The organism is Rhodocytophaga aerolata, from assembly GCF_030503435.1.
In the GTDB taxonomy this organism is placed as follows: domain Bacteria; phylum Bacteroidota; class Bacteroidia; order Cytophagales; family 172606-1; genus Rhodocytophaga; species Rhodocytophaga aerolata.
On sequence record NZ_JAUKPO010000028.1, the window covers coordinates 1 to 57,671 of the forward strand.

The following is a 57,671-nucleotide window of genomic DNA, read 5'->3' on the forward strand; positions in this document are numbered from 1 at the left end:
CAGCTACTTGTAAAGCTACCTTGGCCTGCCAAGCTCTTTTGGAAAGAATGCTAGGTAAAGAATCAGTTAAACTCACATGAGCATAGCAGTCATTGTAGTTAAGTTTTCCATCATCCCTTTAGCTATTATCTCAAACTGCCAATATAGGTCGTTACACGTAGGCTTGATAAGAAGGCAAATTTCTAGTCTCTAAAAGCCGGTGAATAATTATTGCTCATGCGTTGACGATGCAGGCAACTCTGTGTATCATAGCAGTGGCAGATATAGTCATAGAGTTGGATAAGGTGTAGTAATAGCATTCTACAAAGTTATCCTATTTACTATACTGCCTTTTCTACCCTTGATTCACATTAGTAGCTATATTCATCTATTTTTTTAGCAGTTGGTCGACATAATTTCTCAAGGTTGGTGTTTTTTTGTTCTTTTATAGAAAGAATATGGGTAGTGCCGATCGTAAAATTATACTCACTACAGATGGATTTTCTTGATAAAACCCTTAGGCTTCCATTTTCTAATCGCAGCGTTTCACTAAAATACGCTTTGATCCATGGTGCTTATTGGCTGCTAATTACCGGCTTTTTTATTTATGAAAAGAAGTACCTCATACAGAAAGCGAATTTACCCTATTTTGTCGCCTGTGTGACCGGCCGCATTGGGCTCCTTATCGGGATCGCCTACCTGAACCTGCAGTATTTTTTACCCAACTATCTGTTAAAAAAGCGCTATGTGGCCTATTTTACAGTAGTTATCCTTTCTGTGATAGGGTATTTACTAATTCAAAGCCTGTTTGATTATTATCTCTATGGCTATGTGGTGGGTCCGCTGCGCGACAGCCGTTTACCAGGGAGCTTATCCTACAATTTTTTTAGCACCTTATGGTATCTTGGGTTAATGCTTGCTCTTAAATTAAGCATGGACTGGTATGAGCAGCAGCGTATTATTCAGAAAATCACGGTTGAAAAACTGCATGCAGAGGTGGATTTTCTTCGCGCCCAAATAAATCCGCATTTCTTATTCAACATACTCAATAACTTGTATGCGCTCACACTTAAAAAATCTGAACTCGCCCCTGATGTCGTTCTCAAGCTATCTGACATGATGGAATATATGTTGTATGATAGTACAGGTGAAAGGGTGCTGCTGGAGAAGGAAGTTAGTTACCTGAAGAACTACTTTGAACTAGAGCAACTCCGGTCAAGTGGCGGATCAAGGATTACTTTACATGTCACGGATGCTTTTAATGGACAGAAAATCGCCCCGCTGTTATTACTGCCCCTGGTAGAAAATGCTTCTAAACACGGGCTTAGCATTCATAGTGAGAACGGCTGGCTAAGGGTGAATATTGGGTTGCATCAATCCACACTAACGGTTATTGTCGAAAATGCGAAACCACCTGAAAGTAGCAGTAAAAATAAAGGAGGGATAGGGCTAGGTAATTTACGAAAGCGTCTGGAACTACTCTATCCGTTGAGGCACAAGTTGGAGCTGGAAGATAAAAAAGATAGCTTTCTGGCCAAGCTGGTAATTGAACTCTAGTAAACAAAATCGAAATAAAATGGTATGCTACAGGTGGTGATTGTGGATGATGAACCCCTTGCTCTGGAAGTATTGGAGGGCTACTTAAAAAAAATGGAGCATATACAGTCCGTAACCTTGTTTAGCAAGGCTAGGGATGCTTTAGCGTATTTGCAAAACCAAAAAGCAGACATATTGTTCCTGGATATTGAAATGCCCGAAATGACCGGGATTGAGTTCCTGGAAAAGCTAACCGATCCGCCTCTTACGATTTTTACAACTGCCTACCGTACGTATGCTTTTGAGGGATTTGAGCTAGGGGTCATTGATTTTTTATTAAAGCCAATCTCTTATGGGAGGTTTTCAGCAGCCATTGTTAAGGCTATCGACTTTCTTTCGTTGAAGATACAAGGCACACAGGTAGATTCGGGTGAACTTATGCCTGACTTTATATTTGTAAAGAGTGGGGTAAAACGGATTAAACTTCACTTTAATGAGGTGAGCCATATCCAGGGATTAAAGGACTATGCAATTATCCATACAGCAAAAGAAAAGATTGTTATTAAAGGGTCTATCAAGATGGTGCAGGAAATGTTTCCATCCTCCCTTTTTGTCAGGGTACATAAGTCGTTTCTGGTAGTAAAGAAAGCAATTAACCGCATTGAGCGTAATAGAATTATTATTGGCTGCTATCAAATTCCAATCGGAAGAAATTATCGGGAAGAGGTTGAGAAAAGTATAAGAATGAATTAATTTACAGCGGCTTGCAATTAACAATAATATACATTCATAAACCACTATTGTCCGGAGCCCCATTTTCGGATTGATGCTAGAAAGAAAATTATGGAAGGCGCCCAAACTTAGTAGTTCCTCCGACAGAAAGTTACGTAACTACCACATTAAACTTATTCTCCATATACGTATTGTCCAAAGCTCAAGGGATAAGCAGACTATTGCTCTGGACTTGGTTCTTTGGATTTAAATACGCGTTTGCTGCCTTCATACATCTCATAACAGACAAAACGACATTCCAATGGACCATTAAAAACAATGATCTTGCGTGAGGCACGTAAGCCTACATGCTTAAAAGCATCCATATTAGAACTTATTATCCAGCCTTTATAGCCTTGGTATTTTTTCTTAAAGGTATCGCCAATACTTTGGTAGAGGCTATTGATGTCTTCATCCAGATGCATACGTTCTCCATACGGGGGATTCATAATCAGGATTCCGGGAGCAGCAGGTGGGTCAAACGCTTGAAATGAAGTATTGTGAATCGTAATTATCTCTTCCAGGTTAGCTAATTTAATGTTTTCCCTGGCTTTTCTTGCTACATTCCTTGAAATTTCAACCCCTGTCAGTTCAATTCCTTTGTCACTAATTTTGCTGATGGAGGCTTCGTAAATCCGATCCCACAAATCCGGCTCATAGTCTTTCCACCGCTGGAATCCATATTCTTGCCGGTAATAACCTGGAGGAATATGGCAGGCAATTAAGGCCGCCTCAATGAGAATGGTAGCTGACCCACACATGGGATCAATAAAGGTTGATTGCTTATCCCATCCGCTGAGTAAAACCAATCCGGCAGCCAGCACTTCATTGATGGGGGCCAGATTGGTTTGCTTGCGGTAGCCTCTTTTGTGTAAGGATTCTCCAGAAGAATCTAAAGAAACGGTACACTGATCATTTTTAATATGCAGATTTATCCGCAACGTGGGACTTTGCAGATCCACTGAAGGGCGTACCCCAAAAGCCTCCCGGAACTGATCTACAATAGCATCTTTTGCTTTCTGGGAAAGAAACTGCGAATGCTTGAAAAGGTCCGAACTCAGTACACAATCAATAGCCAATGTATCACTTACATCTATGTATTGCGCCCAGTTAATGGTCCGGATTTGGGTATACAATTGTTGCTCATTTTTTATTAGAAAATGCTTAATTGGCTTCAATATCCGCAAAGCCGTCCGCAGGTTTAGATTAGCTTTGTACATGAAACCTTTATCGCCTACGAAGCTTACCGCCCGGTTATGCTTTTCAATTTCTTTGGCACCTAAACTCAACAACTCCTCGGCTAAGATATCTTCCAAACCGGAAATGGTCTTGGCTACCATCGTAAACTCCTGTTTTCTTGCTTGTGCCATATACCTTTTAATCGGGTCTATTACTTAAATTGTTTACAGGGTTGAAGATAGGTTATCTAGTAGAATTATAGCTGCCCGAACACATATTTATCTGAGAGAGGGCAGAAAATGAACGCTAGAAAAACGTTTGCTAATCACATTCCGCCGGCGGCAAGCCTGGGTGTTTATTTACACCGGGATTTTTCTGCACAAGTCACTGGACAGAAATGGGTATCAGATCTGACTTATATCAGAACCGGTGAGGGATGGCTATATTTGACAACTATTTTGGATTTAGCTGATAGAAAAGTAGTTGGATGGACCTTAAGTGAGAAGATGAAAGCGATTAACACTACACTAGCGGCCTGGAGGATGGCTATCAAAAACAGGCCGATAACTCAGAAATTACTATTCCATTCTGATAGAGGGGTGCAATATGCCTGTACAGATTTCAAAGAGCAACTAAAGAGATTTCCTGTATTGCAAAGCATGAGCAGAAAAGGCAACTGCTGGGATAATCCAGTAGCCGAGAGCTTCTTTAAAACGCTGAAGACAGCATTGGTTTACCATGAAGATTTTCAAACCAGGCAGCAAGCCAAATTAGCTATTTTTGAGTATATCGAAGGCTGGTACAACCGTAAAAGAAGGCATAGTGCACTGGGCAACAGAAGTCCACAACAGTATCAGCCTTATCTTGAACAGGAAAGAATTGCTGCCTGAAAAATTCCTCTAGTAACCTGTTGCAACTCCATCCGATGTATCGACAGCTATGGTAGATAAATAATATAGGCGGCCAGGCTTTGATGAGTGGTATTGTTTCTTCCTTTTTTGATTGGCTTAACTTGCCTTGCTAGAGCAATGAAAGGAGATTGTAAGTCTGAAAAATCAGCAGGAAAAATTAGTGTAGCTTCTCCCTTGAGCAGTTGCCAGGCTAATATAGCTTTTCGCTTAAATGTATCTAGTGAAGCATTGGCTTCAACAAAAGCAGCATCTACCATTGAGCGTATATACTCAAATTGCGTATGACCACTGAGCATCCCTGATTCCACACATTGAGCGAGGATGGCTTGAAAGCAAGCTTCAAGCACAGCAGTCGGCAATCGTTTGCATGTTCTGGATAGAGTGCTATGGCGGATCTCAAGATGGACCCAAGATGAAATCTTATTTCAGGTCCAAATCTTGATTTTAGGTCCAGGCAGGCGTTCCCAAGATTATAGTCTAAAAAGTGCAGTATATCTACTCGCAACTGACTCTTTTCAATAAGCGCCCGCTTAGAACAAATATTTTAAAAATGTGCTACAAGCTGAAGCTTGAAAAATATCACAGGATCTATTGACTTCTGTCCACACTTTCCATAGTAAGGTTTGACAATAGCATAAAGGAAGCTTAAATCTAACAACTGCTTTAGGCGCAGGTAGATATTATCCTTTGGGATAAATCCTTCTATTACTTCTGAAAGGCATTTTTTGTTGGACACTTCTCTTTTTCCTACTATTCATCAATTTAGCATTCAAAAGCTAAAATTGAAAGCAATAATTGTGAAACAGCCATGCCCGTTATGCATTACAAACTTATATTTTCCGTTAGCTGATTAGCCATTTTTATCAGACTACCTATATAAAACACTATCTAAGTTTGGGCAAAAGGTCAAGAGAATTAACTTTTCCCGTATACTTATTCTACATATAGAAACTAAATTCATTTTATATACATAAATGTCATCTTTGTAAGATAACTCCTCGTTTTTTTATACTGACCTATAGAAGCTAGTGTATATTGCCTTGCGTTTTTCTCCCATTGATCTATTCAATTCAAGAATTGATTTGCCGGGAGTACTTTCGTTTTTTAGCTCATTGTATTTTTTCATATCAGTCCTGTAAGTCTTTCAGTTAATCAAGATGCCATCACACCCTGTTACTTGGTATTGCCAGCACAAACTAGCCGAGCATGACTGTAGTGTCTCTTTGAGAATGTTTAACTATCCGTTACTGTGAAGAAGATTTATTTACTTTTACTCTCATCCTTTCTGTTTCTGCAAGTGCAGGCTCAAGAAAGTAATTCTACTTTTACCCTCGGGATCGGTCAGGATAGTTATTTTGGATTTTATGTCTCAGGCAATGGCACCCATTCGTTATCTGATAAAACCAGCTTGACTTTTTATGCCAATTATTGGGCTAATCCTGCCTTTGGCAATGCGGTAACTGGAACAGATTTCTGGACTGAAGTTGGCGCAGGAGTAAATTTCACTTTATTTCAAGAAAGATTAAGCATCAATCCTTCCCTAGGCTTCACTTATGGCAAAGTGCTTTCAGGAGGGCAAAAAGGCGTTTTAGGAGATGGTATTGTACCTGCACTTTTTGGTTCTTTTGCTAATACCTACACAGAGACTACTTTTGGCGCCGTATGGTTTAAAGCTTTACGGACGGAGGGTCCTACGACTGTGGATTATTGCTGGATATGGTTTTCACCAGGCTATAAATTTACCAGTAAAATTACTGCAGGAGCCCTTGTTGAAGACTTCTATCTTTCAAGAATGAGCGGCGCTAAAGCAACTAATCTTTATTTGTGGCTAGGTCCCTTTGTCCAGTACACTTTCCCTAAAGGAGCTTTCTTAAAAGCAGCTGCCGGCTTTGATGCCATCAATGATGGTTTTATTAAAGTGAATATAGGCATTCCTTTATCTAAATAAACTATTCTTTACTATAATTTTACTTGTCATGCAACTGAGTAGCAGATATAATACTATTAGTTTTAAGGTAACACTGATCGTAGCAGTAGCCACTTTTGTTCTTGTAGCTATGCTTTTTAGCTATTCTATCATTCAAATCAGAAAAAATGCAGTAGCTAGCGCTAAAGAAAATGCCATGGCGATGGCTAGGGATTATTCAGGCAGGTTAAAAGCCACTATTGAGACCCCCTTATCTAGCAGCCGCAGCTTATCCAATTCCTTGCTTGCTATAAAAGATGAAGAGCTGCAAAGTAGCCTTACCAGAGATGACGTAAATGGTATGCTTAAAAACTACCTGCAAAGCCACACCTCCTTGTTAGGCACCTATACCTTATGGGAGCCTAATGCCTTTGACGGAAAAGATAGCCTTTATATAAATTCGTTAGGCCATGATCATACAGGAAGATTTATTCCCTATTGGGTAAGGGTGAATGGAAAGATAAGCCTGGAACCTTTAGTAGATTATGAGACAGCAGGCACAGGAAATTATTATCTGATCCCTAAAAAGACAGCCCAAGAATCGGTACTAGACCCCTATATATATCCTATCGGGGGAAAACAAGTGCTGATGATGTCTGTAGTTGTACCTATCATCAAAAATGGCCAGTTTCTTGGAATAACCGGCTCGGATATCAGCATTGATTGGATACAAGATATGGTAGATGCCGACCAGAAGCAGATTTTCGGTGGGCTAGGGCAGCTATATGTATTATCTACTAACGGTACTATTGCCGCAGCTACCGGAAAAAGACAATTACTCGGTAAAAAAGTGGAAGCTGCACTTCCTCATTTACAGAATCTGCAGAGCCAACCTTCTATGGTAAGCAACGATACCTTACGCGTCTATGCACCTATCAATTTCGGCCATTCTACTGCTACCTGGCAAGTGTGTATCAGTGTACCCTTAGCAGAGCTCACCAAGCACGCACAAGCCCAAATGGTGAACTTGATATGGTTAAGTATAACTTTCCTGGCCGGGTTCATCGTTTTTGTTATTTGGTTGTTAAAAAAACAACTAAATCCAATCTACCAGATTTCCTCCATTGCCATGGAAGTGGCACAAGGCAATCTGGCTATTACCGAAGTACAAGCCAATAACAGGGAAATAGAGGAATTAAATGCAGCTTTTTTCAAGGTTGTCGAATCGCAACGAGAGATAACGGGGGTATGCACAGCCATTGCACGTGGTGACTTCTCTAAAAGAGCTGTAGTGAAAAGTGAAAAAGATGAACTCTCTAAAGCAGTCAATCAGATGATTGATAACTTGAAAACGTCCGCAGAAGAAGATGCAAAACGCAGCTGGGCTAATGAAGGCCTAGCTAAGTTTGGCGAGATATTACGGTCAGATAAAGAGTTAAACCTGCTAGCAGAAAGTGTTCTGGCAAACCTGGTTAAATACACCGGAGCCAATCAAGGAGCCTTCTTTTTAGTGAATGAGTCAGCCTCTAAGCAGGTACAGCTGGAAATGATTGCTTGCTATGCATACAACCGCAAAAAATTTATTTCTAAAAAAATAGAAGTAGGCGAAGGGTTAGTAGGGCAATGTTACCTTGAAAAGGACTCTATTTATCTTACCGACATTCCCCAAAACTATGTACAAATTACTAGTGGCCTTGGAGAGGCTACACCGAGTAGTGTACTATTAGTCCCTTTGTTGAATAATGGACAAATGGAAGGCGTTATTGAGCTAGCTTCTTTCAAACCATTCAAAGATTACGAGATTGCTTTCATCAAAAAAATAGCAGAAAGTATAGCTTCCACTATTTCTACAGTAAGAGTAAATGAGCAGACAAAGACTTTATTAGAAAAATCTCAGCAACAGGCCGAAGAACTTCGGGCACAGGAAGAAGAAATGCGCCAGAATATGGAGGAGTTAAATGCTACCCAAGAAGAAATGACTCGGAAGCAAATAGAATTAGGTGGGCAGATTGCCGCACTTAATAACGCGGCTATTGTTTCCGAGGTTGATTTGCGCGGGAATATTATCTTTGCTAATGATGAGTTTTGCCGCTTAGCTAAATATACCCGGGAAGAGTTAATCGGTAAAAAGCAAAGTATCGTACGTCATCCGGATATGCCAGCAGCACTGTTTGATGACCTATGGGCTACTATAGTGAAAGGCAAAGTGTGGAAAGGGGAAGTGAAGAACCGGGCTAAAGATGGTTCTTATTACTGGGTAGATGCCACAATCACCCCTGTGCTAGGTGAAAATGGAAGGCCGATCAAATACATTGGCGTTCGTTATGATATTACTTCAAAAAAAGAGCAGGAAGAAAGAATTACATTTGCCATCAAAGAAGCGCAAGAGAAAGCTGGACTTACAACAGAAAAGTGGACAAAAAGTTAAGCTGCTAAAAATTTAAGATTTAATAATTCTTTCATCTGTGTTGGTGTATGATAAGTAGCAAATAAGTATAAAAGAAATAGTAAGAAAAGTAAGCTTATCAATACACACGTAAATGTTTGAGGGTAGAAAATGGGGGAAATAATTTAACTATTTCTCTTATGACCACAAGCCGCTTTTTGGGATATGTAAAATGAACTGCGCCTGATCATTTTACATATCCGAGTATGATAGATGTTAGGCGCAGTTCATTTCATTAAGATTTTCAGAGCATTTTTGCGGTACACTTTATTGAGAATAGGAGTATCTAACCCAAAGCCATTGCAAGGCCAGTGATAGCTAAAAAGGTCATGCTCATAGAAGTGCTCATCAGTTGTTTCCAGAATGCGGAAAGTGGTGCGGTACATGTCCGGACTCATACCCATATCTGTTCCATACAAAAGCCTATCCTGGTATTTTTTGTAAAAAGCATTCATATACCTAGGAATAGGCGCCGTTTCTCCATACCGGGCAGAAATATCGGCATAGAGATTAGGATATTTCTCTAACAAGTTTCCTAATATACTTAAATCATACTCACAGTTTGCAAAATGACAGGCAATGAATGTAGTTTTCGGGTTTTCCCGAACCGCATTTTCCAGAGTCTTAATTAATTCTGCATGACCCAACAAACCTTCTTTGCTTTTGTCTATCCGCCATTTATAGGCATTCATCAAACCATCATTGGTAGAATCCATAGGCTCGTACATCCAGTAGGGTTCTGCTACATGGATGTTCACAGGCATTTTCAACTCTGCACATTTTTGTAACAATGGCTTCATCCTCGGATCATCAATATGTATATAACCTGGCGTAGGTTTGGAGTAAAATTCTCCTAAGCCTTTGTCCCCTAATTCGCCTACCCCACGGGCACCTGCTTTATAACACCTCTCCAGTTCTTTTACCGCTTTTTCACTCCAGCCTGGTTCATCTTTACCTTTAAAATCAAACCCACACCATACTTCAAAGCGGTTGCCAAATTTGGCATATTTTGCTTGAATAGAATCGAATCTTGCTCCGGTAGAATAAGAAAGGATAACTGATTTTTCAACTCCTACCTCATCCATGGTTTTCACCCATTGTGCCAGTTCTTCCTCTGTTTTGGCATAGGGATGCGAATGCATATCGATAATGGGGTATTTAGCTTTAGCTACACGTGTAACAGGTATTTTATAGATAGAACGGGGCTGGTAATCTTTTAATAATAAGTTATCAACGTTTTGTGCCTGGCAGCATCCTAGCGTACATACCAACAGGCAAATGGTAACTAAATACTTTTTGTGCATTATTTTTTGAGGGTTGAAAAAGTGACACTATTTATTGGTTTACTAGCTCTACTCGGTTTTCTAAAATTCTGCTTACTCCTTGGAAGTCTACCACTTTTATTCGTACAATATCAGGCGTTAATCTTACTGTTCTGCTAGCATGGGAAAGATAGGAGGAACCATAGGAGAACTCCTGCCGGCAAGTCTTCCCGTTTTTCAAAGTCACTTCAGCATAAGCATCCGCTCTTTGGGCTTTGTAGTAACCCCCTCTTTGTTTTGTCTCATAGACCTGCAGCTTGTCTGCATTATTACCTACTAGCACTAGCTCCCTGCCATCGGCAGTGATCAGCCTGGCTATGCCTTTGGCATCCTTGTCTGCCAGAAAGCCACTCTCTTTGGAGCTTGCTGCTAGAAAGCCTCCTTTGCCATCTCCTTTCAGCAAGAGTCCCTGCAAAGCATCATATCTTCCTGTGGCTACTTCGGTGGAATAGGCATTGCCGACAGCTAACACATCTATGTGCCCATCGCCAGTGTAATCTGCTGTTAACATACCAAAGATAGGGGCCACCTGGGCTTCAATGGGCAATGGCTTGATTGCAAACTTTCCCTTTCCTAAGTTCTCAATATAGCTGCTTTGCATCCAGTTGCTGCAAGCTACATAAGCCTGTTCCAGCTCCTGGGGCAGAAAGGACTCTTCAAAAGTAGCTTGGGCATAGGCTTTGTAACTGCGAAACCTGCCTTTCATAGCTGAGATCTGATCGATCAGATCATCTCTGGAGTGAATCAGCTGCTTTTCTCCTTGCAGATAGTAGCTCATGATCGGGTCCATTCTGCCATCTTTGTTGTAGTCAGCCGCATGCACACACAAAGGTTCTTTGTCTGTGGCCCGGTATTTAGTATTCAAACCTAGGTTGCCGGCTACATAGTCCATGTCCCCATCCCCATCAAAGTCTGCCGCTGCCAGGCTGTTCCACCAGCCACGTTTGTCTGTAATACCTGTCGAGGTAGCTTCTGTAAAGCTGCCTTTTTGGTTGTGGAAAAAGCGGATAGGCATGAACTCCCCGGTGACTACTAAGTCTATCCAGCCATCCCGGTCATAGTCAGTCCACAAGGCTGCGCTGACCATGCCTGCTTTTTGCAAGCTTGGGGCTAGCTCTTGAGTGACATCCGTAAACCTACATTCGCCTTGACTGATTTCATTACGAAGCAAAGTGCTGGTAGGTAACATGGGGTATTCTCCGGGAATCACTCTTGCCCCGACAAACAGGTCTAAGTCTCCATCTTTATCATAGTCAGCGGCTATGACACAAGAAGTACTTTCTTTCAAGGAAGGCAAAGCCCCTTGGGCTAAGCTAAACCCGCCTTTACCATCATTCAGGTAGAGTTTGTCTTGATAGAGGGGGGAACCTTTGGGGTGCTCTGAGCCACCGCTGCCTACATACAAGTCTTCATCCCCATCCTTATCACAATCAAACAGCAAAACCCCCATCTGCTCAGATAAAGAATCCATAGCAGGCGTAGCTACTCTTTGAAACTGGCCATTGGTCTGTTGTACAAACAGGGCACCCCTATGATTGCTAGCCCCTGCTAGATACACATCTTCTAGGCCATCCGCATTGACATCGGCCACACTGATGCCCGGCCCTAAGCGGGAATGCATATGGGGCAAAAGGGGTTGTTTCTTGAAGTCCACATACTCATTTTCCTCATGCTGATAAATAAGCCCGCTACGGTCAGTAATCTCTGTAAACAAAGGAGCAGGAGAGGCTTGAGTAAGCATAGGTTTGGCTGTAGCCTGAGCATAGTCTACTTGCAAGAGCTGATTGGCAGCAACCTTTCTCAGTAGTTGATACTTGCCATCCGGCCAGATAACTTCTACACTATCCACTACCCCTATATTCCCTAAGCCAAAATGGATAACCTGATCAACAGATGATTCATACCCTCTGGAGAGGAAATGTTCATAAAATTGCTGCCCTTTCGTATATCGAAGTTGTATTTTAGTACCAATACCGTTCCGATTTTTGATATTTCCTTTCAGTATGATTTTAAGAAAGTTGCGGTTAGTAAATTGCTCACTTTTGTTCTCATACACATGGGCTTTGTCATTGATGGTATTTACGATCAACTCTAAATCTCCATCATTATCCAGGTCAGCATACAGGGCACCATTGGAAAAGCCTTTTACATCAATTCCCCAGGCTGAAGAACGTTTTGAAAAGGTAAGACCATTCACATTTTCATATAGGTAGTCTTGCAGGGGAACTATGTTCAGCGATTTAATCGCTTCTAATTTGTTTTTCATTTTGGCTTCTACTGTTCCCATAGGGCCATTATAAATGTTCTGGTAATGGATATAGTCCAGATCACCCAAATCTCTTAAAAATCCATTCGTAACAAAGAGGTCCCTATCTCCATCATTGTCATAGTCTGCCAGCAAGGTGCTCCAACTCCAGTCTGTGCTGCTCACGCCTGCTAAAAAGCCGATTTCACTGAATTTGCCATTGCCTTGATTGAGCTGCAAGGTATTGCGGGAATATTGCGGCTCATAGGTATAATCCAGGGCTAACTTGAAACGGTCGTATCTGGAGGAGGGAATGATTAATTTTTGCCGGAAGTTGTCTTCAGGCCTCATATCCGCCACGACTATATCTACCAGGCCATCATTATTAATGTCTGCTATGTCATTGCCCATTCCTGCATAACTGGTATGTTTCAAATAGCTAGCCGCCTGGTTTGTGAAAGTACCATTCTGGTTATTGATGTAAAGAACTTCATTGCTGATAAAATCATTGGAAATATAAATATCCGGCCACCCATCTTTGTTGATGTCACTGATGGCCAGTCCCAGGCTATAGCCCTCTGCCAGAATACCTGCTTCTTTGGATACATCGGTAAACGTGTTATTACCATTATTCCGGTAAAGTGCATCGGTGCTGGGAGATTCTCCGGCCAATTTTCTGGGCTGAACCGTATTGACGTTATTTTTGATAGATGCCGGGTTGATGATCATACATACATCCAGATCTCCGTCCAGGTCGTAATCAAAGAAGGAAGCATGCATTACTTGCCGGGTGTCTGCCAATCCGTATTCTTTAGCCCTGTCTGTAAAGGTGTTATCACCGTTATTGATATATAACAAATTTGCCCGCTGATCACCTGTAGCACTTCCAGAAACACATACATACATATCCGTCCAGCCATCCTGATTAATATCTACCATGGTTGCACCCGTTCCCCAGCGGGTACTCACTATACCTGCCGATTCAGTGATGTCTTCAAATTGTAAATTTCCTTTGTTGAGATAAAGTCGACCGGTAACCATGTTTCCACTAAAATACAGATCTGTCAGCCCGTCGTTGTTGATGTCTCCGGCAGCTACACCTGCCCCGGTATAAATATTTGTATAGCTGAATACATGATGAGTATCATCCTCCTGAATAGTATTATTGAAATGAATACCAGTCTGACTAGCCGGGAGCCTTTTGAAAACCTGGGAAGAGTTTGTATCGCATGCAGCAGCAAATAACCCAATACAAATCCATGTGATGATGTTATTTATTTTCTGCATGAAGATCCGGGTAAATGGTTCGTTTATTTCTTGTAAAGTCAAAAACAACTAAGGAAGTTAAGTCTTTAGGTAATCTTACTGTTCTGCTGGAATGGGAAAGATAGGAAGAAGCATAGGAGAACTCCTGCCGGTAAGTCTTCCCGTTTTTCAACGTGATCTCCGCATAGGCATCCGCTCTTTGGGCTTTGTAGTAACCCCCTCTTTGTTTTGTCTCATAGACCTGCAGCTTGTCTGCATTATTACCTACTAGCACTAGCTCCCTGCCATCGGCAGTGATCAGCCTGGCTATGCCTTTGGCATCCTTGTCTGCCAGAAAGCCACTCTCTTTGGAGCTTGCTGCTAGAAAGCCTCCTTTGCCATCTCCTTTCAGCAAGAGTCCCTGCAAAGCATCATATCTTCCTGTGGCTACTTCGGTGGAATAGGCATTGCCGACAGCTAACACATCTATGTGCCCATCGCCAGTGTAATCTGCTGTTAACATACCAAAGATAGGGGCCACCTGGGCTTCAATGGGCAATGGCTTGATTGCAAACTTTCCCTTTCCTAAGTTCTCAATATAGCTGCTTTGCATCCAGTTGCTGCAAGCTACATAAGCCTGTTCCAGCTCCTGGGGCAGAAAGGACTCTTCAAAAGTAGCTTGGGCATAGGCTTTGTAACTGCGAAACCTGCCTTTCATAGCTGAGATCTGATCGATCAGATCATCTCTGGAGTGAATCAGCTGCTTTTCTCCTTGCAGATAGTAGCTCATGATCGGGTCCATTCTGCCATCTTTGTTGTAGTCAGCCGCATGCACACACAAAGGTTCTTTGTCTGTGGCCCGGTATTTAGTATTCAAACCTAGGTTGCCGGCTACATAGTCCATGTCCCCATCCCCATCAAAGTCTGCCGCTGCCAGGCTGTTCCACCAGCCACGTTTGTCTGTAATACCTGTCGAGGTAGCTTCTGTAAAGCTGCCTTTTTGGTTGTGGAAAAAGCGGATAGGCATGAACTCCCCGGTGACTACTAAGTCTATCCAGCCATCCCGGTCATAGTCAGTCCACAAGGCTGCGCTGACCATGCCTGCTTTTTGCAAGCTTGGGGCTAGCTCTTGAGTGACATCCGTAAACCTACATTCGCCTTGACTGATTTCATTACGAAGCAAAGTGCTGGTAGGTAACATGGGGTATTCTCCGGGAATCACTCTTGCCCCGACAAACAGGTCTAAGTCTCCATCTTTATCATAGTCAGCGGCTATGACACAAGAAGTACTTTCTTTCAAGGAAGGCAAAGCCCCTTGGGCTAAGCTAAACCCGCCTTTACCATCATTCAGGTAGAGTTTGTCTTGATAGAGGGGGGAACCTTTGGGGTGCTCTGAGCCACCGCTGCCTACATACAAGTCTTCATCCCCATCCTTATCACAATCAAACAGCAAAACCCCCATCTGCTCAGATAAAGAATCCATAGCAGGCGTAGCTACTCTTTGAAACTGGCCATTGGTCTGTTGTACAAACAGGGCACCCCTATGATTGCTAGCCCCTGCTAGATACACATCTTCTAGGCCATCCGCATTGACATCGGCCACACTGATGCCCGGCCCTAAGCGGGAATGCATATGGGGCAAAAGGGGTTGTTTCTTGAAGTCCACATACTCATTTTCCTCATGCTGATAAATAAGCCCGCTACGGTCAGTAATCTCTGTAAACAAAGGAGCAGGAGAGGCTTGAGTAAGCATAGGTTTGGCTGTAGCCTGAGCATAATCTACTTGCAAGAGCTGATTGGCAGCAACCTTTCTTAGTAGTTGATACTTGCCATCCGGCCAAAGCACTTCCAGGCTATCCACTACCCCTATACTCCCTAAGCCGAAATGAAGAAATGGTTCTACGGAAGAAAGGTATCCACGGAAAGGTGTGAAATACTGATACTGTAAAGTGCCTTTATGTTTCACATATACTTTTGTACCGATTCCTTCCGGATTCAGCGAAGAACCTTTAAAAGCTATTCGTAAATAATTAGTAGCCTTGTTATCTATCTTCCGTTCACTGTTGCGATTCTTTTGTATAGTGGCTTTATCATCAATGTTGTTAATTACCAGATCCAGATCTCCGTCATTATCCAGATCCGCATAAACAGCACCATTGGAATAGGTGGGTGCATACATGCCCCATGAATTTGTGTAGTCACTAAAAGTGAGATCTCCCTGATTTTTATAGATATAATTTGGTACTTTAATGCCAGGTAACTCCTTTAGCATTTCAATTCTTTCCGTTCTGTTAGCTTCCGGGGTACCCATGGCTAAGGCTTTCTTGCTGCCGATCACAAAATCCAGGTTGGTAATATCTTGCCGGAATCCATTGGTAATAAACAGATCTTTTAGCCCATCATTATCATAATCAGCAAACAGTGGCGCCCAGCTCCATTCGGTTGCTTCAATGCCTGAAAGCTGTCCGATTTCACTGAATTTGCCATTGCCTTGATTGAGTTGAAGGGTGTTCCGGACATATTGCGGTTCATACCCCCGGGATAAGCTGTTACGGAATTCATCATAGTTATTCCCCATGGAAGTTAGCTTTGTCCGCTTATTGTCTTCAGGGAGCATATCCAATACGACAATATCCAGGAGACCATCATTATTAAAATCGGCCAGATCATTGCCCATTCCATTATAGGTCTGATGTTTCAGATACTTCCCTGCCTGATTAGTGAAGGTGCCATTTCCATTATTCATCCATAATAAATCGTTGGTAATAAAATCATTGGAAACATAGATGTCCGGCCAGTTGTCGTCATTAATATCACCAATGGTTACGCCTAAGCCAAAACCTTCAATGGTAATTCCAGCTTGTGCAGAAACATCAGTAAAAGTATTGTCTCCATTATTGCGGAAGAGTTTATCTGTTGACGTGGCTTTGCCGGTTATTTGTTTAGGCTTGGGTATGTTGCGGTTGTAGTCGACGAAGGCATTTCGCAGTAAATACATATCCAGATCTCCATCTCCATCATAATCCAAAAAGGCTGATTGAATGCCATGACCTGTATCTGCCAAGCCATATTCCTTGGCCCTTTCTGTAAAGGTGTTATCTCCATTATTAATAAATAACAGGTTGGCTTTTTCTGCATCTGGTGTGTTTCTGTTTCCTCCTACGCAGACATAGATATCTTTAAACCCGTCTGCATTGATATCCACCATAACTACTCCATTGGCCCAGACATTTGTTCCTACTTTTGCTTTAGTTGTGATGTCTTCAAACTTCCAGTTACCTTTATTCAAATAGAGTTTACTGGAGGTCATGTTGCCAGTGAAATAAATATCCTGTAGGCCATCATTATTTATATCCCCAACAGCTACGCCACCTCCATTATACATGTACTCAAAATCCAAAATGGTCAACGTATCTGCACTCGAGATTGTATTAGAGAAATGAATACCGGTCTGTTCGGCACTTAGGGTTTGAAATAATGCTTCGGAACGGTTAGTACACTGCCATAGAATGCAAGAGAATACTACCAGAAAAGAGATATTATATACTTTTCTCCATTTGCTTTTAGCATGCCATAATCCGGTTCTAGCAAAAAAATAGCAAGATAAATAGGTGAGAAAACTTCTCATATTTCACTACAGAAAAAGTCTTTACTATTTCAAATTAAAATACCAAAAGCATTTTCAATGGGTAATGAAAACACTTTTGGTATATAATTTACTAACTTAAATTAACAAAGTCCGATATTTTTCTTTGCCAGGGAATAAATTAACTGTGCGCTCATCAATAGCCGGGATTCTGTGTCAAAACTCCACCTGCCCGGTCTATCTCGGTTTGTGGCAACGGATACACACTATACCGATCATTCCACTTAGCTCCAAATACCTGTGGGCCTATTCCCCAGCGGACAATATCAAACCAGCGGTGGGGTTCAAAAGCCAGTTCAAGTTGTTTCTCTTTTCTAAGAGCCTGGGTAAGGTCAGCAGTAGAATCAAGATTAGGTAAGCCAGCCCGGTTCCGGATATCATTTATTTGCTGAGCGGCATCTGTTGTTCTTCCTTGCGCTATGAGTGCTTCGGCATACAATAACTTAAGCTCTGCAAACCGGTATAGCCTTTCATTGTTAAACTCCGCTTGCTGGTTGGGCGAACGGTTTTCTGCAACCACATTCCGTTGTCCGCCATATTTTTTTACGGTATAACCAGTAGTAGACCAGTCTGGGTTATAAGGCAAGGCTCTAAACCCGTCGGTGGTATAATAGGTATCACCTGCTTTATACACATATACATTTAACCGGGCATCGGTAGGAGCATAGGCACTTACGAGTTCTTGGGAAGGTGCCCACCATCCCCGCTTACCACCTGGCGCACCATTGCCTGCATCCCAGTACCAGCTCCGGCCAACACCTTGCGAAGCTTTAAATGCCTCAGAGTGGGTATCATCAAAAACCCAGATGTTATCGTCTGAAAATGGACCACCATACTGAACTTCAAAAATAGATTCTATATTGTTTTCATTATTATAAGCAAATACATCCTCTAAGTCTTTTTGTGGATTGCCGGTGTTAATCAGTTGATAGGGGCCATTATTGATCACATCTTCAAAGGCCGTAATAGCGGCAGGCCAGTCTTGTTTCCATACATTTACTTTTCCTTCATAAGCTCTGGCTGTCCATTTAGTGGCTCTTCCTTTATTGGCATCATCCCAGCTGGCTGGCATATTATCATAGGCATCTTTCAGGTCGGCCAGTATCTGGGTGTATAATTGTTCCTTCGTGGCATTGGGCACCGCCAGGTTATCTAATTCTTTCATAACCGTAGTTACTAAAGGAGGCGTGCCCCATAATTTTAGCGCTTCAAAGTGAAAGAAGGCTCGTAAGAATTTAGCTTCTCCCTCAACACTTGCCTTTTCTTCAGCCGTTAGCTCATTATCGCCCTCCAGATTCTCCAGTACAATATTTGCCCGTAAAATACCTTCGTAAATTTGTGTATAAACTGCTGCAAAGGGTTTATCGCTGGCCCGGATAATCAGGTTATCTATGTCACGAGAACTGCCATCGGTGCCTGCATCTATATCGGCTACCATATCATCGGATGCTACTACGGATATTTTCCAATATTCACCCTCTTCCCCAAGGGTTTCTGTACTAGTACCCCAGAAATCCTGTATAGAGGAATAGGCACCAAAAATGGCTCCGTCAAATTCTTCAGGTGTCTTGTAAAAAGTTTCTGAAGTAACCCGGTCTAAGGGAAGCAGATCCAGATTATTACAAGAATTGAGGCAGTAAAAAAGAGTTAGTATGCAAAGTGTTTTTTTCATGTGTGTAACCTTTATTTCAATGGTTATTCCAAATAATCACTTTTTAGATTTGTGTATGGGTAACTTAGAAAGTAGCCTGAACGCCAAATTGTAAGATTCTGGGCTGTGGAGAACTACCATCGTCCTGACCATTAGCCAGGGAGAAATCTCCTTTCTGATAACTTCTGCCTCTGGTCACTTCCGGGTCGAATCCCAGATATTTGGTGAAGGTATACAGGTTTTGCACCCCTACATATACTCTGAATCTGGCAACAAATCCATCTGTCCAGTTTTCCAAATTCTTTGTTGGAATGGCATAGCCCAGCTGTATATTCCGGATACGCATAAAATCAGCATCCTCAATCCATCTGTCAGAATAGCGGTTATTGCCATTGGGGTCGTTTGCTACAGCCCGGGGCATAGTGGTACTGGTTCCTGGGCCTGTCCAGCGGTCCAGTATACGGGTAGAAAAGTTATTTCCACTGTTCATACTCTCTAACTGGGACCGGGCATTGTTATAAACTTGTATCCCTCCAACCCCTTGTAACAATACAGAGAGATCAAAACCTACATAGGCTGCCGACAAATTAATCCCATAAAAATATTTCGGATTGGGATTTCCGATATTCGTGCGGTCCTGTGCGTCTATTTTCCCATCTCCATTCACATCCACAAACCGAATGTCACCTGGGGCTCGGGAAGCAGAGAAGGCATCTGGCAGGGCGGCGTCCACTTCTTCCTGGGTTTGATAAATGCCATCTGTTTTATATCCATAGAAATGGCCTAAAGGCTCCCCAACAATCGTACGGTGCGTGGAAGCTCCTCCAACACCTGTAATTATAGGGGGGGCAGTACCTAAATCCAATACTTCATTATGCACAGTCGTAATGTTACCCCCAGCACTATAGGTAAACTTTCCGATACTATTCCGGTAGTTCAGGGACAATTCAACGCCATTGTTGAGAATCTTTCCTATGTTGGCATCGGCAGGCAAGAAATAACCGGAAGTATAAGGAATAGGAAGACCAATCAATACGTCTTTTGTTACTTTTCTATAGTAATCAAAGGTGAATTCTATTTTGCCCCGGAGTAAGCTTATATCTGCTCCGATATCTAACTGATTGCTGGTTTCCCAGCGCAAGTTTTCGTTGGCAAAGTTAATAGGTGCCGGACCGCGGGTGATGACCTGTCCGGTTCCGATCGGGTAGAAGATGGTAGTTTGCAGGGCACTCATGAAAGCAAAGTTAGCTCCCGTAAACTGATTGCCAGACTGGCCCCAGCTACCTCTCAATTTAATATCATCGACTATGTCGTTCTTCGGGAAGAACGCTTCCTGGCTCAACCTCCATCCGGCAGATACGGAAGGGAACGTCTGGGAGCGGTTGTTTTTGGAGAAACGGGAGGTATTATCGTTCCGCACATTAACTGTTAGTAAATACTTTTGTTTATAGGAATAGTTTATTCTTCCCAGAAAACCTCTGAGTGCCCAATGATCGGCCTCATTGGCTGCCGAAACAGCAGCCCCTGTAGAAGCAAAACGGATTTGTGAATTAAACAGATTATTCCCCTGAAGCCGTACTTTGTCGAACCGGAAATTTGTTTCTTCTTCACCCACCAAAAGCGTCAGGTCGTGATTCCCAAATGTTCTGCTGTAGGTTAAAGTATGGGTTAGATTGGTAGTTAACTCAATAGGACGTTCCTGTGTCAGGAGAGAATTTCTTGGAGAAATACCATCAAAGGGAAATTCTTCTTGAAAGAAATCTCCACTGCCAACCGTATAATCTATACCTCCGGAAATCCGGTATTTTAAGCCGTTGAAAATTTCAACCTCCCCATACAAATTGGCTAAGACTTTACGGGTAATAATTCTGGTTTCTGTTACCCTGGGATCAGTCCGCATGATTATATTATTACCTGTAGCACCTTCGCCCCGAGAGGTAACATTTTCTGGATTATATCCTAAAGGACCATTGGGATCGTATATTTTATAATACGGTGCATTTAATGCAGAAGTAAAGCCCCCAAAAATGGCATCTTCCCCCTGGTTCAATCTATCAGTAGAACTTAGTAAAAGAGATTCACCAAATTTAAACCGCTTGCCGGCTTTTATATCTGAATTAGCTTTAATAGAATACCGTTTAAAACCTTGGGCAGGTTCAATTCCATCCTGGTCGAAGTACCCAGCACCAATAAAATAGTTAGCATTAGCCGTACCGCCGCTTACCGAGAAATTATGGTTCTTAATAGCACCAGCTCTGAAAACAGCATCCTGCCAATCTACAAACGGTTGTCCTCTGAACTGGCTCAGATTACGCCCTAGTTCTTCCTGAAGATTTATATACTGGTCTACACTGAGTACATCTATCCGCTTAGGTGTGTAGGCAGCCCCCATATACCCATCGTAGGTAAAAGTAGCTTTCCCATCTTTGCCCCGTTTGGTCGTGACTATGATTACCCCATTGGCGGCTCTTGCCCCATAGATAGCGGCGGCTGAAGCATCTTTCAGTACATCTATCGATTCAATATCACTTGGGTTGATGCCCGAAAGAGGATTGGATTCTGTACTTGAATTCGTGTTTACCGTCTGGTTAGTCGTCTGTACAATAGGCACCCCATCAATTACCCACAGTGGCTGATTTACTCCGGTAGTGCCAATGCCGCGTATCCGTACGTTGATTGGTGCGCCTGGGTCACCGCTTCTATTAGCGATGTTTACGCCTGTTACCCTGCCTGCTAATATCTGATCCGGACTGGTTACCGGCTTTGTAGTAATTTGAATATCTTCTCCCCGGAGACCACTAATAGCACCTGTTAAATCGGCCTTTTTCTGCGTACCATAGCCCACTACTACTACCTCTTCCAGGGCTTTTATATCTGTGATTAGTGAAACAGCTATAGAAGTTCGGTTACCTACCGGGATTTCCTGGCTTTGGTAGCCTATTAAACTAATTACCAGAACTGTTGATGCATCCGGCACAGCTATCTGGAAATCTCCGTTGGCGCCAGTGGTCGTACCTTTGGTAGATCCTTTGAGCAAAATGTTGGCACCAGGAAGAGGATCACCATTTTCGGCATCGGTTACCTTTCCTGTAATTGATCTTTCCTGTGAATAAGCTACAAAAGAACCAGTTAACAAAAGAAAGCTTATTAGAAATCTTATTGTAAAGTTTCCCATAGTTTTAGGTTAAGTAATAAATAAGTTATTGTGTACTTTCTTACTTAAAGTTTTATTGCAATCATTATAATGCTGCGATTGATAGAGGGAGCTCACAATTAATGGAGAGGTATAATTACAAGCTTACTAATAGGCACTTAAATACAAATAAGCTTTCTTCGTTAAGTAGAAGAAATGAAATTATCTATGACGATTTATGTATTTTCTTTTAGAAATGCAACAAAAATTATTAAAATTTTACTATACTATTCCTGCAATAAATCTGCTTTTAAAACCTTTAAAAACCGTGTGTTAACAGAAAAGGGAGTTACATTCATTTACCTTTGTAATAACTCAGCATCCAAACTTAAATCATATCATAGGATCTTAGCATCTAGTTTACAGCTATGGCTCCGACTGCCTACTTTGTGAATAAGATGGCTAACGCTGCTCACCGTAAGGCTCTGCAGGGTGCTACACACTTCTGTTACATCCGTAATTTGGAATTGCATCCTTCTAGTAGAAATCTTATATTGAGCGAAAGCTAAAGAATAGCCACAAATCCCTTGCAATTAAAGGAATGTTACCTACCTATTTTAAATGCTTGTGCATTGCTGCATTCATTATTCTCTCTTTTCATAGTGTTAGTAGATCAAAAAGCCATTTAACTATTGACAGCCTTAGAGAGAACAAAATGCAAATTTTACAGGCTACCCTACAGCGAACTGTAAGCAAGTATAAGGGACTAGGTGTAGGTATTGCTTTACTAAGGCTATTACCTAGCTATTAATCCTCGCAATCAGAACCGGTTTTACCAGGATCTGCTTATTAATATAGACAAGCTTGAGCTGCAAGGCAAGCAGTTAACAAGATCCTGGATTATACCCGGCCCCAAAACAATTTACTATCCACTATCTCCAACAAAATTTACCTCTGATCAAACAGGTAAAGTGAGCTTGGTTGAAGCTACTGACCCAATTGCCGGGAAAGTATTGTACACAGAAAAATCAGTGCTACAACAAATCTCAGGCTTGCGTGTGATTGGACAGCTTCTAGTAGTAGGATGTTGGCTAATGCTGATGATCTTGTGTCTATGCTATTTTCTTCTCCTTTCTATGTTATATCTGACCAAGGGTAAAAAATACTCAAGGGCACTAACAATAAGTATGTATCCTAGCCTTACCAGCCTGTTCTTCCTGCTGTTTGTTATTCTGCAAAGAATGGGCTTTAAAAATGCAGATATAGTGCTTTCAACACCGGGCTTGTTATCCATTAGTCTGATGAGCCTTTCTATTTTGTTTGCCTTTGGAGCTATAGCTTCTGTAATAGTTCTATATAGATGGCGAATGCGTAAAATTGCGAAGACTATTTATTGGCCCATGGTGGTTCTTTCCTTCTTACATCTGTTAGTGGCAGCCTATTTGGTGTATTTTGGGGTCATTCCTATGATGAGTTGGGCATAATGCTATGCATCTAGAGGGAGCAGGTCTATAATGAGATTGCAACCCTTTTAACATATTTCCATAAAGTATACCTCACATAAGTAAATCCAAAGGTGGGGGTTAACTTAACTCCCCTTTTATTATTATCGTTTCCTGCTTGTTCTATATCGGGGTTAATAAGCCAACAAATACTAGTCTTTCTAATCATATCCGTCACTTGAGGTAATTTTAAACAATGGATGAAAAGTAACTCCTATTTTCAACATCCTCCCTCTCGGGGGATCGCATAAATTAGGTTACCTGAAACAAATAAATTGAAGACTTTATTTTCTATAGAAGGAAGTAACAGTTTCCATGTTTTTCCCTTGTCTGATGATTTAAAAATACCGATAGGATGGCCACAAAAGAAATATTCGCCAACCTCAATAATGGAGGAAATAAGGAGGCTTGCCGGAAGGCCGGCATCAATAGGCTGCCAGATTGTACCACCGTCGTAGGATATTCGCACTCTTCTGGTCTTCGACTCTGTATTGTAAGTGATAGCAGCAAATCCGCCTTTGATGTGTTCCACAGCAATGCCCACACCGCCCTCATTAATCACACAATTCCAGTTTTCACCATCATCTGTCGACCGTAATATACCCTTCTGGCTGGTCGCTAAGAGTACACCGTTTGCTTCTATCATTTTGTTTACCGAACTTCCCTTAAGAACTTGTTTCCAAGTTATTCCACTGTTGGTGGATTTAAAAAGGCCATTGCCGGAGCTGATAAAAACGGTGCCTAGGGCAGTTTCAAAAACGGTGCTTACTTGTTTCTCATGAAAATTCATGTATATAGGCGACCATATACTCATTCCATTTATTTTTTGTAAAAACCGGCCATCTGAATAATTGTATGCAAATATCCCAGCCTTACTAGGGGCTATCCAGCTATGTTTGCCAGGGAAAATCTCTTTTTTCCAAAAAGGAGTCGTGGAGTTTGGTCTACTGTGATATATCCCATTTCCAACACGTATATAGAGCTCACTATCTTTTTCAACGAAACCATCCGCCTGCTCATTCTCAGGCAGCCCTTCGCTCATGTCCTGCCATGTTTGTCCGCCATCGGTAGATTTAAAAATGATGTTTGCAACCCTTGACTTATTTCTATGTAGTTTTTGCCCACTATCCGGGAGAGGGAATGCCTGTGGCAATTCTAAGGCTTGATCAAGGGCAAATGAAAATTGAACAAAGAGCAACAAAGCAAGGATATGGATTTTCATGACTATAATTGATTTGGTGTGACTTATATGTATTGTTCTTGGTAGTGCATTTCTATTTTCCCAATCCGTTATGAACACAATTCCATACGATTTTCCATTGTAGCGAATAATACCTTCGTTTGAAGCAAGCCAAATATTACCCTCACTGTCTTGCTCGATGGTACGAACCGCTGTGTTAGGTCCCTGGAAAGAGGTTACCTCTTTGGATTCGGACTTGATAGTATCTGTTGATAACTGTGTTTTGTTTTATCCTTTCGTGGAAGTGCAAAACAAAACACAGTTATCAACAAAGCATATATGTGAATGGAGTTCATCATTTTTTCTTTTTAGTACTGAGAACACATCAAAGCCATCCGGTGCTGAGCCTTCATGATTTGGCCCTACGCTTCAGAAGGCCGGAGCTGATATGAGCACCAGTTTGCTTACTTGTCAACTGGGGAAAACGAGCTGTTTTCTGAGAAACCTTTCTTGTCCACATGAAAAAAGCAGGGTGGTCAATACTATCAATATCAGTAGACTTTTTCTCCTATTTTCAGCTTGCGCCAAACATTTGTGTAAAAGCAACTCTTGTATGCGATTGCGTACATTTGCCTTATCGTTGCTACCTCCTTTGCTTCACCTGATTCGTTCTCATGTTTAGCCCTACCTGCCAAAAGTATCTTTTCCGATAACAATCAAAAATCCGCATAACCCCATAGGCAACAGTAGGGTTTACATACCCTTCTCCCTTGGGTTACCCTACCTCATGTATAAGCACAACAGTTGGCCCTTGCCTTTTTGCTTGAGAAGTCGGATGAGCATTTAAGCATACAGGAAGACTATTACCCAAGTAAACATAACAAAGATTGGCTTACGGGTTAGTTAAGGGTATGTAAAAGAATGTTAATGAAATGTAAAAGCCGATATTTTTCGCTGGTAAATGCTTACCTTAGACTGACTAAGTTCTTGCTAGCGGTTTATAGGGAATGAATCATAGAATATGAAAAGGAAATATTTACAAGTAATGGTCGTACTAGCTGCTTTCTCGCTCTTTGCCCTGTTAACGATTCAACTATATTGGTTTAACCTAGCCTTTAACGAGCAAGAAAGGCAATTTAATGAAAAGGTAAACATTGCCCTGAGAGCCGTTGCCCATGGGCTTCTTTTGGCGAGCAACGATTCAATTACGGCTATTGGGCCTATCACACAAAGAGCAACCAATGATTTTTATGTTCCCTCCAATAGCCCTGCCAGCTACCATTTAGTGGATTCCCTGGTCCGGGCACAATTGGCCATTTATCAGCTGAAAACAGATTATCAACTCACCTTTTATCAGGCAAAGAATAATCTAGTACTATTAGGGAATTATTGGGCTAATACCACCCCCAAGCGTGGGGCTGTGGAAAAGAATATTGCTTGTATAGGCCGCGATCAGGCAAAAACTCCTATAAACTTTAGTGTAAGCTTTCCTTCGAAAGAAGCTTATCTTGCCGGTGGCATGGGAATATGGCTTTTTACCCTTTTTACTTTTTTACTCGTGCTCACTGTGTTCGCTTATATGGCTATCCGGATGCTGAAAGAAAAAAAGCTTTCAGAAATGAAAACAGACTTTATGAACAGCATGACCCATGAACTAAAAACGCCTCTCACTAATTTATCTATTGCCAGTGAAGTGCTACACAAAAAGCACGATCAGTTAGATGAGCAAAAACGTATTCGCTACGCGTCTATTGTTTTTGAGGAGACGCAACGTTTACAGGTACAGGTAGAACATGTCTTACAGATAGCCGCTTTAGAAAGAGGGCAAGTAAGCTTAAAGATGCAACAGGTAAATATCAATGAGCTGATCAGTAGTATTGCGCAGACAGCACAAGTAAAAATAGGCCAACGCAATGGAAGCATTAACCTGCAATTGAAAGCAGAGAATGCCATTATCAAGGCAGATACGCATCACATCAGTAATGTATTATATAACCTCTTGGATAATGCCGATAAATATTCTCCGCTGCCCCCAGAAATTACACTAAGCACTTATAATACAACGAATGGGCTAGTCATTGCTGTGGCAGATAAAGGTATGGGTATGAATAAGGCAACACAAAAGATGATATTTGAGAAGTTTTTCAGAGCTTCTACGGGAGATGTGCAGCAGGGGGGTGGGTTTGGCTTAGGGTTGAGCTATGTAGAGGCTATTGTTAAAGCTCACCAGGGCTGGATTGATGTAAAAAGTAAACCCAATGAAGGCAGTAAATTTGAAGTGTTTTTTCAGTGCGCTTAATCCATGATCAGTAAAGGCCAAAACCAGAAACTACGTATTTTACTCGTAGAGGATGATCCAAGCATGGGGTATCTTTTGCAAGACAGCCTAGAGATGGCCGGTTATCAGGTGGACTTGTTTTCCGACGGGCAGTCTGCATTAAATGCTTATTTAACTAACAGCTATAATCTAGGTGTTTTTGATGTCATGTTACCCCTGAAAGATGGATTTAGCTTAGCTATGGAAATACGCAGATTGAATCTAGAACTGCCTATTATTTTTCTGACAGCAAGGTCTATGAAAGAAGACCGCATAAAGGGTTTCAAGCTGGGGGCAGATGACTATGTGACAAAGCCTTTTAGTATGGAGGAGTTTATATTACGTATTGAAGCTATTCTCAAACGGGTATATGCAATAGCTAGCCAAGCAGATAAGCAGTCAACGTATAATTTTGGAACTTGCATATTGGATATAGATAATCAAATGCTGACAGTGGGCGATCAGATTTATGACCTGACACAAAAAGAAGCGGGTTTGCTTAAAATTTTCTGCGATAGTCCCAATAAATTAATTGCCAGAGAGATCATTCAAAAAGCTATTTGGGAGGATGATGGGTATTTTGTCGGCAGAAGTTTGGATGTGTTTATTTCCAGGCTCAGAAAAATGCTGAAAGATGATCATAAAGTAAAAATTGTGAATGTGCATGGAAGTGGGTATAAGCTTGACATAGCAGGATAGTCAAACTAAACTCTTTCATCAAACCTATCTACATTTTGCTGGAGACTTAGTAGAGTAGTAAAATTCTTTGGATATAATATATACCCCTTTGTTATTATACCCTATTGCTACTAGTGCTAAAAGTAGGGCTTTCTATCATTTATCTAGCTTAGCAACCATGTAGAATCAAGTAGGGACTTCTCCTGCTATCTTTTGGCAGCCGTTTTATGGCTTCTGCAGATACTCACTAATAGCTTGAGAGGATAAGAGGTTTTTCTGCTCAAGCCTACTAAGAATGATTTTAAACCATTCAGTATACGAATCAGCACAATGCATGATTTGAGTTAATAAATCCCCTATTTTTACCCATTGGAGCGCATGGATCTCTTCTTTGTCGGGAAATAGGTCTCCTTGATAGATACCTAAAAACACTACATCATATTCGTGTTCATAGAGAGCAGTTTGTATATCTTTGACTTTATAAACGAAGCGGAAAGCTTCTTTCAAGGGCGTATCAAAGCCTAATTCCTCTGTTAGTCGTCTATGAGCAGCTTCCGCTATGGTTTCTTGGGGCATGGGATGGCTGCAGCAGGCATTGCTCCACAACCCGGCAAAGTGATACTTTGTTAGCCCACGTTGCTGAATGAGCATTTGATCAGAGCTATTGACAATTATAATACTAAATGCCTGATGAAGGCTGCCTTCGCGGTGGGCTTTCAGCTTGTCTTCATAGCCAATCACCTGCCCTTGTGGATCGAGGAGTATAACCTGGTTTCTTCTCTCTTTTGCTAACATGGGGATAACTGTCAATATAATTATATACGTAATACTACATGCTCAGATCTATCCAAACAAAACCTATACTAGGCATTAAGCCTAGTATAGGTTTTATCACTTGTTAAGATATCAGTATAGTCCGCTCGAATTTATTCATAGGTTCAAAAATAGAGGAGTTATCATTAATTTCCCCCTTTATTTGATATATCAATTCAAATCAGTTCTCTTCCAGCCCATACTTCTTTAAAGAAACTTAATCCCAATGATTGCTAGTGTTAGAAGGTTCCATAAAACTTTCAAAGGAAGTCAGCAGGTATCAACTTATTGCATCCGGGTATTTTCGTGCTCAAAACCTGGAAAGCTGCTGATGCCAAACCGGATAGTTGTGTAACCCTTGGCTATTGTTGTATTGAAGGCACCTACTAGCAAACCAATCAAAGCAAGAATGCACAGCGGCCAGAATGTAGACCTTTTGCCAGCTGGTAGTGAGTAGGTGCTAGGGAAATTACTGGCAAAATAATCCAACTAAACGCCCGTCTTCAGCACAATCATACTTTCTTGTTTTGCACTACAAAATAGGCCTAAATTCCTCTCCTCATTGTCTTAATCCTAAAAGCTATGGATAATAGAATTTGCAGACAAAACCTTATTTCACAACTGGCTTCAGCCCGGATAAGGATAGGTCTGGTTTGCTGATTAAATATTCTGCCCTGGAGGGAATACCAAACAAACTTCCCCATAAACGGTCGAAAGCAGCATCGGGCAGTAGTCAGCGCAGGAAAATGGCTAGCTTTGTGCTGGCAGGGGCTACATAGCGGGCTTTTGGTTTTGAAACGGTGGCGGCAGTTACAATCGCTTTTGCGACTACTTGTGGCTGAACGCCTCTTTTGGCATCTGTCTGTAGATAAAACCTGGCAGCCTGTTCGGCCATTGTCTGGTAAGGCCCATTGGCAGATACCTTGCATAAATGCGCTACGGCGATAGAAGCCCATTCGGTTTTGATAGATCTGGGTTCAATCAGCACTACATCATACCAAAAGGCCTTAGTTCGTTACGCAGACAGTCGCTAAAACCTTCCAGGGCAAACTTTGTGGCCTGTTACCAGCTGCCCAGAAAGGACCATACTTTTCCACCGATAGAGCCTACGTTAATAATCCTTCCGCTTCTTTGCGCTCGCATGGCAGGTAATACTTCTTTAATCATCTGGGCTAGTCCGAACAGCTTTACTTCAAACTGCTGGCGGGCTTCTTCCAGGGGTACGTCTTCCATGGCACAATATAAGCCATATCCGGCATTATTTACCAGCACATCTACTTTTCCGGTTTGTGAAAGAACCCTGGAAACAAATTCACGGATACTGTTGGAATCACTTAAATCCAGGTAGAGTAGGTGTGCGCCCTCCCTGGCCAGGTCTTACATGGACTCCAGCCAGCGGGCAGCCGCAAATACCTGATAACCTTGCTTTAAAAGTGCCAGTACGTTTTCTTTCCCGATGCCACTGGAGGCATCGGGAACAATAGCTGCTAAACCAGAATAGAACTGAAAATATATGTCTCATATCAAATTGTGGTATTAAGTGAAACAATGGATGAATATTGAAAGGTTGTATGAAGAAGCAATATTCGGTTACACATTTATTGCACAAAAATGTGTAACCGAATATGTATTATAACTTTTGAAATTTCTTGAATTTTATGAAAACAATATAAACAAAAACCCTCCAAATCTTAGGATTTGAAGGGTTTTGCATCGGATAAATGGAAGGAAGCAGAGGGAGAGGGATTCGAACCCCCGGACCTGTTACAGTCAACGGTTTTCAAGACCGCCGCATTCGACCGCTCTGCCATCCCTCTAAACAGATTGCAAATGTATAGGCTTACCTGCAATTTGCCAAATGTTATACTATAATTTTTATTCAGCTTACTTATACTTTAGCAGCCTTTCAGCCATCTTTAAGCTATTCTCAGGGTACTTTTACACGCTCCAGGGCATCTAAGGTAACTCCATATCTGGCCTCATCAATACTGGCATTTATTTCAAAGCCCAGCAATAAAGTTAGCGAAAGTAAATATAACCAGATCATCAAGCCTATAAATGTGCCAATAGAGCCATATAATTTATTATAGGTGGCAAAATTGCTGATATAAAAAGAGAAGACATGCGTAATTACAATACAAAGGATAGCAGCCAATATAGAACCTACTGAAAAAAAACGCCATCGCCGGGAAACAGAAGGGGCTAAATGATAAATAAAGGATATAGCCGTAAAGAACACTAAAAATACTACAATGTATTGCAGAAAAGATATAGCGTAAAAACTGAGCGAATCTGTTAATATATGATATTCTATAAGCAGATTCAATACAATATTGCCTATAATCAGTAATAGGATGGCCATAACTAAAACAAACGCCAATAGAAAAGTGATACTGACCGCAATAAATCTCTTTTTTAAAAAGCTCCGTCTCTCGCCGGTCCGGTAACTCCGGTTAAACGCATTCATTAATGCGATTACCCCATTGGTCGCCACATATAGGGTTAAAATGAAACCGATAGATAACAAATTTCCTCTTGGCCTGCTTACAATATCTTCAATGGTGGCAGCGGCTTCCACATAAATACCTTTGGGAAGTACCTGGCCGAGTAGTAACATAATCTGTTTATCCAGGTTATCAATAGGTATATAGGGAATAAGTGTAAAAAGAAAAATAAGCGCAGGAAAAACTGATAGAGTAAAATTAAACGCAACTGCATTGGCCCGGGCATCCAGTTCGTCTTTTTGGATTTTACGCATCAAAATTCTTAGCACCTTTGAAAGAGATGTCTTTCTATCATGGAGATAGATGTTATCGGATTTGTGCTTTAATTTCCGGTAAAGCTCCGATTGAAGAACCACTTTCTCTATGCGGTTATGCATATGGTGTAAAGTAAGGATTCAGTTTAAGCAATAGAGGTTGTGGTGCCGGACAAGGTCTTTTTGTTTGACGGTTAATAAAAACCAACGTAGTATGTCCAGTTGTTAATAGTGTTTGCTGCTCATTATAAATTTCATAGTCAAACACCATCCGAACCTTTGGTAAGGTATGTACAGTCACTTTTACCGTTAGCAGGTCATCATATTGAGCAGGCTGCATATAACGGGTGTTGTATTCGAATACCGGCATCATGATCCCTGAAGCTTCCAGTTCTTTGTAACTGAATCCTAAGTTACGTAAACACTCCACACGGGCAATTTCAAAGTAGCGGGCATAATTGCCATAATATACATATCCCATCTGGTCGGTATCTGCATAACATACTCGTATCTGAACATGATGTGTATACATAACTAATATTTTGCCATTCCACAATCTATATCTTTAAGCTACGATTGTTGTTAAAACTGTGGAAGTTGTATTTGTATGAAAGTATTACTTAATGTTCGCTGCGTTTAGGGCTTTCTGATAGAGCCGCGCATTCTTCAGGTGGTCACTGTAATTAACAGCAAAGTTGTGGTAACCTGAAAAATCTTCTTTTGCACACATATAGATATAGTCATGCTTTTCATAATTCAATACCGCATTGAGGGATGAAATAGACGGCAGGTTAATAGGGCCAGGAGGCAATCCGGTATTTCTATACGTATTGTAAGGGGAATCTACATCCATATGCACTTTTAAAATCCGTTTCAATCCGAAATTCCTTAAGCCAAATACTAAGGTTGGGTCTGCTTGCAAGGGCATTCCTGTCCGCAGACGGTTAATATACAAACCTGCCACTTTGGGTCTCTCATCGGCTTTTTGCGCTTGTTCAGCCTGTACAATAGATGCCAGGATGGATACTTGCACGGGCGTAAAATTTAAGTCTTTTGCTTTTTGCAACCGTTCTTCTGTCCAGTAAGAAGTATACTCTTTGTACATCCGTTCCAGTAGTTTTTCTGCGGAAGTATTCCAATACATTTCATAGGTATTGGGCAGAAACATACACATAATAGTCGTGGTATCAAATCCGTAGCGGCTTACTACTTCTTTATCCGTAATCAGTTGATTGAAAGTGGCTGAATCGGCTTCCAGATTACGGGTAAGCCTGCCGGCCAGTTCTTCTTTCAGCCGTATATTGTTAAACGTTAACTTCACAGGCGACTGCCTGCCTGCACGGAGCATTAACAAGGCATCCCGGTTACCCATATCCTTTTTAATCAGGTAGCGGCCAGGTTTTACTGTTTCCGGATAGTCGAGCATTTTAGCCAGTAACCTGAAAGACATAATGTCGTGCACAATGTCTTTCCGCTGAATAGAGTCTAGTACCGTTTCATACGTGGCTCCGGTTGGAATATATAAATACGTATCCTGTTTATCTACCTGTAGATTGGGTGTTTTCACTACCTGATAGATATAAAAGGAAAAAGTAGCCAGAAGAATAGAGAACGTGATAATTACTCCGGCCAGTAACTTCTTTGATTTAAACATGAAACAAAATTACTAATTTGTCTGATATGCTGTGTAATGTGTCTGCACGTATTCGGCCAATATGTGTTGCAGTCTTATGTAAATTTAATTCAACAGGTAGCAAAACTCTTGCATTTGCAGCTATTAGCTATATGAGTAACCCAACATACACAAAATTAGTATGTACCCTAGTTTATATCCTGTAATCAGTTTAGTATATTTAATACATTCGCTCACCTTAAACCTCAACTTCCTGTTATGTCAGCTACATTCCTGAAGATCTATCCTCAGAACCCTGAGATGAAAAAAATTATCCAGATAGCAAACATCCTGAAAAACGGAGGTGTAGGCATTTACCCAACTGATACGGTCTATGGGCTGGGGTGTGATATTCATAACCAGAAAGCGGTAGAGAGAGTATGCCAGATTAAGGGGATCAAGCCTGAGAAAATTAACCTTTCATTTATCTGTTATGACTTAAGCCACCTTTCAGAGTATGCTGTCGTAAGCACCCCCACATTCAAAATTATGAAAAAAGCTTTGCCTGGCCCTTTTACATTCATACTAAATGCCAGCAACAATGTACCCCGTATCTTGCATACCCCTAAAAAAACAGTAGGTATCCGGGTGCCGGATAATTCCATTGCCCGGACCATTGTAAATGAACTTGGCAACCCCATTGTTACTACCTCTATTAAAGACGATGATGAGGTTATAGAATATTCTACTGATCCTGAACTGATCTTTGAAAAGTTTAAGAAACAAGTAGATTTTGTAATTGACGGAGGTTATGGCAATAATGTAGCTTCTACTATTGTGGATTGCACCCAGGATGAATTTGTAGTAGTACGCCAGGGGCTAGGCGATATTAACCAATATTTGTAAAGCAGCGAAAAAAGAAATAAGAACGCTAGACAGGACGAGTTATGTAGGTATGAATAGTAGATAGACAACAACAATAAGATTTTACTGCCCTTCATCTACTATAGTTTTTGCCCGTTTATGCTTCCACCGTTTATGTGACCACAGCCATTGAGCAGGGGATAGCTTGATGGCTTTTTCTACTTCCTGCACATACGCCTCTATAATAGAATGATCCAGATTACTGGTAACCGGCTCTACCTTTAATGGATGAGCATATACCTCATAATAACCCCTTCTAATTCTTCTCATGCCTACATAAAAAACCGGATAGCCAGTACGCTGGGCTATTTTTGCTGCCCCGGTAAAAAATGGAGTATCCTGATTTAAAAACTGGGTCCAGTAGGCGGTTTCAGGGGCCGGCATCTGATCGGCGACCATGGCAATAATCCGGGTAATGGGTCTACGGCTCACTATCTCCCTAGGTAGTTTATTCATTGGTAGTGGATAAGAGCCAAAACGTGTCCGGATGGCAAGCATCAATCGTTCAGAGAATTGATTATGCAAGGGCTTGTATACTGCATCTACAGCAATATGTTTTTTAGCCAGATTAGCGGAAAATACCAGTTGCAACCACTCCCAGTTAGCTTGATGCGAAGCCATCACAATAATAGATTGGTTATTGGTTAATTCTCTCATACATGCATCAAAGTTTAGTACATGTATCCGGCTATTCAACTCCTGGTCAGATATGGTTAAGGCTTTTACTGTTTCTACAATTACATCTGTGAGGTTGCGGTAAAACTCTTTTGCTATAAGACCAATCTCTTCTGTGGATTTTTCAGGAAAAGCATTTACAAGGTTTCTTTTGACTACTTCTCTCCTGTATTTTAACACATAGTACAAGACAAAAAACAAGCAATCGGAAAGGGCATATAACACACGGAAGGGCAACCGGGATATACTGGTTATTAAAAACATAGATATCAATTAGTAATATTTCAATATTCTTTTTACTCTAACAGGTCTGTTCCTCAGTCAAAGTACATTTCTTAGCAATTATTTTTTAGTCAATTTGCTAAATTCATTCTTTTTATTTTATTTATGGAACAAAGTTATTGAAAGGATATTTCCTCGGATTAAAAATTTGATATGCCTGCAAAGAGTGCAGTAGTAGAATTGCAGTACCTCCCTTGTTTAGAATACTTTGCGTGCTTATTAAAATATGATACGGTATATATTGAGGCACATGAACATTATCAGAAACAAAGTTACCGGAACCGGTGCCATATACTTACCGCTACTAAAGTAGCCATATTGTCAGTGCCCATAGTAAAAGGCAACAGTAAACAGCTGATTCGGGATGTGCAGATAGATTATACGCAGAAATGGCTAACAGATCACTGGCGTACTATTTATTCGGCATACGGCAAAGCGCCTTTTTTTGAGCACTATGCAGATTTTTTTGAAAGAGTTTATGTAAAAAAATATAAATATTTGTTTGATCTGAACCTGGATTTGCTGACAAATTGTCTAAGTTTACTTAAAGTAAATAAGAAAATAAATTTTACAGACAGTTATAAAAGCACGGAAGAAATTGCCGTAAAAGACTTCAGATCAGCCATTCATCCAAAATCAGGAGATAAAAATAGTAATTTATATACACCTGTAAGATATAGACAAAACTTTGGCAACAATTTTGTCTCTAACTTGAGTATCATCGATGTATTGTTTTGTGAAGGCCCCCGGTCGCTTGAAATAATCCGTCAATCTGTGATACTTTAATTATTGATTTACAAACAAATTTCTTTTTGTTTGCGTTATTATTTTACTGCAATCTTTTAAAATTTGTATTTATCACATAGTATTCGTATAGTTCAGTTGTAAACTATACAAATAGTTATCCTTAACTTTATTTACATTAATTGAAAAATTCTCTCATTTATTATAATACTCCTGAAGTATGGAAGCAAAATTCTCAAACAGAGTAAAAGAGGTAATTTCGTTGAGCAGGGAAGAAGCACTTCGTTTAGGCCATGATTATATTGGCACGGAGCACTTACTGCTTGGCATGATTCGCGAAGGAGAAGGGGTGGCTGTGGGGTTACTTAAAAAGCTAGGTATATCGTTAGACGAATTAAGAACATCTATAGAGCAAGCTACTAAAGGTACAGCAACGAATAATGTCAAGAACCTGGCTAATATTCCTCTTACTCGTCAGTCAGAAAAAGTACTGAAAATAACTTATTTAGAGGCTAAAATTTTCAAAAGCCAGCTGATTGGCACAGAGCATCTGCTCTTGTCTATCCTGCGCGATGAAGATAACATTGCCACACAAATTTTAGCCAAGTTTGATATAAACTATGAAGTAATTAAAGAATTACTTGAGTATCATTCGCACAACCCAATGTCTGGTCCGGATACGGATGACAACGATGAAGACAATGCCCGTATGTTTGGCAGTGGTAGCGGTAGTGGCAAAGAATCATCCGGTAAAAATCCTTCTGAAAAATCAAGAACTCCGGTGCTCGATAATTTTGGACGCGATTTAACTAAACTTGCTGAAATAGGCAAGCTTGATCCTATTGTAGGCCGGGAGAAAGAAATTGAGCGGGTAGCGCAAATTCTGAGCCGCCGTAAAAAGAATAACCCAATTTTAATTGGAGAGCCTGGCGTTGGTAAAACAGCGATTGCTGAAGGCCTGGCCTTGCGCATTATTCACAAGAAAGTATCCAGAGTGTTGTTTGGTAAGCGGGTAGTTACCCTGGATCTGGCTTCTCTGGTGGCAGGTACTAAATACCGCGGCCAGTTTGAAGAGCGGATGAAAGCAGTAATGAATGAGCTGGAAAAATCCCCGGAAGTAATTCTGTTTATTGATGAGTTACATACCATTGTAGGTGCCGGTGGCGCTTCTGGTTCTCTGGATGCATCCAACATGTTTAAGCCTGCCTTGGCCCGTGGAGATATACAATGTATTGGAGCTACTACGCTGGATGAATACCGTCAATATATCGAAAAAGATGGCGCGCTGGCCAGACGTTTCCAGATAGTAATGGTAGATGCTACTTCTCCGGAAGAAACCATTGAAATCCTTACCAACATCAAGGAAAAATATGAAGACCATCACCATGTCATCTATTCACCTGAAGCAATTGAGGCTTGCGTAAAACTATCTGACCGTTACATCAGCGACAGATTTTTGCCTGATAAAGCAATTGACGTAATGGATGAGGCAGGTGCACGGGTGCATATAAATAATATTACGGTGCCAGATGATATTCTGAAGCTGGAAGAGCAGATTGAAAATATCAAGAAGGAGAAAAACCAGGTTGTAAAAAGCCAGAAGTATGAAGAAGCTGCCCAGTTGAGAGATAAGGAGAAGCGTTTGCTGGAACAATTGGATAGAGCTAAAAATGCTTGGGAAGAAGATACCAAACAGCGCAGATATAATGTGCAGGAAGAAAACATAGCGGAGGTAATTGCGATGATGACTGGTATTCCTACGAAACGTGTAGCTCAGAACGAAGGCAATAAATTACTGGAGATGGGGAATGAGCTAAAGGGCAAAGTAATTGGCCAGGATGATGCCATTAGTAAACTGGTTAAAGCCATTCAGCGTACCAGAGTAGGTCTGAAAGATCCTAAAAAGCCTATTGGTTCCTTTGTATTCTTGGGTCCTACAGGTGTTGGTAAAACAGAGCTTGCTAAAGTACTGGCAACTTATTTGTTCGACAAAGAAGATGCACTGGTGCGTATAGATATGAGTGAGTATATGGAGAAATTCTCCGTATCCCGCTTAGTGGGAGCGCCTCCCGGATATGTGGGTTACGAAGAAGGGGGCCAGCTGACAGAAAAGATCAGAAGAAAGCCTTACAGCGTAATCTTACTAGATGAGATTGAAAAAGCTCACCCGGATGTGTTTAACTTGCTGTTGCAGGTGTTAGACGATGGTATATTAACCGATGGCCTTGGTAGAAGAGTTGACTTTAGAAACACCATCATCATTATGACCTCCAACATTGGGGTGCGTGACTTGAAAGATTTTGGTGCCGGTATTGGTTTCAGCACCAGAGCCAAATCTGAAAATTCAGATGATCTGATGAAGAGTACCATTGCCAATGCACTGCGTAAAGCTTTCTCTCCGGAGTTCCTGAACCGTTTGGATGATGTAATTGTATTTAATTCTTTACAACGGGAGCATATTCATAAGATTATTGATTTAACTCTGGGTAAATTGTTTAACAGGTTAACTGCATTAGGGTATAGAATAGAGTTGACTGAGAAAGCCAAAGATTTCTTATCTGAGAAAGGGTTCGATCCACAATATGGTGCACGTCCTTTAAACAGAGCTATTCAGAAATACCTGGAAGATCCAGTAGCCGAGGAAATTTTGAAAGGCGAAGTTTCAGAAGGAGATACTATTTTAGCTGATCATGATGGAAAGAGTGAAAATCTGATCATCACTACAGTGGCCAAGAAAGTATCTTAACATATTTTTCATATAGTAAAAAGGCATTGGTAGAAACCAATGCCTTTTTTGTTTTATCATCCGCGTATATATAATTCAGCGTAAGTGACCGGAAAGTATCTCATGAAACCTAAAAACTTCCTCAAATGAATTATACAATGGGGCTGGTGCTACCCTTATGGCATTAGGTTCCCGCCAGTCGGCTATTACGCCTGCTGCGGAGATAGCCTCAAACAACTGCTTCCCTCCTTCTTTTACCAGCAATGATAGTTGACTTCCTCGTTCAGCAGGATTTTCTGGCGTAATTATTTGAATACGTTTTTCCATAACAGGATTGCTCTTCAGCATATATTCCAGATAGCCGGTGAGCTTTTTACTTTTCCGGGAAACAGCTTCCATACCAACTTCATCAAAAATAGCTAGCGCTGCTTTATGTGCAGCCATTAGTAAGATAGGAGCATTAGCCAGTTGCCATCCGTCTGCGCCATAAATTGGTATAAACCCTTTTTTCATCTGAAAACGCTCTTCCTCCCTATGTCCCCACCATCCGGCAAAGCGGGGCAACTGTGTATTGGCTGCATGTTTCTCATGAATAAAGGCGCCTGCTACTCCTCCAGGGCTAGAATTAAGGTATTTGTAAGTGCACCAAACGGCAAAGTCAACCTGCCATGCGTGTAGGTCCAACATAATATTGCCGGCCGCGTGCGCTAAATCAAAACCAACATACGCCCCGGCTTTATGCCCGGCATCAGTGATGGCCTGCATATCGAATACCTGGCCGGTGTAGTAATTTAACCCGCCCATCATAACCAATGCTAATTCCTGGCTATGCTGCTCAATTGTAGATATAATATCCTCAGTTCTTAGCGTACACTCTCCTTCTCTAGGCGCAAGCTCTATAATAACTTCATCCGGATTATGCCCATGATACCGCACTTGCGACTCCAGGGCATATTGATCGGAAGGAAAAGCACCTTTTTCGGTGATGATTTTAATACGTTTCCCAGAAGGCTGATAGAAAGATACCAACATCAGATGCAAGTTAGTGGTGAGGTTATTCATCACAATCACCTCATGAGGCAAAGCTCCTACTAATCTGGCAACAGGCTCTTTAAATTGTTTGTGATAGGTAAACCAGGGATTATCGCCAGTAAAGTGGCCTTCTACAGCCAAATTTTGCCATTTTTCCAATTCTTCTTCTACTAGCTTCCGAACAGATTTTGGCTGTAAGCCCAGAGAGTTGCCACAGAAATAAATAACCTCTTTTCCGTTTTGCTGAGGAATATAAAATTGCTCCCGGTAATTTTTTAAGGGATCTTCTGCATCTAGTTTTCGGGCAAAAGCAAGCGTATTTTCGAACATCATCTGGTGAGAAATCAAAGAAGTGAATTATGGTTATACCCAGCCTACGAAGGAGAACAGATAAAGATTGGTTTTGTTTCCTGAATTTTGCCTTGCAATTAAGACTACCGCTTTTCCAATACACCTATTTTTGGTATTACCTGAATTAGAAACCGTTTATTTCTTGCTTCTTCTGCACCGCTGTATCTGCCCGCACCAAAAAAGCCGCTTCCGGCAATAATTACCTCAAAAGTATTTCGGTCAAACTCGATGCCATTATTTTCCCAGAACTTATATAAAGCCAGCGCCCGCTGATAACTCAACCCATACGTAAAATCACGTTCACTGGTATTCTTCCATAAGTCTTTCTGCGTGGTGTATCTGGCGGCCATCCCCTCAATAATAACAACATACCGCACCGGCTGGTCAGTTTTAATGTTTTTAATCGTATTGGTTAACTTCTCCCCTGCTTCTTTCAATTCATTATAATAGGCGGGAGCAATATCTGCTTTGCCAGACCGGAAAGCAATATCCAGTTTAAGTTCATGACGGCGGTTTACCGAATCGAAACGAAAATATTCGCCTTCCAGGGCACTTAAAGCGGCTTCTATTTCACGTATTTTCTGGTATTGGTTTGCTAGTACAATCAGTTCACTTTGCCTGTCCTGAAAAAGTTTATAGCTCAATATGAACAAAGCCAGCATCACGATAAATAAGGCTGTCATCAGATCAGCATAACTTGCCCAGAATACATTGGTGCTTTTGCTTTTCATGTGTAAATAATGATTTTTAATGACCACATAGAATCTCCCTTGTTCTTCTCATCCCGTTGGGCGGACGTCGTACATGGAAATATCATGTGTTCATAAATCGGGCTAACAGAAACCCAATAAAGGCGGCTAATGCTACACCATAGAAAACGGTGCTTACATAAACGAATATTTTAAACGCCGGAGAGTTCACAAAATCATTTTTCTTTACTTCTGCTGGTACTACCTCCCGGATAATGGTTGGTGCTGACTCTGAGCGGGAAACAGCCGGCTGATTGGCTAATTGGGTAGCAAAGCGGTAATTTTCCCGGCTGTTGTTGAGTTGCTCTATTTCTTTTTTCAGCGAATCTATCTGTTTGGCCAGAGCCACATGTATATTATCTTCCCTCAGTTGGGCAAAATACTCCTCTATCTGTACAGCGGCTTTACGCGAATCTTCCATTAACGTCTGAATTCGCTTCTCTACAAACCGGGTAATGGCATCATCTGCTTTATCGAAATGCTTGCCCATGCTGTCGGTGGCCTGTCCGGCTGTCTGGATATAGGCGTTCAGGTAACGTACCTGTTTCTCTATCAGATTATCGTTTTCCTGTATATAACGGCCTAATCCATGAATACCTTCCCGGAACCCTTTTAAATCATCCATAATCTGCTTAATAGCAGAAAAAGAAGCTTTGCTTTGTTCAGTGAGCACATTTGCTTCTTCTATGGATCGGATAAATTTATCCAGAACAGGCATACTTTTCTCAATTCTGTCGAACACGTCTACATTAGCTTGCACGATTTGCTGATAGCCGCCTTTTTGCAGCATTTCTAAAAAATCTTTTTGAAGAGATAGGTTCTCTGTGATGCCAGCTACCGTTCCTTTGAAAGAAGAAATGTTTTGTGAGAATTCCTGATTAAAAGCATCTAAATTATCTTTTAAGCTAACCAAACTGCTAGCCATATCTGATGACAGGGAAGGCAATAATTCGGCCTGTAAAAATGTATAGTAGTTGTTCTTGTTCCTATCCCTGCGAAGTTTGGCTTGTTTTAGGTAATAATTACCTAACGTGGTGAGTAACAACCCACAGGCGCTAGCAGCCATTCCGATGAGTACGCCACCTAGAAAAGATTGTATGGAGGAATCGTTTATACCTGTAAAAAAAGCTATGCGGATTAACCCAATAATTACTCCCAGGAAAGTCCCCAGCAAACCTACATATAGCGGAAGGGCAATGTTAGCTTCTATGTCATTCTCCAGGGCATCCGACTCGCGTTCCGAAATGTCTTTGAGTATATTAAAATCGGCAGCCGCACCCCGGTTTTTTTGCAGATATAAATTGGTAGCCGATAGTATATGAATAAACTCCCGGTGAAAATCATTATTGGGATTGATCAACTTAAGCCCTTCTGCTTCTTCTATCTGAACAATTTCCAGACCTTCATCTGGGTAAACATCTTTCAGGTTGTTTATTTTCCGTTTATTTTGTATAAACTGATAAAACTGGATCAGCAGAATTATGGCAATACATACAATTTCCAGCAACCGCACTAAATCCATATCTGTCTGCATGCTTACACAAATTTTATCTGCGCTTTATGGCGGATTTGCCAGGTGTTGCCATTTTTTTGCAATTTTCCCGGCCTGAGTACTTCTATTTTGGTATGTTGCGAAGAAGAAACTTCAAAATCACAGGCATCTTTTAATAACCTCTCCCGGTTTTGTATGGCATATTCGTGTAGCTCTTTATTGTCCACTATGGTAAACTGGGCGTAGTCACTATCTGGCGGAATGGTAAGTTCATAGATACTGCGCCGGTCGCTGCTATCTTGTAACTGCGACATTACAAAACCATTTTCTTTTGGGTAGTCGGCATATTTCTTCAGCGTTTTAGGAGAATCCACGGCAGGCTTGTTGAGCTGGAATTCCACCACTTTTCCTGGCTCTACGGCTGTAGTTTGCACCACTGGCTTAGGTAAAGAATCTCTCTGCTCAACAGCCACGGGGGGGGCAGCTGGTAGTTTAACCTGTTCTGTCGTGGTTACCGCACCATTTTTGCGTTCTCCTACCATCGCATACATTTCTTTTCTAAGGTCTTCTATCTTCTTTTCCAACGCCTCTGCATTCTTTTCGATACGTGGAAAAATTTCAAAATCGCGTACTTGGTATACCGTTCTATGCGAGTCTTCTTTACTGGAGCTGGAGGTACGTCTTCGTTGAAAAATTTTGTAATACAAGTAAAGGTTGGCCAAAGAAACGACACCAATTAGACCGATTAACAAAATTACCCAGGTTGGCAGTTCTGCCTGTTGGGAGGCAGGGCCCTGTGCTACCTTTGACATCGTACTGGCTGAAGTCAAAGAGGCATTTTGCATTTGTGCTTGTGTATTATCAGTGCCAGCCAGAGTTGAAGCTTTCAAAAGTGCTTCTTCTTCTATGCTTTGCAGGTCTTTTTCAAGTTGAGGCAGATAACTTTTCCCTTTTCTGTCTTCCCGGATAAACTTCCCTACATCTGCAAACTGCCGGCCCAATGCCCGGTCTTCCACATACTTATTTTTAAACCCATTTATGGTAGCACTCAGGATTTGTGTTTTGGAATTGGGGCCATACACCCCCACAATTTTACTGAGTAAGGAGTCTGCATTGCCTTGCAATCCGTCTAATTGAGAAGCTAATTTACCTGCTTCCGGCTTTTGCTTATCATCTGCCAATACATACTGAATCGTTGAAAAATTAAACCGATCAATCGTCTGCTCGTATAGCTCTTTTTTGCTGCTCTGGGCATACAGATCTACCGATAGCAGGCAAAGCAGGCTATAGAAAAGGAAAAAAGACCAGGTAGGAAAAGCAGGTTTGATAACTAGATAATTTCCGAATTTACGCATAATAGGTGGTATTGAGTTCTTTGGAAAGATGTACCAAGCTATGAATGAATGGATAAAAAAACAAGGTTTCTTCCAAAGGTTCTTTGTTGTTGACAAAACCCGCCAATCCTTCCTGCAGCCCATCCCTCAAATGCATTTCGATGCTTCGTTTTACCAAATCCAAATCTGTATCTATCCCAAAGTAGTTTTTCAGGTTTAGCTCTTCATTGTCTAGTACCAGGTTTAGCAACTTTCTGGCATTGTCCAGTACACTGGTTTGCAGTTCCGGGCTTATTTCTCCGTATTTTATCCGTTGCCCTGGTGTACTTGTTTCTTGCGCACCGGTGAGCACAATATGTGTAATATCTGGCCCTGAACCATTCTGGTTGGCTAATACGCCTCCATTAGCTGTCGCTTCTTTGGGCTCTTTGGTCAATATCAATTCGAAATTAGCTGGTATAGCTAAGCCATGGGGTCCGCATACACTTTCTAGAATATGTTTGGTAACCAGCCGGATTCCTTTGCCGCTAGCGCCGCCTAACGCATTAATATACAAACTACCTTTGCCACTGAACACAAAATACCTGGGTATAACAATAGACGGGTCTTTATGCTCTTTCACATGGTTGATCAGCTGGGCTATGTGGTAAATAACTGCACTATAATGCAGCAGCAAAATAATCTTCAGGTGTTTATCATTGCGGATAAAGTCGCTGAATTTTAGCTGTGGCCTTGCTTCCTCATCATAATTAAATAAGAAACTAATTATATCCGCTGAAGCCAGAGTAACATCTGCATCGGAACCATAATGAATCAGGTCATTATAAAATTCCTCTATATTAGCGTTATCGCCAGTAGAGGATTTACGAGTGCTGGCTGCATCTTTCCGGGCTTGTTTTTTGAACGCCTGTAAGAATCCGTTGCTCTTGTCATGGAATTCATGGGCATTAAACCCAGCTCCCCAAATCGCATTAGCACCAAATTTAAAAGATGATCCGAAACGGGGCTGTTGGCCTACAAATAATAGTACGTCGGTTGTGCCGCCCCCTATATCTATGTTGATAATATTCTCGCCCGCCACCAACTGGTTTGTTCTCCGCAAGAAATAGAAGGGAGCCACCGACTCAGTTATATGGGTAAGGGTGCCACTGTTACCAAAAATAGCCTCAAAATTCCGTTGCCAGGTCTCCTGGAAGTCGCCTTTCTGATAATCACTCATACTCAAGGGTGAAAACCAGACAATGCGGGACTTTGCCGGATCGCCACTATTCAATATAATTTTATTCTTTATCAGCACGAGCATTTCTTTGAAGAAAGCTTCAATCCGCTGCATTCCTTTTACATCCAGCTGCGACTGCCACTTAAGGTTGGTTTTTACGGGTGCTTTTCTGTCCAGGCGTTCTTTCTCAAAACTAAAGGCAATATTAAGGTTGCCTAATAAGACTGCCGGTTCTATCTTAAAATTTTCTGTTTCACTGATGGCTGTGCGTACCGGAAAGCGGAAATTAGAACCAAAATCTGCTCCAATGATAGAAGGCACAAACTCCCGTTCTTGTAAAATAAGTGCTTCACGTAGGTTGCTTAGTCCTCTGGTATATTTAGCTGCTACCAACGTTTTATCACTGGATTCTACATCAGCAGGTTTATTGAGCATACCTACCTGCACATCTTCCTCGCCAATATTAAACGGTCGCGGCATAGGATTCAGGTCATCAGCATAGGCAATATGCGTATTGGTGGTGCCAAAATCTATGGCAAATGTAAATGTGCGCCCGCCAATATTTACCGGACGCCATTTAGGTATAATTAAGCCTTTGATCTCTTGCCGCCTGATCCGTTGCGGATATATTTCCACATAATCGAAAGCCCGGTCGACTTCATAATAAGTAGATGAGCCTATGAGCTCTTCTTTTTTAGAACGGCGGTTATTTTTCTTCACATTGCCTTCCAGATCTACATTAGCCGAGAAAAACTTCAGGTCATATTCTTCATTAATCAAATCTTCCCGGTCGTCTACATCAATCAGCATCAATTTGTAATAGTTATTATACTGCGGCTGGTTAATTACTTTGTAGAAAGGAAAAATACCCAGGCCTACTTTGCAGTTTACTATCTCTCCATCTTCATCTTTGCGTTCCAGCGTTGGATAATCCTGCAACTTCGGATAATAAGTTTTTTCAAAATTAATTTCTCCTTTGCGGATCGGAATATTCAGCCGTACGGTAATCCGTTCCCCTGCCAGGCTGGATTCTTTAATTTCAAAATTCAGGTGCCGCTGAAGATCTTCCAGTTCGAAATAGTCGAAATAGCGGCGGTTGATTGGCAGCAGGTAAGGAAATACTTTGTCTTGCGTGAGACTGGCGTTGTGCTTTCCGGTAACAAAGTATCTTTCATTTACTCCATAAGGAAGCTTAATGATGTAATCTTCCAGAAAATCGCCAATGGTTAGGTAAGGATAGACCGTATGTGTGTCTGGTAATACCCGCTGATTTAAAGGCATAGGATCTTTCAGAGGCACTTTTGTGTTCGGGCTCCATGGTCCGGCCACATAATTCATATTTGTGCGGTCGAAGCCATTTTTTAGCACTAAGGGCTTAGTACCTGCAATGGTTTTTGCAGAATTATGGTTAATGGTAAAATCACTTTTGGCTTCAATTCCTCCACTTTCCGGGCGTTTCTGCACAAACTCTACGCCATCAATGGTAACAATATTATTCTCATCATCCCGCAGAAAATCATACTCACCTGCTAAATCGCCCGGCTGATACGTATTATCTATATCATACAAGGCATTTTTTATCTCTCTTGACGCATATTCGTCGCGGCTTTCTATAATGTATTCAAACATTGTCCGGCACGAACGTTTCAGCTCCGAACTAGTTCTGAATAATTTATAAAGGTATTTCTGAAAATCTTCGTGCCGCTGATGCAGAGCTACATTCCGCTCAAAATACCGGTCGCCTTTGGGTGTTTTCAGGTCTATTGGCTTCAGATCGGGATTGGTGAAAAATAAGGTTAGCGGCGACGAGCCTCCAATCAGTTGATAATCATATTTAATGATGTATATATCGCGCACACTGTTAAATGTACCTGTATCGCCTTCTTGCTCTAGAAACAGTTGCAATGTTTTGCCTAACAAACGCTGGTTGGCGTGTGGGCTACCTAACATCGCCTGTATTTCATTGTCGCGGCTCCATTTGGTAATACTCAAATTAGCTTTGGCTTTTTTGTATCCCTGGTAATTAAACAGCAGCTCCAACATATCCAGACACTGGGAAACCATGCGGTGATAGACAGAATCCTGGGTATGGCCATCTTTGTTCACCATATCAAAGGCCGTAGCGAACAGATGCATTCTGGCAAACGGGCTAGGTACAGATGTAAGCCCACGGGTTGCTTTGCGGCCTTCTGTATCGGCTATTTCTACAATCTGATCGCTGTTGATGGCTCCACTGATCTGGTGCCAGCCTTCATCTGTGGGATTTTTTGTTTTATGTAGCGTGAATTTATTGTTCATGGAATGAAAGTTTTAGTTACCCGCAATTAAATAGAATTGGTGCTACGTTGATGGCTCCTCTATTTATTACGGCAAAGGCTTGATATTTTCCTCATACAACTTGCCTGTTCCCTGATACATCAGTTCCATAAAATCCTTTGGTGATTTATCGCGGATAATAGATGTACGCAGGTTAGTGAAAATCCCATCCAGATAGGTAAAATCTACGGCTGATTTGAAAATTTTACCTTCCCGAATAGGTTTGCCCCCGGAAATCAATAAACTCAGTTCATTGTTCAGATTAAACAAGCGTAATGACCGTTCGTTTTCTGAGAGTTCTTTTAGCCAGGGATAAAAATGGTTCTGAAAAAAGGTGTTTAAATCTTTATAAAAAGGCTCTGTATCCAGTTTGCGGTTCAGTTCCAGACTTTCGTAATAGGGATGCCGGGTAGCCTCGCGTAAATGCTCTGTATAGTGCTTAGCAAATACTTTCAACTGGGTAAGTGGTTGCCCAATCTTATTTTTGGTTTCGGCAGATAAATGGCCAAATTCTACCTGGCTGGCATTTTTTGCATCACTCTTCAAGCCATATTCATGATACAAGGTTCGGCCTTCGTTTAACTCGCTATCGCGGTAATCCAGAAAATCCAGTATAGATAGGGCTCCAATCAGTTCTACAATATGCGCCTGGTTTTTTTGCTCTTCCCCTCCTTCACTATTCTGATAACTTTTATTAATGGTATCTGCTACATAATACAGGGCATTTAAGCCTTTCAGGTTATGCAGGTAATAAGAAAGAGCTGCTTTTGTTTTGGTTATAAATGTATTGGAATCAATAGCACTGTTATCGCTGTCGTGCAGGCCGAAATATGGTTTTACGGTAAGGGCCCCAATAATGGCATTATTTATAGCGCCTGCCCCAGCATACGTAGATTCTGTACTTCGGAATTTCTTCAGCAGCAATGGAAAACCCGAGGCGCCTGTACCGCCAAAAATGGAACTGATAATAAATATGCGGTCGCCAGGATTGAAAGCTTTGCCGAAAGACGTAAACTCAGGCGATTCTGTAAGCTTGTTCAGCACAATACTGCCAATGTTGGGATTTCCTTTGAAGCCAACTTCCAGTGTGCTTTCCCGGCTTTGCTTGCCGAATAACAAGCTCAGTAAATCCTGCGAACGGTTAGAAAGGTTATGAAAATCTATGAAATTCTCGAAGGTTTCGTTATTAGCAAGGAAAGGAAAATTAAATCCCGAGCTAAGTTTGCCATCTTTGTCGTTCCATACATCTTGGAGGGTAGAAATATCTGTTTTAAAAAAGCCTCTTTCCCGGCTGCCCAGCTCTTGATGAATGTTCTTATATAACTTTAGCAAATTCATGGTCCGGACCGTGTCACCATTACGGGCATCCGGGTCTATGAGAATGGGTACAATACGGGATGCTTTCACCTCTACACCGGCCGCCATCAGCATCGTTAACGATTTTATTACTCTGGCACCTGTACCACCTATACCAAATAAAAAGAGTTTGCTCATGAATTCGACGTTGGAAATCTGACGTATATAGAAATAACAGAAGAAATTATCTTTTCCAGAAAATGTTCTTCACTCGTAAAATGACTAAAAATATACCTGAGCTAATCCCCTTGTTTACCTACCTCATTGGAAATTTAAAGGGTACGTAAGGTGCATGCTTACTCCAGGTTTTGAATATTAACGAAAACAGCAGGAAAAAGAAGATACTGTAAAATGCATTTTCTACAGCAAAGTAATAGAAATATGGTTCATAATCATCAAAGTGTACCTCTAGGCCATTGGCTATTTTGTTTAAGGCAACTACGAAACAAATAATGGCATTTACCAGCATAACGCCTATCCAATACCCGGTATAGTTAAACCTTGCCCGTGTACTTAGGCTATTCATTCCATAATAGTAAAGCAGTACCATTAGCAGGGTAATGAATAAAGTAAGTAACCCTACACTCGGAAACACTTCGTTCCGGATTAAGGCTGCTTCATTGGGATGTTCGCCTATAAATAATTCATATAAGAAGGTGAAAAACTCCTGCATAGAGAATATATATTAATGTGCTGAAATGGCTCCTATATTATTAAATTAAGTAGAGTACTTACTGAACGTATCTTTTATCAGAAAGTAGTAAAGCATGCTACTTATTTTAAATAACTTTACTCCTTTACTACTGGTACGGTAATAGTAAAATAATCGGTATTATCTCTGTAGGCCTGTTTTACTCCTTCTATCAGATAAGCTAAGGCAAAGGTCTTCCCTTCATTTTTTTCGGCATTGCTGTCGTCATCTGTATTCCATTCCTCATACCACGGCGTATCTGTTTTAGCTAAGGTGAGTGTAAAACTTCCTTGTTTTCCCCGGATGGTAGCTATTTGTACTGTAGCCAGGTGAGTTAGGTTGTTAGTTTCCACGAGTGTGTTATCACTTTTTTGCAGCTGAACTTTACTTATGGGTTGTACAGACACTATTTCACCCTCTACATTTTTTCCTTCAAACTGAAGGTTTTTGGTAATATACCGGTTGGCAGTTATTTTATCCGGGAAGGCTGACAAATCTATTCCTATTCCTAGTTCTAAATTCCTGTTGCGGTATAATTGCACATCTTCCAGCCCCTGGTTATTCCTAGCAACTACAAAGTCGCCTTGCTTTCCGGCATAGTTCATTACTTTAAAAGTTGGATTTGCATTAAAGTCAAACCCGAAATGCAATTCTTCTTCCGGTGAAAATCCACTTTTCTTGAGCGCTTTATTTAAGGCATCTACTTTTTGGCTATTCCCAAATATCCAGATATAATAGGGCCGGGTTACATTTTTGTATTCCTGCACCCCACGCGGGTATGGATAATACTTTCCATTAAATTGTGAAGTAAATGCATAAATAGAAGTTGCCGTATTTGCTGTTTGGTAACGGTTAAAAATCCGGTTTACTTGTCCCTGAATAATGGATTTATTCGTAATGTCAAAGTCTGACAAAATAAAATCAGACACAAAAATGTTCACTGTTTGAGCATTGTTGCGGGATTGCAGCATCGTAAATATATCTACGATTAACGAATTAGCGCCGATCGCATTTTTAGGGCTTTTAAGCAGATTGAGGAAAGCACCGGCATCATCCACTTTTTGAACCGCTGTATCTTTAGGAATGATAAAATAGCCTGTATTGGCAATGGTATTCTGGTTTTGTAGTTTGTCGAGTTGCGAAACCAGGTTGGCTAGTTCATCTTTAAACTCAGTAGCACCACTCAAATAACCAGCCATGCTGGCGGAAGTCTCCAGGTATAAATTGACCCGGCTTATACTTTCGGATGGAGTTGCCACAGCAGCCTCCTCACCGGTTTTTTCTGTAGTAGTGGAGGAAGGATTGTTTTTTTCTGATTTTGTAGAATTGTTGTCGCCTGAACATCCGGCAAGCAGATATAGCGACAACAAATGAATAAAAATATAAGAAATGGTATGTTTTAAAAACATATGTTTGGACAGTCAATAAATACCGTAAGTTGTGCTGTAAAAACGTAATAATATGGCATTTATTGATGGAACGCAACAGATAAGTTAGCGAAAAAAGTATTACTGATTGGCATCGCCTCCCTGCACACCATCTTGCTGAGTTGCACTATTAGGGGTAGCTACATCTTTTCTTCCATCGCCTTCCGGGTTGATAGTAGCAAAATAGATAATGCCTGTAATCAACGCTAATGATCCATATACAGTTAATACTTTTACCCGTGTTTTATGATTTGTCCACCAGAGTACGATCATTGGCCGGATTATACCGGCCGTTAAAAGTACAGCAGAAAATATAAATATAAAACCGGCAATATTATGCAGAATTGGAGAGTCCATAGGGTTTAATAGGTTTATATAGGTTTAATGAGTATATCCTATTTAACTAGTTTAACACCCAATTAGTTACATGGTAAACCCCGCTGAGAGCTATATAAAACAAGAAAAGCTGCTTTTTAAAGCAGCTTTTCTTGTTTAGTGAGAAAATGAAAGCATATCTCTAAGCTTCACCCATTGTTCCGCCAAAATTCATTGGAAAATTGAAGTTTTCTTCGGTCTGTTTTATTGTGCCGAAGGTGTCTTCATATTTCCGGATGTTTTCTTTCAAAGCATTAAGTAAGCGTTTGGCGTGCTCAGGGGTAACAATTACTCTGGATTTCACTTTTGCTTTAGGTACTCCCGGCATTAGGCGGATAAAATCAATTACAAATTCACTGTTAGAATGGGCAATCATGGCCAGGTTGGCATACACGCCTTCCGCCATTTCTTCTGAAAGCTCTATATTAATTTGATTATCCGGTTGTTGCTGTTGCTTCTTTTTCTGATCGTCCGCCATAGTATAATGGTTAATGATGAATGACTAATGAATACTAAAAGGAAAAATGAGTAATAAGTTATTACTTACGCAATTACTCATTACTCATTATTCATTACTCATTGTTAATCCTGCAATTCTCTTCTCTTCTGGAATTTTTCCTTGGAGGCTACCAGAGAATCGTATTCTTCCTGAGATCCAACAATAATATCACCGTACTCTCTCAAGCCTGTACCTGCAGGTATTAAGTGACCTACAATTACGTTTTCTTTCAGGCCAAGCAGGTAATCGGCTTTGCCCCGGATAGAAGCTTCGCTGAGTACTTTGGTTGTTTCCTGGAAAGAAGCAGCTGAGATAAAGCTTTCTGTTCCCAGAGAAGCCTGTGTGATACCTTGTAACGTAGGCTGCGATACAGCAGGTTCGGCATCACGTACCTGCACCACACGCAAATCCCGGCGTTTCAGGCTGGAGTTTTCGTCTCTCAACCTTCTGGCACTTACAATCTGCCCTGGTTTCAGGGTTTCGGAATCACCGGCATCTACTACAATTTTCTTATCCATAATGGCATCGTTCTCATCACGGAAAGCAAATTTATCTACTACTTGTCCTTGTAGGAAGTTGGTGTCGCCAGGCTCGATGATCTCTACTTTTTGCATCATCTGGCGAACAATTGCTTCAATGTGCTTATCGTTGATCTTCACCCCTTGCAGACGGTATACTTCCTGAATCTCATTCACCAGGTATTCCTGTACAGCTGTTGGGCCTTTAATAGAAAGGATGTCGGAAGGTGTAATAGCACCATCAGATAACGGATAACCAGCTCTTACAAAGTCGTTGTCCTGTACCAGGATGTGCTTAGACAATGGCACCAGGTATCTTTTCTTCACCCCATCTTTCGATTCAATGAAGATCTCCCGGTTACCACGTTTAATACCACCATACGTTACTACACCATCAATCTCACTAACTACGGCTGGGTTAGATGGATTCCGGGCTTCAAACAATTCTGTTACCCTTGGCAGACCACCGGTAATATCTCTTGTCTTACCAATAGCTCTTGGGATTTTTGCCAGAACTTGTCCTGCTTTAATGGCTGCTCCCTTCTCCACTGCTAAGTGGGCACCTACCGGCATATTGTATCCTTTTGATTCGCCAGATTTAGGTACGACTACAACAGATGGGTTTTTCGCTTTATCTTTGGTTTCGATAATAACTTTTTCACGGTAACCAGTCTGCTCATCAGACTCTTCACGGAAGGTAATACCTTCTTCAATGGCATCAAACTCAATGGTACCATCAAACTCAGATAAGATTACCGCATTGTAAGGATCCCAGAAACACAACTCATCGCCCTTCTTCACTTTTTGTCCGTCAGTTACCTTCAGGAAAGCGCCATATGGAACGTGATTACTGATTAAGGTTTTATCTCCTACCGCATCTTCCTGTAAGATCTTGATTTCACCAGAACGCCCCATAACAACTAAGGCTTTTTCACCTTCGGCTGTTACTGTAGAAATGGTTCGTAAGTCTTCAAACTGGATAGTACCATCAAATTTAGCTTTGATTGAAGCATCTACCGCAATGTTAGAAGCTGTACCACCCACGTGGAAAGTTCTCAGCGTTAACTGTGTACCAGGCTCACCAATAGACTGTGCAGCAATAACACCTACGGCTTCTCCTTTTTGTACCATTTTACCGGACGCCAGGTTACGGCCATAGCATTTTGCACATACTCCTTGTTTTGCCTCGCACGTTAATACAGAGCGGATCTCTACCGACTCGATGCTTGTTTCATCGATATGTGTAGCTACATCTTCTGTAATTTCTTCACCTGAAGATACAATCAGTTCTCCTGACAACGGATCAAATATATCATGCACAGAAACACGGCCTAAGATACGTTCAGACAAGGCTTCTACCACGTCTTCATTATCTTTCAGCGCTGTTACTAATAATCCTCTTAAGGTTCCGCAGTCTTCCTCATTGATAATTACGTCCTGGGCAACGTCTACCAGCCTTCTGGTTAAGTAACCAGCATCGGCTGTTTTTAACGCTGTATCGGCCAGACCTTTACGTGCACCGTGTGTAGAGATGAAATACTCCAATACATCCAGACCTTCTTTAAAGTTGGAAATAATTGGGTTCTCGATGATCTCTCCCACAGAGCCTTGAAGGTTTTTCTGTGGTTTCGCCATCAAACCTCTCATACCACCCAGCTGACGGATTTGCTCACGGGAACCCCTTGCACCAGAGTGCATCATCATATAGATAGAGTTAAACCCTTGCTGATCGCTTTCTAACTGACGCATTAGGGTTTCAGTGATCTGTGAGTTTACTCTTGTCCAGATATCGATTACCTGGTTGTAACGCTCATTATCAGTGATCAGACCCATGAGATAGTTATTCCAAACGTTGTCTACCTCCGTTTTTGCACCTTCAATCAATGGGCTCTTTGCTTCAGGCACCATCACATCGTTCAAGCCGATAGATAAGCCACCCTTATATGCTGACTGGAATCCTAATTCTTTGATATCATCCAGGAACTGGGCGCAACGGGCCATACCAGAGATTTTGAAGACCATGGCAATGATCTGTTGCAGTTTTTTCTTCGTCAGCAACTCATTGATGAAGCCTACTTCTTCTGGCACAAACTGGTTGAAAATTACCCTTCCAGCTACAGTATCGATCAGTTTAGTAACCAGTTCATTTTTCTCATTCCGTACTTTGGCACGTACTTTAATATTGGCATGCTTGGAAAGCTTTTTCTCATTGATTGCAATGATTACTTCTTCAGCAGAATAGTAACTTCTGCCTTCACCTATTACAGGATTGTCAGCAGTACCTTTCCGGCCTTTAGTTACATAATATAAGCCTAATACCATGTCCTGTGAAGGTACGGTTATAGGCGCACCATTAGCAGGGTTCAGGATATTATGAGAAGCTAACATCAATAGAGAAGCTTCCAGAATCGCTTCATGTCCCAGAGGTACGTGTACCGCCATCTGGTCACCGTCAAAGTCGGCGTTGAAAGCTGTACAAACGAGTGGGTGTAACTGAATCGCTTTTCCTTCAATTAGTTTCGGCTGGAATGCCTGAATACCTAATCTGTGCAGTGTTGGTGCACGGTTAAGCAATACAGGGTGTCCTTTCAGAACGTTTTCCAGAATATCCCAAACTACTGGGTCTTTTCTATCTACGATCTTCTTGGCTGATTTTACTGTTTTTACAATGCCTCTTTCTATCAGTTTTCGGATAACAAAAGGCTTAAACAATTCAGCAGCCATATCTTTTGGCAGACCGCACTCATGCAATTTCAATTCAGGACCCACCACAATTACCGAACGGCCTGAATAATCTACCCGTTTACCCAATAAGTTCTGACGGAAACGGCCTTGCTTTCCTTTCAGCATATCTGAAAGAGATTTTAATGCACGGTTACCATCCGCTCTTACTGCATTAACTTTTCTGGAGTTATCGAATAAGGAGTCAACAGCTTCCTGTAACATACGCTTTTCGTTACGTAAGATTACTTCAGGAGCTTTGATTTCAATTAGCCTTTTCAGACGGTTATTCCGGATAATTACCCTTCTATATAAGTCATTTAAGTCAGAAGTAGCAAAACGGCCACCATCCAAAGGCACCAACGGACGCAATTCTGGAGGAATAACTGGCACCATGCGGATCACCATCCACTCCGGACGGTTCTCAATACGGGTTTGTGCTTCACGGAAGGCTTCTACCACTTTCAACCGCTTCAACGCTTCTGCTTTCCGTTGTTGAGATGTATCGTTTGCCGCTGAGTGACGCAGTTCATACGAAAGCTCATCCAGATTCAATCTGGACAATAGCATTTCCAGGGCATCTGCACCCATTCTGGCAATAAACTTATTTGGATCTTCATCCGGCAGCATCTGGTTTTCACGTGGAAGCTTATCGATAATATCCAAATATTCATCTTCTGTCAAGAAGTCAAGTGCCTTTACATCATCTTCTGCTTTAATACCAGGCTGAATCACTACATATCTTTCATAATAGATAATTTGATCCAGTTTTTTAGTTGGCAACCCTAACAGGTAACCGATTTTATTTGGAAGAGATCTGAAATACCAGATATGTGCAACAGGAACAACCAGTTCGATATGGCCCATGCGCTCACGTCTTACTTTTTTCTCCGTTACTTCTACCCCGCATCTGTCGCAGATAATCCCTTTGTAACGGATTCTTTTATATTTACCACAATGACATTCCCAATCTTTCACCGGACCAAATATCCGCTCACAGAACAAACCACCCATTTCAGGCTTGTATGTTCTGTAGTTAATGGTTTCAGGCTGTGTAACCTCTCCGTGAGAACCATCCAGAATGGACTGTGGTGAGGCCAGGCTGATGGTGACTTTGGAAAAGTCGTTGGTGAATTTTTTATTTTTTTTGAAAGCCATAATTTATTTTGCTTATAAATGGATTTGCTTGTTGCTTGTTGAGACTAAAAACTGAAAGTGAATGTGCCTGGAATATTTTTTCCGGCACATTCATTCTATTCTTAGGTTAGTCCAAAGTAATCTCAAGAGCCAGACCTCTTAACTCATGAACCAGTACATTGAATGATTCAGGGATATTTGGTTTTGGCATATTTTCACCTTTCACGATGGCTTCGTAAGCTTTTGCCCTACCAATGACATCGTCAGACTTAACAGTTAATATTTCCTGCAATACGTGAGACGCGCCAAATGCTTCGAGTGCCCAAACTTCCATTTCACCAAAACGCTGACCACCGAACTGAGCTTTACCACCCAGTGGCTGCTGCGTAATCAATGAATATGGTCCGATAGAACGTGCGTGCATCTTATCATCTACCAGGTGACCTAGTTTCAGCATATAGATAACACCTACTGTTACTTTCTGATCGAAACGTTCGCCAGACAAACCGTCGTACAGGTAGGTTCTGCCAAATTCAGGTAATCCTGCTGTTTTCAATTCTTTAGCTACTTCTTCTTCGGAAGCACCATCGAAAATTGGCGTAGCGTATTTCTTACCTAATTTCAAGCCTGCCCAACCTAATACAGTTTCATAAATCTGACCTAAGTTCATCCTGGATGGTACCCCAAGCGGATTTAATACAATATCTACTGGTGTTCCATCAGCTAAGAATGGCATATCCTCTTCGCGGACAATTTTGGCAACCACCCCTTTATTTCCGTGACGGCCCGCCATTTTATCACCCACTTTCAGTTTACGCTTCTTGGCTACATATACCTTAGCCAGTTTTACAATACCTGCAGGTAGCTCATCTCCTACTTCTAAGGTGAATCTCTCCCTCTTGAACTTACCAGAAATCTCATTTCTGAGCTTATTGTAGTTCTTCACCATCTTCACCAGCAGATCGTTGGTATGTGCATCGGAAGTCCAGTTATCCAGGAGAATATCTGAAATCAGGTTTACTTCTTCCGCTACATTATAGGTACTTTCGTCACGGTAGATGTTTTTATCCGGGAATAAGTTTTCGCTGATATTTTTACGGCTGAACTTTACACCTTTGGTAATAATCTCATCTCCAAACTTATGACGTACACCTTGGCTGGTTTTGCCTTCCAGCAATTCCACCATTTTGTCAATCATTGTCGCCCGTACAGCAGTTAGTTCTTTGCTATACCGCTTCATCAGCACCTTCACTTCATTCTTAGACTTTTCACGTAAGTCCTTATCTTTTTTCGGACGGGAGAATAACTTGGTATCAATTACTACTCCTTTTAATGAAGGCGGCGCTTTCATAGAAGCATCTTTCACATCACCGGCTTTGTCTCCGAAAATGGCTCTTAGCAGTTTTTCTTCAGGCGTTGGATCAGTTTCACCTTTAGGAGTAATTTTTCCTATCAGGATATCTCCTTCTTTTACATCGGAACCAATACGGATAATACCATTTTCGTCCAGATTCTTTACAGATTCTTCGCTTACGTTGGGTATTTCAGACGTTAACTCTTCTTCGCCACGTTTAGTATCCCGTACTTCCAGTTCAAATTCTTCAATGTGAATAGAAGTAAAGATATCATCCCGTACTACTTTTTCAGAGATTACAATCGCATCCTCAAAGTTATACCCTTGCCATGGCATGAATGCTACTTTCAGGTTACGGCCTAAAGCCAGTTCGCCACGGTTAGTTGCATATCCTTCACAAAGAACTTGTCCCTTTGTTATTCTGTCACCTTTATATACAATCGGTTTCAGGTTAATACAAGTATCCTGGTTAGTCCTTCTGAATTTAATCAGATTGTATGTTTTCAGCTCATGATCAAAACTTACCAGCTTCTGGTCTTCTGTCAGGTCATACCGCATCACAATTTTGGTAGAATCCACAAACTCTACTACCCCATTTTCTTCGGCAATTACCAAAGCTCTGGAGTCCATAGCCACCCGCTTTTCCAGGCCAGTACCTACAATAGGTGCTTCCGGACGCAACAATGGCACAGCCTGACGTTGCATGTTAGAACCCATCAGGGCACGGTTGGCATCGTCATGCTCCAGGAACGGAATTAACGAAGCTGCTACCGATACAATCTGATTTGGAGCAACGTCCATATAGGTTAGTTTATCAGGCTCCAGTACTGGGAAATCACCTTCAAAACGAGCTTTTACACGGTCGCTTACAAAACTTCCTTTGTCATCTATTTTAGCATTGGCCTGCGCTATATAATGTG

The 57,671-nt window shown here is 41.4% G+C and carries 38 protein-coding genes, 1 tRNA gene and 2 pseudogenes (1 of these 41 running past the window's edge); 11 read left to right on the top strand and 30 right to left on the bottom strand.

What is annotated here, in order from left to right:
* Positions 1-474 precede the first annotated feature (474 nt).
* Positions 475-1,536 carry a sensor histidine kinase gene (locus tag Q0590_RS28615; RefSeq protein ID WP_302041079.1) on the top strand — a complete coding sequence of 354 codons (1,062 nt, stop codon included), beginning with the start codon at positions 475-477 and terminating at the stop codon, positions 1,534-1,536.
* A gap of 24 nt (positions 1,537-1,560) precedes the next feature.
* A complete protein-coding gene (locus tag Q0590_RS28620; protein WP_302041080.1) occupies positions 1,561-2,268 on the top strand; it encodes a LytR/AlgR family response regulator transcription factor in 708 nt (235 codons plus the stop codon).
* Between the two features lie 197 nt (positions 2,269-2,465).
* Here Q0590_RS28620 and Q0590_RS28625 read toward each other — a convergent pair whose 3' ends face one another.
* Positions 2,466-3,656: a THUMP domain-containing class I SAM-dependent RNA methyltransferase gene (locus tag Q0590_RS28625; RefSeq protein ID WP_302041081.1), complete on the bottom strand. Its 1,191-nt coding sequence runs from the start codon at positions 3,654-3,656 to the stop codon at positions 2,466-2,468.
* Between the two features lie 105 nt (positions 3,657-3,761).
* Between Q0590_RS28625 and Q0590_RS28630 the strand changes: the two are divergent.
* A pseudogene (locus tag Q0590_RS28630) lies at positions 3,762-4,355 on the top strand (IS3 family transposase); the annotation flags it as partial.
* A gap of 47 nt (positions 4,356-4,402) precedes the next feature.
* Here Q0590_RS28630 and Q0590_RS28635 read toward each other — a convergent pair.
* The gene (locus Q0590_RS28635; RefSeq protein WP_302041082.1) at positions 4,403-4,723 is read right to left on the bottom strand and encodes a hypothetical protein; all 321 of its coding nucleotides are present in this window, start codon (positions 4,721-4,723) and stop codon (positions 4,403-4,405) included.
* Positions 4,724-4,920: 197 nt separating this feature from the next.
* Complete coding sequence (locus Q0590_RS37820; protein ID WP_465269405.1) at positions 4,921-5,112, bottom strand: transposase; 192 nt, start codon at positions 5,110-5,112, stop codon at positions 4,921-4,923.
* A 513-nt stretch (positions 5,113-5,625) separates the two neighbouring features.
* On the opposite strand from Q0590_RS37820, the gene Q0590_RS28640 reads away from it, so the two are divergent.
* Both Q0590_RS28640 and Q0590_RS28645 read left to right on the top strand, forming a co-directional pair.
* Positions 5,626-6,324, top strand: coding sequence for a DUF6733 family protein (locus tag Q0590_RS28640; protein ID WP_302041083.1), 699 nt, complete (start codon positions 5,626-5,628; stop codon positions 6,322-6,324).
* Positions 6,325-6,352: 28 nt separating this feature from the next.
* Entirely contained in the window at positions 6,353-8,710 is a 2,358-nt protein-coding gene (locus tag Q0590_RS28645; protein ID WP_302041084.1) for a PAS domain-containing protein, read from the top strand.
* A gap of 245 nt (positions 8,711-8,955) precedes the next feature.
* On the opposite strand, the gene Q0590_RS28650 is transcribed toward Q0590_RS28645, so the two are convergent.
* From Q0590_RS28650 to Q0590_RS28670, 5 genes are all read right to left on the bottom strand, one after another.
* Positions 8,956-10,032: an amidohydrolase family protein gene (locus Q0590_RS28650; protein ID WP_302041085.1), complete on the bottom strand. Its 1,077-nt coding sequence runs from the start codon at positions 10,030-10,032 to the stop codon at positions 8,956-8,958.
* Between the two features lie 31 nt (positions 10,033-10,063).
* Entirely contained in the window at positions 10,064-13,582 is a 3,519-nt protein-coding gene (locus Q0590_RS28655; protein ID WP_302041086.1) for a VCBS repeat-containing protein, read from the bottom strand.
* Positions 13,566-17,168: a VCBS repeat-containing protein gene (locus Q0590_RS28660; RefSeq protein ID WP_302041087.1), complete on the bottom strand. Its 3,603-nt coding sequence runs from the start codon at positions 17,166-17,168 to the stop codon at positions 13,566-13,568. The genes Q0590_RS28655 and Q0590_RS28660 overlap by 17 nt, the downstream gene beginning before the upstream one ends.
* A gap of 154 nt (positions 17,169-17,322) precedes the next feature.
* A complete protein-coding gene (locus Q0590_RS28665; RefSeq protein WP_302041088.1) occupies positions 17,323-18,858 on the bottom strand; it encodes a RagB/SusD family nutrient uptake outer membrane protein in 1,536 nt (511 codons plus the stop codon).
* Positions 18,859-18,922: 64 nt separating this feature from the next.
* On the bottom strand, positions 18,923-22,012 hold the full coding sequence (locus Q0590_RS28670; RefSeq protein WP_302041089.1) for a SusC/RagA family TonB-linked outer membrane protein: 3,090 nt from the start codon (positions 22,010-22,012) through the stop codon (positions 18,923-18,925).
* A gap of 1,145 nt (positions 22,013-23,157) precedes the next feature.
* Here Q0590_RS28670 and Q0590_RS28675 point away from each other — a divergent pair.
* On the top strand, positions 23,158-23,454 hold the full coding sequence (locus Q0590_RS28675; protein ID WP_302041090.1) for a hypothetical protein: 297 nt from the start codon (positions 23,158-23,160) through the stop codon (positions 23,452-23,454).
* Between the two features lie 238 nt (positions 23,455-23,692).
* On the opposite strand, the gene Q0590_RS28680 is transcribed toward Q0590_RS28675, so the two are convergent.
* Entirely contained in the window at positions 23,693-24,694 is a 1,002-nt protein-coding gene (locus Q0590_RS28680; protein ID WP_302041091.1) for a WD40/YVTN/BNR-like repeat-containing protein, read from the bottom strand.
* A gap of 123 nt (positions 24,695-24,817) precedes the next feature.
* Positions 24,818-24,913, bottom strand: a pseudogene (locus Q0590_RS37635) (two-component regulator propeller domain-containing protein); the annotation flags it as partial.
* A 760-nt stretch (positions 24,914-25,673) separates the two neighbouring features.
* Here Q0590_RS37635 and Q0590_RS28685 point away from each other — a divergent pair.
* On the top strand, positions 25,674-26,951 hold the full coding sequence (locus Q0590_RS28685) for a sensor histidine kinase (protein WP_302041092.1): 1,278 nt from the start codon (positions 25,674-25,676) through the stop codon (positions 26,949-26,951).
* Between the two features lie 3 nt (positions 26,952-26,954).
* Positions 26,955-27,668, top strand: a complete 714-nt coding sequence (locus Q0590_RS28690; RefSeq protein WP_302041093.1) for a response regulator transcription factor — start codon at positions 26,955-26,957, stop codon at positions 27,666-27,668.
* 204 nt (positions 27,669-27,872) lie between these two features.
* Here Q0590_RS28690 and idi read toward each other — a convergent pair whose 3' ends face one another.
* From idi to mltG, 7 genes are all read right to left on the bottom strand, one after another.
* The gene (idi, locus tag Q0590_RS28695) at positions 27,873-28,442 is read right to left on the bottom strand and encodes an isopentenyl-diphosphate Delta-isomerase (protein WP_302041094.1); all 570 of its coding nucleotides are present in this window, start codon (positions 28,440-28,442) and stop codon (positions 27,873-27,875) included.
* Positions 28,443-29,193: 751 nt separating this feature from the next.
* On the bottom strand, positions 29,194-29,448 hold the full coding sequence (locus tag Q0590_RS28700; protein ID WP_302041095.1) for a hypothetical protein: 255 nt from the start codon (positions 29,446-29,448) through the stop codon (positions 29,194-29,196).
* 74 nt (positions 29,449-29,522) lie between these two features.
* A complete protein-coding gene (locus tag Q0590_RS28705) occupies positions 29,523-29,834 on the bottom strand; it encodes an SDR family NAD(P)-dependent oxidoreductase (protein ID WP_302041143.1) in 312 nt (103 codons plus the stop codon).
* Between the two features lie 358 nt (positions 29,835-30,192).
* Positions 30,193-30,277, bottom strand: a tRNA-Ser gene (locus tag Q0590_RS28710).
* A 110-nt stretch (positions 30,278-30,387) separates the two neighbouring features.
* A complete protein-coding gene (locus Q0590_RS28715) occupies positions 30,388-31,341 on the bottom strand; it encodes a YihY/virulence factor BrkB family protein (protein ID WP_302041096.1) in 954 nt (317 codons plus the stop codon).
* Positions 31,334-31,750, bottom strand: coding sequence for an acyl-CoA thioesterase (locus Q0590_RS28720; RefSeq protein ID WP_302041097.1), 417 nt, complete (start codon positions 31,748-31,750; stop codon positions 31,334-31,336). The genes Q0590_RS28715 and Q0590_RS28720 overlap by 8 nt, the downstream gene beginning before the upstream one ends.
* A gap of 84 nt (positions 31,751-31,834) precedes the next feature.
* The gene (gene mltG, locus Q0590_RS28725; protein WP_302041098.1) at positions 31,835-32,872 is read right to left on the bottom strand and encodes an endolytic transglycosylase MltG; all 1,038 of its coding nucleotides are present in this window, start codon (positions 32,870-32,872) and stop codon (positions 31,835-31,837) included.
* 237 nt (positions 32,873-33,109) lie between these two features.
* On the opposite strand from mltG, the gene Q0590_RS28730 reads away from it, so the two are divergent.
* Positions 33,110-33,736: an L-threonylcarbamoyladenylate synthase gene (locus Q0590_RS28730; protein ID WP_302041099.1), complete on the top strand. Its 627-nt coding sequence runs from the start codon at positions 33,110-33,112 to the stop codon at positions 33,734-33,736.
* Positions 33,737-33,817: 81 nt separating this feature from the next.
* Here the strand turns inward: Q0590_RS28730 and Q0590_RS28735 are convergent, their stop codons facing one another.
* Entirely contained in the window at positions 33,818-34,693 is an 876-nt protein-coding gene (locus Q0590_RS28735) for a lysophospholipid acyltransferase family protein (protein ID WP_302041100.1), read from the bottom strand.
* Between the two features lie 171 nt (positions 34,694-34,864).
* On the opposite strand from Q0590_RS28735, the gene Q0590_RS28740 reads away from it, so the two are divergent.
* Both Q0590_RS28740 and Q0590_RS28745 read left to right on the top strand, forming a co-directional pair.
* Positions 34,865-35,497: a WbqC family protein gene (locus Q0590_RS28740; RefSeq protein WP_302041101.1), complete on the top strand. Its 633-nt coding sequence runs from the start codon at positions 34,865-34,867 to the stop codon at positions 35,495-35,497.
* 178 nt (positions 35,498-35,675) lie between these two features.
* Positions 35,676-38,201: an ATP-dependent Clp protease ATP-binding subunit gene (locus tag Q0590_RS28745; RefSeq protein ID WP_302041102.1), complete on the top strand. Its 2,526-nt coding sequence runs from the start codon at positions 35,676-35,678 to the stop codon at positions 38,199-38,201.
* Between the two features lie 75 nt (positions 38,202-38,276).
* Here the strand turns inward: Q0590_RS28745 and kynU are convergent, their stop codons facing one another.
* The 12 genes from kynU to rpoB form a co-directional block, all read right to left on the bottom strand.
* On the bottom strand, positions 38,277-39,545 hold the full coding sequence (gene kynU / locus Q0590_RS28750; protein ID WP_302041144.1) for a kynureninase: 1,269 nt from the start codon (positions 39,543-39,545) through the stop codon (positions 38,277-38,279).
* 101 nt (positions 39,546-39,646) lie between these two features.
* Positions 39,647-40,294 carry an OmpA family protein gene (locus Q0590_RS28755; RefSeq protein WP_302041103.1) on the bottom strand — a complete coding sequence of 216 codons (648 nt, stop codon included), beginning with the start codon at positions 40,292-40,294 and terminating at the stop codon, positions 39,647-39,649.
* An 82-nt stretch (positions 40,295-40,376) separates the two neighbouring features.
* Positions 40,377-41,846 carry a hypothetical protein gene (locus tag Q0590_RS28760; RefSeq protein WP_302041104.1) on the bottom strand — a complete coding sequence of 490 codons (1,470 nt, stop codon included), beginning with the start codon at positions 41,844-41,846 and terminating at the stop codon, positions 40,377-40,379.
* A 2-nt stretch (positions 41,847-41,848) separates the two neighbouring features.
* Positions 41,849-43,159, bottom strand: a complete 1,311-nt coding sequence (locus tag Q0590_RS28765; RefSeq protein WP_302041105.1) for a hypothetical protein — start codon at positions 43,157-43,159, stop codon at positions 41,849-41,851.
* On the bottom strand, positions 43,152-46,655 hold the full coding sequence (locus Q0590_RS28770; RefSeq protein ID WP_302041106.1) for an acetate and sugar kinases/Hsc70/actin family protein: 3,504 nt from the start codon (positions 46,653-46,655) through the stop codon (positions 43,152-43,154). Before Q0590_RS28770 ends, Q0590_RS28765 begins: the two co-directional genes overlap by 8 nt.
* Positions 46,656-46,721: 66 nt before the next feature.
* Entirely contained in the window at positions 46,722-48,167 is a 1,446-nt protein-coding gene (locus Q0590_RS28775; protein ID WP_302041107.1) for a hypothetical protein, read from the bottom strand.
* A 118-nt stretch (positions 48,168-48,285) separates the two neighbouring features.
* Positions 48,286-48,702 carry a hypothetical protein gene (locus tag Q0590_RS28780; protein WP_302041108.1) on the bottom strand — a complete coding sequence of 139 codons (417 nt, stop codon included), beginning with the start codon at positions 48,700-48,702 and terminating at the stop codon, positions 48,286-48,288.
* Positions 48,703-48,818: 116 nt separating this feature from the next.
* Positions 48,819-50,129, bottom strand: a complete 1,311-nt coding sequence (locus Q0590_RS28785) for a hypothetical protein (RefSeq protein ID WP_302041109.1) — start codon at positions 50,127-50,129, stop codon at positions 48,819-48,821.
* Positions 50,130-50,228: 99 nt separating this feature from the next.
* On the bottom strand, positions 50,229-50,504 hold the full coding sequence (locus tag Q0590_RS28790; RefSeq protein WP_302041110.1) for a hypothetical protein: 276 nt from the start codon (positions 50,502-50,504) through the stop codon (positions 50,229-50,231).
* A 160-nt stretch (positions 50,505-50,664) separates the two neighbouring features.
* Complete coding sequence (locus Q0590_RS28795) at positions 50,665-51,000, bottom strand: DUF3467 domain-containing protein (protein ID WP_302041111.1); 336 nt, start codon at positions 50,998-51,000, stop codon at positions 50,665-50,667.
* Between the two features lie 104 nt (positions 51,001-51,104).
* A complete protein-coding gene (rpoC, locus tag Q0590_RS28800) occupies positions 51,105-55,418 on the bottom strand; it encodes a DNA-directed RNA polymerase subunit beta' (RefSeq protein ID WP_302041112.1) in 4,314 nt (1,437 codons plus the stop codon).
* 106 nt (positions 55,419-55,524) lie between these two features.
* Positions 55,525-57,671, bottom strand: the 3' portion of a protein-coding gene (gene rpoB / locus Q0590_RS28805) for a DNA-directed RNA polymerase subunit beta (RefSeq protein WP_302041113.1). 1,726 nt of this gene lie beyond the right edge of the window; only the last 2,147 of its 3,873 coding nucleotides appear in the window; its start codon lies beyond the right edge, outside the window; its stop codon occupies positions 55,525-55,527.

Bases quoted from the DNA above. Each gene is read 5' to 3' on its own strand.
- Q0590_RS28765 (WP_302041105.1), bottom strand. From the start codon at position 43,159: ATGCGTAAATTCGGAAATTATCTAGTTATCAAACCTGCTTTTCCTACC.
- Q0590_RS28770 (WP_302041106.1), bottom strand. From the start codon at position 46,655: ATGAACAATAAATTCACGCTACATAAAACAAAAAATCCCACAGATGAA.
- Q0590_RS28735 (WP_302041100.1), bottom strand. From the start codon at position 34,693: ATGTTTTTAATAACCAGTATATCCCGGTTGCCCTTCCGTGTGTTATAT.
- Q0590_RS28720 (WP_302041097.1), bottom strand. From the start codon at position 31,750: ATGTATACACATCATGTTCAGATACGAGTATGTTATGCAGATACCGAC.
- Q0590_RS28715 (WP_302041096.1), bottom strand. From the start codon at position 31,341: ATGCATAACCGCATAGAGAAAGTGGTTCTTCAATCGGAGCTTTACCGG.
- mltG (WP_302041098.1), bottom strand. From the start codon at position 32,872: ATGTTTAAATCAAAGAAGTTACTGGCCGGAGTAATTATCACGTTCTCT.
- Q0590_RS28755 (WP_302041103.1), bottom strand. From the start codon at position 40,294: ATGAAAAGCAAAAGCACCAATGTATTCTGGGCAAGTTATGCTGATCTG.
- Q0590_RS28760 (WP_302041104.1), bottom strand. From the start codon at position 41,846: ATGCAGACAGATATGGATTTAGTGCGGTTGCTGGAAATTGTATGTATT.
- Q0590_RS28745 (WP_302041102.1), top strand. From the start codon at position 35,676: ATGGAAGCAAAATTCTCAAACAGAGTAAAAGAGGTAATTTCGTTGAGC.
- Q0590_RS28650 (WP_302041085.1), bottom strand. From the start codon at position 10,032: ATGCACAAAAAGTATTTAGTTACCATTTGCCTGTTGGTATGTACGCTA.
- Q0590_RS28790 (WP_302041110.1), bottom strand. From the start codon at position 50,504: ATGGACTCTCCAATTCTGCATAATATTGCCGGTTTTATATTTATATTT.
- Q0590_RS28690 (WP_302041093.1), top strand. From the start codon at position 26,955: ATGATCAGTAAAGGCCAAAACCAGAAACTACGTATTTTACTCGTAGAG.
- Q0590_RS28645 (WP_302041084.1), top strand. From the start codon at position 6,353: ATGCAACTGAGTAGCAGATATAATACTATTAGTTTTAAGGTAACACTG.
- Q0590_RS28685 (WP_302041092.1), top strand. From the start codon at position 25,674: ATGAAAAGGAAATATTTACAAGTAATGGTCGTACTAGCTGCTTTCTCG.
- Q0590_RS28730 (WP_302041099.1), top strand. From the start codon at position 33,110: ATGTCAGCTACATTCCTGAAGATCTATCCTCAGAACCCTGAGATGAAA.
- Q0590_RS28775 (WP_302041107.1), bottom strand. From the start codon at position 48,167: ATGAGCAAACTCTTTTTATTTGGTATAGGTGGTACAGGTGCCAGAGTA.
- Q0590_RS28620 (WP_302041080.1), top strand. From the start codon at position 1,561: ATGCTACAGGTGGTGATTGTGGATGATGAACCCCTTGCTCTGGAAGTA.
- Q0590_RS28660 (WP_302041087.1), bottom strand. From the start codon at position 17,168: ATGAGAAGTTTTCTCACCTATTTATCTTGCTATTTTTTTGCTAGAACC.
- Q0590_RS28675 (WP_302041090.1), top strand. From the start codon at position 23,158: ATGTATCCTAGCCTTACCAGCCTGTTCTTCCTGCTGTTTGTTATTCTG.
- Q0590_RS28615 (WP_302041079.1), top strand. From the start codon at position 475: ATGGATTTTCTTGATAAAACCCTTAGGCTTCCATTTTCTAATCGCAGC.
- Q0590_RS28625 (WP_302041081.1), bottom strand. From the start codon at position 3,656: ATGGCACAAGCAAGAAAACAGGAGTTTACGATGGTAGCCAAGACCATT.
- idi (WP_302041094.1), bottom strand. From the start codon at position 28,442: ATGTTAGCAAAAGAGAGAAGAAACCAGGTTATACTCCTCGATCCACAA.
- Q0590_RS28665 (WP_302041088.1), bottom strand. From the start codon at position 18,858: ATGAAAAAAACACTTTGCATACTAACTCTTTTTTACTGCCTCAATTCT.
- Q0590_RS28795 (WP_302041111.1), bottom strand. From the start codon at position 51,000: ATGGCGGACGATCAGAAAAAGAAGCAACAGCAACAACCGGATAATCAA.
- Q0590_RS28680 (WP_302041091.1), bottom strand. From the start codon at position 24,694: ATGAAAATCCATATCCTTGCTTTGTTGCTCTTTGTTCAATTTTCATTT.
- Q0590_RS28740 (WP_302041101.1), top strand. From the start codon at position 34,865: ATGCCTGCAAAGAGTGCAGTAGTAGAATTGCAGTACCTCCCTTGTTTA.
- kynU (WP_302041144.1), bottom strand. From the start codon at position 39,545: ATGATGTTCGAAAATACGCTTGCTTTTGCCCGAAAACTAGATGCAGAA.
- Q0590_RS28670 (WP_302041089.1), bottom strand. From the start codon at position 22,012: ATGGGAAACTTTACAATAAGATTTCTAATAAGCTTTCTTTTGTTAACT.
- Q0590_RS28780 (WP_302041108.1), bottom strand. From the start codon at position 48,702: ATGCAGGAGTTTTTCACCTTCTTATATGAATTATTTATAGGCGAACAT.
- Q0590_RS28785 (WP_302041109.1), bottom strand. From the start codon at position 50,129: ATGTTTTTAAAACATACCATTTCTTATATTTTTATTCATTTGTTGTCG.
- Q0590_RS28655 (WP_302041086.1), bottom strand. From the start codon at position 13,582: ATGCAGAAAATAAATAACATCATCACATGGATTTGTATTGGGTTATTT.
- rpoC (WP_302041112.1), bottom strand. From the start codon at position 55,418: ATGGCTTTCAAAAAAAATAAAAAATTCACCAACGACTTTTCCAAAGTC.